40 protein-coding genes and 2 pseudogenes are annotated in these 47,689 nt (G+C 72.7%); 22 read left to right on the top strand and 20 right to left on the bottom strand.

The features are described from left to right. Window positions 1-219: 219 nt before the first annotated feature. Window positions 220-717: a peptidylprolyl isomerase gene (locus ACFWVV_RS32435; protein ID WP_384342263.1), complete on the bottom strand. Its 498-nt coding sequence runs from the start codon at window positions 715-717 to the stop codon at window positions 220-222. 145 nt (window positions 718-862) lie between these two features. On the opposite strand from ACFWVV_RS32435, the gene ACFWVV_RS32430 reads away from it, so the two are divergent. Next, complete coding sequence (locus ACFWVV_RS32430; protein ID WP_384342265.1) at window positions 863-1,333, top strand: hypothetical protein; 471 nt, start codon at window positions 863-865, stop codon at window positions 1,331-1,333. Window positions 1,334-1,384: 51 nt separating this feature from the next. Here ACFWVV_RS32430 and ACFWVV_RS32425 read toward each other — a convergent pair whose 3' ends face one another. Together ACFWVV_RS32425 and ACFWVV_RS32420 are read right to left on the bottom strand one after the other, a co-directional pair. After that, window positions 1,385-1,576, bottom strand: a complete 192-nt coding sequence (locus tag ACFWVV_RS32425; RefSeq protein ID WP_384342267.1) for a hypothetical protein — start codon at window positions 1,574-1,576, stop codon at window positions 1,385-1,387. Then, a complete protein-coding gene (locus tag ACFWVV_RS32420) occupies window positions 1,573-2,361 on the bottom strand; it encodes a GDSL-type esterase/lipase family protein (protein ID WP_384342269.1) in 789 nt (262 codons plus the stop codon). The genes ACFWVV_RS32425 and ACFWVV_RS32420 overlap by 4 nt, the downstream gene beginning before the upstream one ends. A 59-nt stretch (window positions 2,362-2,420) precedes the next feature. Between ACFWVV_RS32420 and ACFWVV_RS32415 the strand changes: the two genes are divergently transcribed. Next, entirely contained in the window at window positions 2,421-3,437 is a 1,017-nt protein-coding gene (locus ACFWVV_RS32415; protein ID WP_384342271.1) for a WD40 repeat domain-containing protein, read from the top strand. A 170-nt stretch (window positions 3,438-3,607) separates the two neighbouring features. On the opposite strand, the gene ACFWVV_RS32410 is transcribed toward ACFWVV_RS32415, so the two are convergent. Beyond that, window positions 3,608-4,426 carry a TetR/AcrR family transcriptional regulator gene (locus tag ACFWVV_RS32410; protein ID WP_384342273.1) on the bottom strand — a complete coding sequence of 273 codons (819 nt, stop codon included), beginning with the start codon at window positions 4,424-4,426 and terminating at the stop codon, window positions 3,608-3,610. A gap of 84 nt (window positions 4,427-4,510) precedes the next feature. Between ACFWVV_RS32410 and ACFWVV_RS32405 the strand changes: the two genes are divergently transcribed. Together ACFWVV_RS32405 and ACFWVV_RS32400 are read left to right on the top strand one after the other, a co-directional pair. Beyond that, window positions 4,511-5,482, top strand: coding sequence for an ATP-binding cassette domain-containing protein (locus tag ACFWVV_RS32405; protein WP_384342275.1), 972 nt, complete (start codon window positions 4,511-4,513; stop codon window positions 5,480-5,482). Further along, on the top strand, window positions 5,479-6,318 hold the full coding sequence (locus tag ACFWVV_RS32400; RefSeq protein WP_384342276.1) for an ABC transporter permease: 840 nt from the start codon (window positions 5,479-5,481) through the stop codon (window positions 6,316-6,318). Before ACFWVV_RS32405 ends, ACFWVV_RS32400 begins: the two co-directional genes overlap by 4 nt. Before the next feature lie 8 nt (window positions 6,319-6,326). Here the strand turns inward: ACFWVV_RS32400 and ACFWVV_RS32395 are convergent, their stop codons facing one another. The 8 genes from ACFWVV_RS32395 to ACFWVV_RS32360 form a co-directional block, all read right to left on the bottom strand. Further along, entirely contained in the window at window positions 6,327-6,950 is a 624-nt protein-coding gene (locus tag ACFWVV_RS32395) for a Uma2 family endonuclease (RefSeq protein WP_384342278.1), read from the bottom strand. 167 nt (window positions 6,951-7,117) lie between these two features. Continuing rightward, window positions 7,118-8,236: a phosphoserine transaminase gene (gene serC / locus ACFWVV_RS32390; RefSeq protein WP_384342280.1), complete on the bottom strand. Its 1,119-nt coding sequence runs from the start codon at window positions 8,234-8,236 to the stop codon at window positions 7,118-7,120. Window positions 8,237-8,364: 128 nt separating this feature from the next. Next, the gene (locus tag ACFWVV_RS32385) at window positions 8,365-9,648 is read right to left on the bottom strand and encodes a cytochrome P450 (protein WP_384342282.1); all 1,284 of its coding nucleotides are present in this window, start codon (window positions 9,646-9,648) and stop codon (window positions 8,365-8,367) included. Beyond that, complete coding sequence (locus ACFWVV_RS32380; protein ID WP_384342284.1) at window positions 9,645-10,913, bottom strand: cytochrome P450; 1,269 nt, start codon at window positions 10,911-10,913, stop codon at window positions 9,645-9,647. The genes ACFWVV_RS32385 and ACFWVV_RS32380 overlap by 4 nt, the downstream gene beginning before the upstream one ends. Beyond that, window positions 10,910-11,560 carry an ATP/GTP-binding protein gene (locus ACFWVV_RS32375; protein WP_384342863.1) on the bottom strand — a complete coding sequence of 217 codons (651 nt, stop codon included), beginning with the start codon at window positions 11,558-11,560 and terminating at the stop codon, window positions 10,910-10,912. Before ACFWVV_RS32375 ends, ACFWVV_RS32380 begins: the two co-directional genes overlap by 4 nt. Continuing rightward, complete coding sequence (locus ACFWVV_RS32370; RefSeq protein ID WP_384342286.1) at window positions 11,553-11,990, bottom strand: DUF742 domain-containing protein; 438 nt, start codon at window positions 11,988-11,990, stop codon at window positions 11,553-11,555. The genes ACFWVV_RS32375 and ACFWVV_RS32370 overlap by 8 nt, the downstream gene beginning before the upstream one ends. Further along, complete coding sequence (locus tag ACFWVV_RS32365; protein ID WP_384342288.1) at window positions 11,987-12,442, bottom strand: roadblock/LC7 domain-containing protein; 456 nt, start codon at window positions 12,440-12,442, stop codon at window positions 11,987-11,989. The genes ACFWVV_RS32370 and ACFWVV_RS32365 overlap by 4 nt, the downstream gene beginning before the upstream one ends. Next, window positions 12,439-14,292: a sensor histidine kinase gene (locus ACFWVV_RS32360; protein WP_384342289.1), complete on the bottom strand. Its 1,854-nt coding sequence runs from the start codon at window positions 14,290-14,292 to the stop codon at window positions 12,439-12,441. The genes ACFWVV_RS32365 and ACFWVV_RS32360 overlap by 4 nt, the downstream gene beginning before the upstream one ends. A 214-nt stretch (window positions 14,293-14,506) precedes the next feature. On the opposite strand from ACFWVV_RS32360, the pseudogene ACFWVV_RS32355 reads away from it, so the two are divergent. Next, window positions 14,507-17,411: pseudogene (locus tag ACFWVV_RS32355) on the top strand (FAD-binding and (Fe-S)-binding domain-containing protein). A 252-nt stretch (window positions 17,412-17,663) separates the two neighbouring features. Beyond that, window positions 17,664-18,521: a DMT family transporter gene (locus ACFWVV_RS32350; RefSeq protein WP_384342865.1), complete on the top strand. Its 858-nt coding sequence runs from the start codon at window positions 17,664-17,666 to the stop codon at window positions 18,519-18,521. 134 nt (window positions 18,522-18,655) lie between these two features. On the opposite strand, the gene ACFWVV_RS32345 is transcribed toward ACFWVV_RS32350, so the two are convergent. Then, complete coding sequence (locus tag ACFWVV_RS32345) at window positions 18,656-19,663, bottom strand: LuxR C-terminal-related transcriptional regulator (protein ID WP_384342291.1); 1,008 nt, start codon at window positions 19,661-19,663, stop codon at window positions 18,656-18,658. Between the two features lie 137 nt (window positions 19,664-19,800). Between ACFWVV_RS32345 and ACFWVV_RS32340 the strand changes: the two genes are divergently transcribed. Continuing rightward, a complete protein-coding gene (locus ACFWVV_RS32340; RefSeq protein ID WP_384342867.1) occupies window positions 19,801-19,989 on the top strand; it encodes a DUF397 domain-containing protein in 189 nt (62 codons plus the stop codon). Window positions 19,990-20,219: 230 nt separating this feature from the next. Here ACFWVV_RS32340 and ACFWVV_RS32335 read toward each other — a convergent pair whose 3' ends face one another. Further along, complete coding sequence (locus ACFWVV_RS32335) at window positions 20,220-20,537, bottom strand: 4a-hydroxytetrahydrobiopterin dehydratase (protein ID WP_384342292.1); 318 nt, start codon at window positions 20,535-20,537, stop codon at window positions 20,220-20,222. 305 nt (window positions 20,538-20,842) lie between these two features. Here ACFWVV_RS32335 and ACFWVV_RS32330 point away from each other — a divergent pair, with 305 nt between their 5' ends. Then, entirely contained in the window at window positions 20,843-21,193 is a 351-nt protein-coding gene (locus tag ACFWVV_RS32330; RefSeq protein ID WP_384342294.1) for a hypothetical protein, read from the top strand. A gap of 290 nt (window positions 21,194-21,483) precedes the next feature. Further along, entirely contained in the window at window positions 21,484-22,038 is a 555-nt protein-coding gene (locus ACFWVV_RS32325) for a GNAT family N-acetyltransferase (protein ID WP_384342296.1), read from the top strand. A 104-nt stretch (window positions 22,039-22,142) separates the two neighbouring features. Here the strand turns inward: ACFWVV_RS32325 and ACFWVV_RS32320 are convergent, their stop codons facing one another. Continuing rightward, on the bottom strand, window positions 22,143-23,024 hold the full coding sequence (locus ACFWVV_RS32320) for an alpha/beta hydrolase (RefSeq protein ID WP_384342298.1): 882 nt from the start codon (window positions 23,022-23,024) through the stop codon (window positions 22,143-22,145). 348 nt (window positions 23,025-23,372) lie between these two features. On the opposite strand from ACFWVV_RS32320, the gene ACFWVV_RS32315 reads away from it, so the two are divergent. From ACFWVV_RS32315 to ACFWVV_RS32285, 7 genes are all read left to right on the top strand, one after another. Continuing rightward, window positions 23,373-24,251 carry a TIGR03084 family metal-binding protein gene (locus ACFWVV_RS32315; RefSeq protein WP_384342300.1) on the top strand — a complete coding sequence of 293 codons (879 nt, stop codon included), beginning with the start codon at window positions 23,373-23,375 and terminating at the stop codon, window positions 24,249-24,251. Continuing rightward, window positions 24,248-26,056: an acyclic terpene utilization AtuA family protein gene (locus ACFWVV_RS32310; protein ID WP_384342302.1), complete on the top strand. Its 1,809-nt coding sequence runs from the start codon at window positions 24,248-24,250 to the stop codon at window positions 26,054-26,056. The genes ACFWVV_RS32315 and ACFWVV_RS32310 overlap by 4 nt, the downstream gene beginning before the upstream one ends. A gap of 34 nt (window positions 26,057-26,090) precedes the next feature. After that, window positions 26,091-27,695: an acyl-CoA carboxylase subunit beta gene (locus ACFWVV_RS32305; protein WP_384342304.1), complete on the top strand. Its 1,605-nt coding sequence runs from the start codon at window positions 26,091-26,093 to the stop codon at window positions 27,693-27,695. A 150-nt stretch (window positions 27,696-27,845) separates the two neighbouring features. Continuing rightward, entirely contained in the window at window positions 27,846-29,867 is a 2,022-nt protein-coding gene (locus tag ACFWVV_RS32300; protein WP_384342306.1) for a biotin carboxylase N-terminal domain-containing protein, read from the top strand. Beyond that, window positions 29,864-31,030, top strand: coding sequence for an acyl-CoA dehydrogenase family protein (locus ACFWVV_RS32295; RefSeq protein ID WP_384342308.1), 1,167 nt, complete (start codon window positions 29,864-29,866; stop codon window positions 31,028-31,030). Before ACFWVV_RS32300 ends, ACFWVV_RS32295 begins: the two co-directional genes overlap by 4 nt. A gap of 186 nt (window positions 31,031-31,216) precedes the next feature. Continuing rightward, entirely contained in the window at window positions 31,217-31,960 is a 744-nt protein-coding gene (locus ACFWVV_RS32290; protein ID WP_384342310.1) for an enoyl-CoA hydratase family protein, read from the top strand. Continuing rightward, complete coding sequence (locus ACFWVV_RS32285; protein WP_384342312.1) at window positions 31,948-32,529, top strand: TetR/AcrR family transcriptional regulator; 582 nt, start codon at window positions 31,948-31,950, stop codon at window positions 32,527-32,529. The genes ACFWVV_RS32290 and ACFWVV_RS32285 overlap by 13 nt, the downstream gene beginning before the upstream one ends. Before the next feature lie 181 nt (window positions 32,530-32,710). On the opposite strand, the gene ACFWVV_RS32280 is transcribed toward ACFWVV_RS32285, so the two are convergent. Next, a complete protein-coding gene (locus ACFWVV_RS32280; protein WP_384342314.1) occupies window positions 32,711-33,811 on the bottom strand; it encodes a citrate synthase 2 in 1,101 nt (366 codons plus the stop codon). A gap of 264 nt (window positions 33,812-34,075) precedes the next feature. On the opposite strand from ACFWVV_RS32280, the gene pdxH reads away from it, so the two are divergent. Continuing rightward, on the top strand, window positions 34,076-34,702 hold the full coding sequence (pdxH, locus tag ACFWVV_RS32275; RefSeq protein ID WP_384342869.1) for a pyridoxamine 5'-phosphate oxidase: 627 nt from the start codon (window positions 34,076-34,078) through the stop codon (window positions 34,700-34,702). A gap of 468 nt (window positions 34,703-35,170) precedes the next feature. Then, window positions 35,171-36,583, top strand: a complete 1,413-nt coding sequence (locus ACFWVV_RS32270; protein ID WP_384342315.1) for a PAS domain S-box protein — start codon at window positions 35,171-35,173, stop codon at window positions 36,581-36,583. Window positions 36,584-36,685: 102 nt separating this feature from the next. Here the strand turns inward: ACFWVV_RS32270 and ACFWVV_RS32265 are convergent, their stop codons facing one another. After that, window positions 36,686-37,441: an SIS domain-containing protein gene (locus ACFWVV_RS32265; protein WP_384342317.1), complete on the bottom strand. Its 756-nt coding sequence runs from the start codon at window positions 37,439-37,441 to the stop codon at window positions 36,686-36,688. 219 nt (window positions 37,442-37,660) lie between these two features. Here ACFWVV_RS32265 and ACFWVV_RS32260 point away from each other — a divergent pair, with 219 nt between their 5' ends. Continuing rightward, window positions 37,661-38,353: a metal-dependent transcriptional regulator gene (locus ACFWVV_RS32260; RefSeq protein WP_384342318.1), complete on the top strand. Its 693-nt coding sequence runs from the start codon at window positions 37,661-37,663 to the stop codon at window positions 38,351-38,353. Window positions 38,354-39,285: 932 nt separating this feature from the next. Beyond that, entirely contained in the window at window positions 39,286-40,164 is an 879-nt protein-coding gene (locus tag ACFWVV_RS32255) for an alpha/beta fold hydrolase (RefSeq protein WP_384342871.1), read from the top strand. Between the two features lie 231 nt (window positions 40,165-40,395). On the opposite strand, the gene ACFWVV_RS32250 is transcribed toward ACFWVV_RS32255, so the two are convergent. From ACFWVV_RS32250 to ACFWVV_RS32240, 3 genes and pseudogenes are all read right to left on the bottom strand, one after another. After that, the gene (locus ACFWVV_RS32250) at window positions 40,396-42,048 is read right to left on the bottom strand and encodes a transporter (RefSeq protein WP_384342320.1); all 1,653 of its coding nucleotides are present in this window, start codon (window positions 42,046-42,048) and stop codon (window positions 40,396-40,398) included. Window positions 42,049-42,206: 158 nt separating this feature from the next. Beyond that, a pseudogene (locus tag ACFWVV_RS32245) lies at window positions 42,207-43,010 on the bottom strand (ABC transporter ATP-binding protein); the annotation flags it as partial. 160 nt (window positions 43,011-43,170) lie between these two features. After that, a complete protein-coding gene (locus ACFWVV_RS32240; RefSeq protein ID WP_384342322.1) occupies window positions 43,171-43,857 on the bottom strand; it encodes a bifunctional DNA primase/polymerase in 687 nt (228 codons plus the stop codon). A 323-nt stretch (window positions 43,858-44,180) separates the two neighbouring features. Between ACFWVV_RS32240 and ACFWVV_RS32235 the strand changes: the two genes are divergently transcribed. Together ACFWVV_RS32235 and ACFWVV_RS32230 are read left to right on the top strand one after the other, a co-directional pair. Continuing rightward, window positions 44,181-45,569 (top strand): transcriptional regulator, encoded by a 1,389-nt coding sequence (locus tag ACFWVV_RS32235; RefSeq protein WP_384342324.1) that lies wholly within the window; start codon window positions 44,181-44,183, stop codon window positions 45,567-45,569. Between the two features lie 303 nt (window positions 45,570-45,872). Beyond that, a complete protein-coding gene (locus tag ACFWVV_RS32230; protein ID WP_384342326.1) occupies window positions 45,873-47,546 on the top strand; it encodes a hypothetical protein in 1,674 nt (557 codons plus the stop codon). Window positions 47,547-47,689: the final 143 nt, after the last annotated feature.

Raw genomic sequence — 47,689 nt, 5'->3', positions numbered from 1 at the left:
TGTCGGTGCGTCAAAAATGGACTCCCGATCAAATGGACCCTCCTGACGCACCCCCAACCCACCCCCCCCCCCTACCCCCCCCCCCCCCCCCCCCTGTGGGCGGGCCCCGGCGCCGGCCCCCCCCCTCCCGGGCGACCGCGCCGGGGGCACGCCGAAGGGCCCGGCGGCACGGGGGTGCCGACGGGCCCTTCGGGCGGTCGTACGGGTGTGAGCCGCTGGTTACAGCTGGCCGGAGGAGGCGATGGTGATCTTCGCCGAGGTGCGGCCGCTCTGCGAGCCGAGCGCTTCGATCTTCTTGACGAGCGCCATGCTCTCCTCGTCGGCGACCTCGCCGAACACGACGTGCTTGCCGTCCAGCCAGGACGTCACGATCGTCGTGATGAAGAACTGCGAGCCGTTGGTGTTCTTGCCCGCGTTGGCCATCGAGAGCAGGCCCGGCTTGGTGTGCTTGAGCTGGAAGTTCTCGTCGGCGAACTTCTCGCCGTAGATGCTCTTGCCGCCGGTGCCGTCGCCGCGCGTGAAGTCGCCGCCCTGGAGCATGAAGTCCGGGATGACGCGGTGGAAGCCGGAGCCGGCGTAGCCGAAGCCCTGCTCGCCCGTGCACAGGGCGCGGAAGTTCTCGGCCGTCTTGGGGACGACGTCCTCGAAGAGGTTGAAGGTGATGCGGCCCGCGGGCGCGTCGTTGATGGTGATGTCGAAGTACGTCTGGATTGCCATGAGGGCAATCCTGGCATCTTTCCGGTGGTGACGACGACCCGGGGCCCGTCTGTGCAGGTCGGATCGGGGAGGCTGGCGGCGGACGATCATTGCGGGGATGATGGGGGCGGAGACCGGGGCGGGGATCGGGCGAGTCGGAGGAAGCATGGCGCACGGGGGCGGGAAGGGCGGCGGGGAGCTGCCGTCGACGGAGGCGGCCGTCGTCGCGATCCGCGAGCTCGCCCGGGAGTACGGGCGCGAGGTGACGGTCTCCGAGGACATCGGCACGGACCGGGTCACCCGGCGCACCGACGCCGGGGTCTTCGCCACGACCGACGCGGGCGGCGCCCTGCCGCACGACGCGTACGTGGAGCTGGCCGGCTCGCCGGAGGTGAGCGTCCAGCTGTACGCGGACGGCGACGCGAAGTTCGTCGTCGACGGGGTCGAAGTGCCGGACGTGCCACGGGACTTGGTGCCCGAGTTCCTGCGCGCGGTCTACGGCGGCCTGGCCCACGTCAGGGGCCGCTTCTTCCCACCGGGCTACTGGCTGATCGTGCCGCTGCCCGGCGACACGACGTACAAGGAGCTGGTCCCCGGGTCCGTGCTGACCCCCTGGCTGTCGGGCCGGCTGCGCTGAGACCGTACCGCGAGGTGCCAACCCGCCTCACTCCGAGGGAGTCGAGGCGAGTCAGCGGCAGTTGGGGCCGGTCCAGTCCGGGTCGTCCCGGGCCGTCGGCAGGGGCCGGTACCCCTCGGAGTAGTGGTTGGTCCATCCGCAGACACCGCACGCGTACCGCCCGTCGAGCCCCGCTATCTCGGTGCCGCAGCGACGGCAGTTGGTGTACGTGATCTCCGGTGCGGCGGGCGTGCGTGGGCTCATGATCCGAGCAGTATGCGGGGTGCGGGGCCACGTGGGCGAGTGGTGTGCGCGGTGTGTGCGAGGTGTGGAGCCCGTGCGCTGCGCGAGGCTCCGTACGGGGCGGCGTACGGGGATCCCCATCCCCACGCCTGGTGCATCGCGTCGGCGAAGGCCGCGGCCAGCTTGTGCTCGCCGCTCGGGCCGGGGTGCGTGCCGTCGTAGGTGTCCGTGTGGATGTCGTACGCGGGGTGGGGCGAGGCCAGCAGAATCGGGGAGCCGGGTGCGTCCCGGTCGGCGACCGTCTTGGCGAGGAGCTCGTTGAAGCGGGTGCACTCCGCGGCGAAGGGGGCGTCCCGCTCGGCACGGACGTTGGGTATCACCGGGTGCACGACCAGCGCGATGTGCGGGTCGGCGGCGCGGGCCTCGGAGAGGAAGAGGCCCAGGTTCTCGGCGGTCTGCTCGGCGTTGGTGTAGAAACCGAGGTCGATCAGGCCGAGGGAGACCAGCAGGGTGTTGGCGCCGGACATCTCGACGGCGCGCCGGATCGCGGGAGCCATGTGCAGCCAGCCCTCGCCCCAGCCCGCGAGGTGGCGGCGGGCGGCGGCCGGGAAGTCGTCGGCGCCGTACGCGTGGGAGGAGGGTTCGCCGGTCGCCGGGTCGTACAGGGCGGTGCGGGGGCCGACGATCTCGTACGGTTCCCCGGTCGCCGCGCCCGCCTCCAGGTGCTGCCACATGCGGTAGCGCCAGGTGAAGTCGCCGGGGCAGCCGATGGTCATGGAGTCACCGACGAAGAGGAAGCTGCGCATCCGATCATCATCGGGGATGCGCCGCGGGACCCGCACCGTGATGCTGAACACTTGGGGGCATGCGCTCTTCCCGTACGTGTGTCGTCGTGGCCGCCGCCCTGGGGGCCGTGCTCGTGTCCGGCCCCGCCGCCCCCGCAGCCGAAGGGGACGAAGCCGGTGGCTTCACCCTCAAGGACCCCCGGATCAAGGAGTCCAGCGGCCTCGCGGCCAGCCGGGCCCACCCCGGCGTGTACTGGACGAACAACGACCAGGACGGCCCCTACGTCTACGCCGTGGACTCCAGGAGCGGCGAGACCGTCGCGAGGATCACCATGCGGGGAGTGGGCACACCGCGGGACATGGAGGCGATCTCGGTCGGCCCCGACGGCAACGTCTACGTCGGCGACATCGGGGACAACCTCGGCGGGACCTGGGACCACGTCTGGATCTACACGTTCCCCGAGCCGAAGGAGCTGAAGGACCAGAGCGTACGGACCACGCAGTACGACGTGAAGTACGAGGGCGGGGCGCGCAACGCGGAGGCACTGATGGTGCACCCCGGGACCGGCCGGGTCTACATCGGCAGCAAGCAGGAGGAGGGCGCGGGCCTCTACGAGGGTCCCGCGCGGCTCACCACCGGGCGGACGAACCTCTTCCGGAAGATCCACGACATCTCGTGGGTGACGGACGGGGCGTTCTCGCCGGACGGCAGACAGCTCGTCCTGCGCTCCTACCTGAGCGCGGAGAGCTACTCGTGGCCGGAGATGAAGGAGCGGGAGGCGCCGGAGATCGGCTATCAGGGGCAGTCGGAGTCGGTGACCTTCACGCCGGACGGCCGGACGATGCTGTTCGGGGCCGAGGGCGAGCAGAGCAGGGTGACGGCGCGGCCCGTGGCGGGCGCGCCGGAAGGGGGCGGCGAGGCGGCCGACGGCGGGTCCCCGGGGGCGTCCACCGGGCCCGGGGGCGGGGCCGCAGGGTCCCCCTCGGGCGGGGCCGGGGCGTCGGACGACAGCGGGCTGACGGGGAAGGGCGTGCTGGTGCTGGGCGTGGTGGGGGTGCTGGCAGTGGCCTGGTTCGGGCTCCGGAAGAAGCGGTAGGCGGGGGCGGGGGCGGGCTTCGCACGTGGCGCCCCCGCCTCCGCGCCGCCCGGTACGGCGACGTCCCCCGCTCCCTCCGGTACGGCGACGTCCCCCGCTCCCTCCGGTACGGCGACGTCCCCCGCTCCCTCCGGTACGGCGACGTCCCCCGCTCCGTCCCGCACGGCTACCTACTCCTGCCGTGCCTCGCGCTCCGCGACCAGTACCGCGAAGCCGGCGGTCAGCCGCTCCAGGCCGAACGCGAAGTGGTCGAAGGCCGCGTCGAAGGTGTCCGCGGACAGCGCCGCCATCACCGGGTAGTCCCCGCTCATCATCGCCCTCTCCAGATAGGGCTGCTGGCCCCTCCAGAAGGCGTCCTGGTCCAGGCCCGTCTCCTCCACCGCCTCCGCCACCTCGGCCTCCATCCGTGCGATGCCGGTCGCGAAGCTCTGCACCGCGATGATGACCGAGAGCAGTTCCGGGTCGGAGAAGCCGGTCATGCCGCGCAGGCCCTTCAGCGACAGTTCCAGGCTGCGCAGGGTGCGCGGGCCGAGCAGGGCCCGGCTCTGGTTGACCTTGAGCAGCCACGGATGGCGGCGGTGCAGATCGAGCGTGCCGTGGGCGAGGGCGGCGAGCGCCTCGCGCCAGCCGGGCTGCTCGGCGGGGTTGTGCGACTCGGCCGTCTCGCCCTGGACGCGGTCCAGCATCAGGTCCAGGAGCTCCGTCTTGCCGGGGACGTACCGGTAGAGGGACATCGTTCCGGTGCCGAGTTCACCGGCGAGGCGGCGCATCGAGAGGGTGTCGAGCCCCTCCGTGTCGGCGACCTTGACCGCCGCGTCCACGATCGTCTCCAGCGAAAGCCCCCGCTTGGGGCCCCGCGCGGGGCGCTCACCGGTGCCCCAGAGGAGTTCGAGGCTGGGCCGCATCGCCCCCTGCCGGGCCCGGGTCACGTCGTCCGGCACGTTCCCCGACGCCTGGTCCGTGCCGTCCGTGTCCTTCGTGTCACTCATGGGGCCACCCTATTTCTCGAGAACTGGGTACGCTGTACTCGATTTAGGGTACGGTGTACTCAGTTCGACGGGAAGGGGAACGTCATGAACGACATCGGCGCATACGCCGTCCGTGCCGAGGGCCTGCGCAAGACCTACGGCGAGAAGAACGCCCTCGACGGCTTCGACCTGCTGGTCGCCCGGGGCACGGTGCACGGTCTGCTCGGGCCGAACGGGGCGGGCAAGACCACCGCCGTGCGGGCGCTGGCGACGCTGCTGCGGCTGGACGGCGGCAGGGCGGAGGTCGCCGGGCTCGACGTCACACGGAACGCCCGCGCGGTGCGCGGCAGGATCGGTCTCACGGGTCAGTACGCGGCCGTGGACGAGGTACTGAGCGGCCGGCAGAACCTGGAGATGTTCGGCCGGCTGTTCCACCTCGGGGCGAAGCGGGCCCGGGTGCGGGCCGGCGAACTCCTCGAACAGTTCGACCTCACCGAAGCGGCGGCCGTCAGCGTGGGCGGGTACAGCGGCGGCATGCGGCGGCGGCTCGACCTCGCCGCTTCGATGATCCTCGCCCCGGACGTGCTCTTCCTGGACGAGCCGACGACCGGGCTCGACCCACGGGGCCGCGGCGAGGTGTGGGACGCCGTACGGAGCCTGGTGGCGCGCGGCACCACCGTCGTACTGACCACGCAGTACCTGGAGGAGGCCGACAGGCTGGCCTCGCGGATCACCGTGATCGACCAGGGGCGGGCCATCGCCGACGACACCCCGGACGGGCTGAAGAATCGTGTCGGCGGCGACCGCATCGAGGTCGTCGCGGAGGACGCCGCAGATCTCCCGGCCGTACGCAGAATCGTCGCCGCGGTGTCCGAAGGGGAGCCGGAGAGCGATGAGTTGGCGCGCCGGGTGCACGCCCGGGTGACGGATCGCGTGGCCGCCCTGACGGAAGTGGCGCGCACGCTCCAGGACAAGGGGGTCGCCGTGGAGGACATCGGCCTGCGCAGACCGAGCCTGGACGACGTGTTCATGAGCCTGACCGGACACCGTACGGAAATCGAGGAGGTCGCGGCATGAGCGTTGTGGAAGTGGCGGAAGGGAACGCGGGAAGCGGGGCCCCGGTCGGCCGGCTGGGCTGGGCGGTGTCCGACGGCTGGAACGTCGCCCGCCGCAGCCTCACCCACTATCAGCGGCAACCCTCCGCCGTCCTGTGGCAGTTGGGCTTCCCGATCGTCTCCGTGCTGATGTACGGCTTCGTCTTCGGGGCGGCGATGGTGGTGCCCGGCGGGGGCGACTACCTGGACTTCCTGATGCCGGGGATGTTCGTCTCGACGATGGCCTTCGGGTTCATGGGCACGACCATGGTCATGGTGAACGACGCCTCGAAGGGGGTCATCGACCGGTTCAGGTCGATGCCGATGGCGCCTTCGGCCGTCGCGACGGGGCGCGGAATCGCCGATCTGGTCATCGCCTGCGCCGAGTTGGCGATCCTGGCGGCCACGGCGCTGGCCATCGGGTGGCGGGCCGGCGGGAGCTTCACCGAAACCCTGGCGGGCTTCGCGCTGCTCCTGCTGCTGCGGTTCAGCCTGATCTGGGTGGGGGTGTGGCTCGGGCTGCTGATCCCCACGCCGGAGGGGGCGGGCGGGCTGTACGCGGTGGCGTTCCCGCTGACGATGATCTCGTCGATCTTCGTGGCGCCCTCGCTGATGCCGGACTGGCTGGGCGTCGTCGCGGCCTGGAACCCGGTGTCCTCGACGGCGACCGCGATCCGCGAACTCTTCGGCAACCCGGTTGCGGGCGGCGGGAGTTGGGTGGAGTCGAACGCGATACTCATGGCGGTGGTGTGGCCGCTGATCCTGACGGCGGTGTTCCTGCCGCTGGCGGTGCGGAGGTTCCAGCGGCTGAGCAGGTAGAAGGACGCTCAGGCTTCGGGGGTTTGCCTGCGGCTCCCCGCCTTGAGGATCTCCGCCACGTCGAGGGTGACCTTGGCACCGATGGAGTCGGGGAGGGTGACTTGCTGACCGGGCGCGTAGACGCGGTGGGACGTGTACTCGCCGGACCCGGGCTCCGTCAGCACGTGGATGCGTCCGTGCTTGCGGTCGACGATCACATAGACCGGGATCTTGGCGTCGGCGTACGCGACGACCTTGTTCCGCAGATCGTTGTTGTAGTTGCTGGAGGTGACCTCCAGAACCAGCCGGAAGCATTCCGGGTCGGCGCCACCGTCGTCGATGAGGTGATCGTCGACGTCCGCATCGACGATCGCCAGGTCGGGGATGACGTAATCCACCGGTCCGCTCGGCAGCCACACGCTGATGGCCTGGTGGACCTCGGTCTCTCCTCCGTGCAAGCCTGCTGCGAGGAACGGGATCATGAGGCCGGTGAGCACGCGGGAGTGGGGGATGTCCGCCGATGGGGTCACGGTGATGACGCCTCCGATGATCTCGACGCGGAGCCCGGGGTTCTGCTCCATGAGCTTGTGGGCTGTTTGGAGCGGGGTCTCCGGCTCGCCGTCGCAGGGGTGCTCGACTGCTTCTGCAGACATTGCTGGCCTCCTGAGGGGCTGTGGTCGAGAGCATCATCGTAGGCCGGGACGCCCCCACGTGTCCTCTATGTGACTGTTCACCCTGTCGAGTGAACGCGGAGGGCCCCGGCGCACAATCCTGCGCGCCGGGGCCCTCCGCCACGTACTTCTACTACCGCCGTGAACCGTCAGAGCTGCTCGATCACGTAGTCGATGCACCCCGTCAGCGCCTGGACGTCCGCCGGGTCGACCGCCGGGAACATCGCCACGCGCAGCTGGTTGCGGCCCAGCTTGCGGTACGGCTCCGTGTCGACGATGCCGTTGGCACGCAGCACCTTGGCGACGGCCGCCGCGTCGATCTCGTCCGCGAAGTCGATCGTGCCGATGACCTGCGAGCGCTTCGCCGGGTCCGTGACGAACGGGGTGGCGTGCTTGGAGGTCTCCGCCCACGAGTACAGGGCCGTGGAGGAGGCGCCGGTGCGCTTGACCGCCCAGTCCAGGCCGCCCTGCTTGTTCAGCCAGGTCAGCTGCTCGTTGAGGAGGAAGAGGGTGGAGAGGGCGGGCGTGTTGTACGTCTGGTTCTTGAGGGAGTTGTCGATCGCCGTGGGGAGCGAGAAGAACTCCGGGACGTGCCGGCCCGACGCGTGGACGCGGGCCGCGCGCTCCAGGGCGGCCGGGGAGAACGCCGCGAGCCACAGGCCGCCGTCCGCCGCGAAGGACTTCTGCGGGGCGAAGTAGTAGACGTCCGTCTCGGTGATGTCGACCGGCAGGCCGCCCGCGCCGGAGGTGGCGTCCACCAGGACGAGGGAGCCCTCGTCCGCGCCCGCCACCCGCTTGATCGGGGCGGCGACACCGGTCGACGTCTCGTTGTGGGTGTACGCGTAGACGTCGACGCCCGCCTCCGCCTTCGGCTCCGGGTGGTCGCCCGGCTCCGAGGAGATCACGGAGGGGTCGGCCAGCCACGGGGCCTGCTTGGCGGCCTTCGCGAACTTGGACGAGAACTCGCCGAAGGACAGGTGCTGGGACCTGTTGTCGATCAGGCCGTGGGTGGCGACGTCCCAGAAGGCCGTCGAGCCGCCGTTGCCGAGGACGACCTCGTACCCCTCGGGGAGGGAGAAGAGGTCGCGGATGCCGTCCCGTACCGAACCGACCAGGTTCTTGACGGGGGCCTGCCGGTGGGACGTACCCAGCAGGGAACTGCCGGTGGCGGCAAGCGCGTCGAGCGCCTCCGTCCGTACCTTGGAGGGGCCCGCGCCGAAACGGCCGTCGGCGGGCTTGATGTCAGCGGGAATCTCGATATCAGCCACGAGCCGGAGCGTAGCCGCTTCCGGGGGGCGGTGTGGAGATCCGTCCGGCGGATGAGACGACCGGCACTCCGGCTCGTGGTGTGTCTTCGTACGAGAGGTACGGAGACAGGGGCAGTGCGGCGGGGCCCTCAGCCCTGCTGGTGCAGGAGGACCGGGACCTCGACGAGGTCGTTCTGGGTCACGACCGGCCTGTTGCGCAGCTCGGAGGCGTCGACCGCGAGGGTCAGGCCCGGGAAGCGGGCGTACAGCGCGGGGAGGGCGACGGCGGCCTCCAGCCGGGACAGGGCGGCGCCGGGGCAGACGTGCGGACCGTACCCGAAGCTGATGTGCTTGACGCTGTCGCGGGTGACGTCGAAGTCCTCGGCGCTCTCGCCGTGCACGCGCTCGTCCCGGCCGATCGCACCGAAGGAGACGACCAGCGCCTCGCCCTTGGGCAGGACCGAGTCGCCGACGGGGACGTCCTCGGTGGCGTAGCGCAGCAGCACGTGGGAGGTCGGGGTCGACCAGCGGAGCGTCTCCTCGATGACGTTCTCCCACGGGACCTCGCCCGCCAGGACCTTGGCGCGCTGCTCGGGGTGGGTCTCCAGGCCGATGACGGCCTGCAGGATCAGGCTGATCGTCGTCTCGTGACCGGCGATGATCATGACCTTGATGGTGTTGAGGATTTCTTCCTCGGTGAGCCGGTCGCCCTCCTCGGAGGCCTGGAGCAGGGCGCTGGTGAGGTCGTCGCCCGGCTGGGCGCGCTTCTCGGCGACGACCTCGGTGAAGATCTCGTCGATCTCGGCGAGCACCTTGGGCATCTCGCCCGGCGCGGTCTCGCTGGAGAAGAACCGGTCGAAGACCGCCGTCAGCCGCGGGGTGACCACCTTCTCGACGCCCATCAGCGCGGTGACGACCTTCATCGGCAGCGGCGCGGCGAACAGGGCCTTCAGGTCGACGCTCTCGCCCTGCGCCTGCGCGGCGAGGTCGTCCAGCAGGGCTTCGGTGACGGTCTCGATGCCGGCGCGCAGGCGCTCCACCCGGCGCACGGTCAGCGCCTGGGCGACCAGCAGGCGCAGTCTTCGGTGCTCGGGGCCGTCCACGGTGAGCATCGAGCGGCCCGGGTTGACCAGGCCGATCAGCGGCCAGTCCATGGCGATCTCGCCGCGCTGCCAGGCGTTCCAGTGGTTGATGTCCTTGACCACGCGCGGGTCGTTGAGGAGCGCGCGGGCCTCGGTGTGGTGGGTGACCGCGTAGCAGGGGACGCCGCCGGGGAGCACCACGCGGGCGAGCGGGCCCGCCTCGCGCAGCCGGGCGCCCTCGCCGACGAGGTCGCGCACGAACGGGTCGAGGGCTATCGGCTCGGCTGCTCCGGCGCCGCCCGCCCCGGTCACGGGGCAGGTCGCCGGTCCTGCGGCGGTCGTCTCGGTCATGCGGTGCCTCCAAGGGCGGGAGTGGGCGTGAACGTCACCGGCAGCGCGGTCAGTCCGCGCAGCCAGGGGGACGGGCGACGGGTCAGGGACTCGGCGGGCACGGCCAGATCGATGTCGGGCAGCCGGTCGAGGAGGACTTCCACGGCGGTACGGGCGATGACCTCGGCGGTCTCCTGCGCGGGGAACGGGCAGCGGTGCTCGCCGTGGCCGAAGGAGAAGAACGCGTTGTTGCCGCCGGTCAGCACGGAGGCGTCGGTACGGACCTGGGGGTCGCCGTTCGCGGCGGCCAGACCGAGCAGCAGCAGGTCCCCGGCGGCGACCGCGCGCCCGCCGAGCCGGGTGTCGCGGGACGCCCAGCGGCCGGCCACGTTCTGGGTGGGGGTGTCCTCCCAGAGCACCTCGTTCATGGCCTCGGCGACGCTGTGCCGGCCGCCGGAGAGCGAGGCGGTGAAGCGGTCGTCGGTGAGCATGAGGCGCATCGTGTTGCCGATCCAGTCGGCGGTCGGCTGGTGGCCCGCCGCCATCATGACCATCAGGTCCTGGAGGACCTCCGCGGGGCTGAACCCGTCGGGGCCTGCGCCGGTGGCCAGCATCCGGGACGTCACGTCCTGGCCGGGCGTCGCCTGCTTGTCGGCGAGCAGGGCGGTCATGGTCTGGGTGACGTGCTGCTGGCCCGCGAGGGCGTGCTCACGGCCGTCGATCATGTCGTTGAGCGCGGCGACGAGGCCGGGGCCCTGGTCGTCGGGGATGCCGTAGATCTTCGCCAGGACGCGGACCGGGAGCAGCATCGCGAACTGGCTGATGATGTCGGTCTCGCCCGTGGTGCAGAACGCGTCGATGAGCCCGTCGGCGAACTGCTCGGCGTGCCGCTTGAGTTCGAAGGGGTCCACGGCTTCGAGCGCGTCGCTGATCATCCTGGCGCGGCGGGTGTGGCGTTCGCCGACGGTGTAGAGGATCGACGGCTGCCTGCGGCCGATCATGGGGAGCAGCGGCCAGTCGGCGGGCACGGCGTCCCACTGGTTCCACAGCTCGGAGTCGCGGGAGAAGAGGACCGGGTCGGAGGTGACCTGGTGCAGTTCGCGGTAACCGGCCACCAGCCAGGCCGGGATGTCGCCGGGGAGGGTGACCGGGACGACCGGACCGTGCTCGCGGCGCATGTCGCGGTAGAGGGCGACCGGGTCGCTCTGGAAGCGCGGCCCCGAGAGCGGCACGTACCCGGGGTCCTGGGCGTGGGCGGGGCAGCCGGGGGGCGGGGTGGTCGTCACAGGGCTGCGCCCTCTCGGGGAGTGCGGGCGGGCTCGCGGGCGGTGGTCGACAGGGCGTGCAGGTGCTCGACGAGGGTGATCAGCACGTTCTTGCTGGACGCGCGGTCGCGGGCGTCGCACGTGATCATGGGTACGTCGTCGGGCAGGTCGAGCGCCTCACGGACCTGGGCGTCCGTGTGCTGCGGTCCGCCGAAGTCGTTGCGGGCCACGACGAACGGGGTGCCGTGGTGTTCGAGCCGGTCGATCGCGTACCAGGAGTCGGCGAGGCGGCGGGTGTCGACGAGGACGACCGCGCCGAGCGTGCCGGAGAAGAGCCGGTCCCACAGGAACCAGAAGCGCTCCTGGCCGGGGGCGCCGAACAGGTAGAGGACCGTGCGGTCGTTGACCGAGATCCGGCCGAAGTCGAAGGCGACGGTGGTCGAGGACTTGGTGCTGACGCCTTGCAGGTCGTCGACGGCCTCTCCGGCGCGGGTCATCGTCTCCTCGGTGTTGAGGGGACGGATCTCGCTGACGGAGCGGACCAGGGTGGTCTTGCCGACGCCGAAGCCACCGACGATGACGATCTTGAGACCGTTGTCGGCGGTACGGGACAGGTGGGACCTGCCGGATGCGGCGGGGGCCGCGCCTGGGGTCCTTGCGTCAGAGATTTCGGAGGCCAACGAGCACCTGCTCCAGGAGTTCGGGTTCGGGGAGTTGGGCGGAATCCGGTGCCGGGCGCGGGTGACGGGCGCTGATCCGGCCGGTGTCGAGCAGGTCGGCGAGGAGGATGCGGGTGATGCCGACGGGCAGGGCGAGTTCGGCGGCGATCTCCACGACGGCGATCGGGTAGTCGCACATCCGCAGGATCGCCGCGTGCTCGGACTGCATGCCCGGGGCCGGTTCGCACTCCGCGACGACCAGGGTGACCAGGTCGAACGCGTCCGAGTGGGCGCGGCTGCGGCCCCCGGTGACGGTGTAGAGCCGGTCGGGGGAGTCGTCGCGGCCGGGACGCGGCGGGCGGGCCCGGTGGCCCGGGGCGCCCGAGGGTCCGGTGGCGTCGGGGGTTTCCGGGGTACGTGCCTGTCCCGGCGTGCTCATGCGGGAAGGGTGCTGTCGGCGCCCCTGCTCGTCCTGGCGGCGGCGGTGGCGGGGTGGGCGCGGGGCTCCGCGCTCAGGTGCTCGCCGAGCTGCTCGATGAGTTCGCTCATGTTGTGGCCGATGAGGCCGACGTCGGAGTCCTCGTCGGCGATCACCGCGAGGTGCGCGCCCGCGCCCGCCTCGACGATGAACAGGATGCCGCCGTAGAACTCGGCCATCGCCTGCCGCACTCCGCCGCTGCCGTCCCCGAACTCCATCGAAGCGCCGTGCGTCAGGCTCTGGATGCCGGAGGCGATGGCGGCCAGCTGGTCGGCCCGGTCGACGGAGAGCTCGGGGGTGCGGCACAGCTTGAGGCCGTCGCGGGACAGCACGAGAGCGTGCCGGGCGCCGGGGGTGCGCTCCAGGAGGCTCTCCAGCAACCAGTTGAGCTTCTCGTCGGTGGTGGCGGTCATCGGTTCTCGTTGCCTTCCGGATGCGGGGTGGCGGTCGGGTCGGTCGTGCCCCGGGCCTGGTTCTGGGGTTGCGCCTGGCCCTGGACGGCCTGGCGGAAGGTGCTGAAGCGCGCCGTGGCGGCCCGGCGGTCGGCCGGTTTGGCGGCGGGCCTGGCCGGGGCGTCGGGGCCCTCGGGGTGCGCGGCGGCCAGGGTGCGGCCCCGGCGCCGCTTGGGCAGCCCGCTCTCGCCGAACTGGGGGATCCCGCCGGCGGTGTCGGAGGAGGACTCGGCGAGGGGGACCGGGGCCGCCGGAGGGACGGCGGCCAGGAGCGGGCCCGGGTTGGTGCGCGCGGCGGGGGCCGGGGCGGGGGTCGCGACCGGGCTCGGGAAGGGGGGTTCCGCTGCGGGCCTGTCCGGGCGCCCGTACGCGGGCTCGGCGGGCTCGGCGGTTCCAACGACCCCGGTGGTCCCAGCGGTCCCGGCGGTCCCAGCGGCCCCGGTGGCCTCGGCGAGGGAGTGGCCGGCGGTGGCCTCCCGCTCGGGTGCGGGGAGGTCGTACGACGACGACGCTGCGGTGGGTGTGGGTGCGGGTGTGGGTGCGGGTGCCGGTGCGGGGAGTTCGTATGCGCCTGCACCTGCGGCGGGCTCATAGGCGCCTGCACCTGCGGCGGGCTCGTAGGTGCGTGCACCTACGGCTGGGGCGGCGGGCTCCGCCTCGCGCCTGCGCGCCGGGAGTTCGGCCGGGGCGGCGGGGCGGCGGAGCGATCCGGTGTCGTGGCGGCCGGCCGGGCCCGCCGACTGGGGCTGGGTCAGCAGTTCCTGCGGCAGCAGCATCAGCGCGCCCGTACCGCCGCGCGCGGACGGCCGGAAGGACACCGTCAGCTGGTGCTTGCGGGCCAGGCAGCCGACCACGGCGAGGCCGAGCCGGGTGCCGGACAGGCCGGTCAGGTCGAGCGGCCGGTCGGCGGAGACCGCGCGTTCGGCCCGCCGCAGCTGGACGTCGCTCATGACGAGGCCGCTGTCCTCGACGGTGATGATGAGCCCGGCCGGGACCTCCTCCACGTAGACGTGGACCTCGGCGGTGGGCGGCGAGAAGTTGGCAGCGTTGTCGAGGAGTTCGGCGAGCGCGTGCATCACGCCCTCGGCCGCGTGACCGGCGACGGCCACCTCGCTCGTGGAGTGCAGCCGGACGCGCTGGTAGCCGTTGATGCGGCCCATGGCGCCGCGCAGCACGGACTCCATCACGATCGGCTTCGCCCACCTGCGGCCGGAGCGTGCCCCGGTCAGGATGGCGATGCTGTCCGCGAGCCGGCCGGCCTGGGCGGTGCGGTGGTCCAGGTGCAGCAGATCGCCGAGCACGTCCTCGTCGGTGTGCCGGTGCTCCATCTCGCGGAGGTCGGCCAGCATGCTCGTGGCCAGAGCCTGCATGCGGCCCGCGGCGTTCGCGCAGGCGGCCATCGCGGCGGCCCGGGAGGACTCGCCGCGGCCGATCTCGGTGGCGAGCGTGCTCAGCAGGGCGCGCGCGTGAGAGTGGTCCAGCTCGCCCAGCGTGCGGGTGGTGGCGGTCAGCGCGGTGTCCGCGGAGTCCCCGGCGCGCAGCCGTGCGACCAGCTCGGGGACGGTTTCGGTGGCGAACCGCCGGGCGTCCGTCTCGACCCTGGCGGACCTCTCGCGCAGCGCGCGCGTCTGCCGGAGGGCGTACGTGGCGACGGTGACGGCGGCCGTCAGCAGCACGGCCGCGCCGCCACCGCCCCAGGCCAGCGGGGCCCGCACCGCCTCGGGTGCGGCCCACACCGCCCACAGGAGCAGCAGGCCGCTGAGGGCCGCCGATATCGACAGGGCGAGTGCGGACGCTCGGCGCGTGGACATGAGGAAGCAGGCCTCTTGAGGGGGAGCGGAGCAAGGCGACAAGGCAGGCGGCGCGGAACGGAAGTGAAAAGTCCGCCATAAAGCGTGCCCACTATAAGAGAGTTGATGATCAGTTGGGAAAGTTTCTGTCTGTATCTCTGTCGGATTCTCCTAAGGAAACGGGGGACAAGTCGCCCGACACCGCCCGATACGCGGCACCCGGCATGCTGGCTCCATGGCTGATCAACGCAGCGAGAACACGCAAGCGGCACCCGTGGCCACCGAGTTGGCGGCGGCACTGCGCGGGGCCGTCCGCGGCGAGGTGTCCTTCGACGCCGCCGCCCGGGCCCTGACGACGATGGACGCCTCCAACTACCGGCGGGTACCGCTCGGGGTGGTCGCCCCGCGCGACCCCGACGACGTCGCCGCGGCGCTCGCCGTCTGCCGGGCGCACGGGGTGCCGGTCGTCCCGCGCGGCGGCGGCACCTCCATCGCAGGACAGGCGACCGGGACGGGAGTGGTCCTGGACACCACCCGCCACCTGCGGCAGATCCTCGACCTGGACCCGGTGGCCCGCACGGCGGTGGTCCGCCCCGGTGTCGTACTGGACGAACTGCGCGCGGCGGCGGCCGTGCACGGCCTGACGTTCGGCCCCGACCCGTCCACCCACAGCCGCTGCACCCTCGGCGGCATGATCGGCAACAACTCCTGCGGCGCGCACTCGGTGGCCTGGGGCACCACCGCCGACCAGGTGCGCGCACTGACCGTCCGCACCTACGGGGGCGAGGAACTGCGGCTCTCCCGGGGCGGCTGGGACGCGGTCCCGGAACCACTGCGGGCACGCCTGCGCGAACTGACCGAAAGTCATCTCGCCCTGCTGCGCACCGGGTTCCCCGACCTCCCGCGCCGTATCTCCGGGTACGCCGTGGACGCGCTGCTTCCGGAGAACGGCGTGGACCTGGCCCGTGCCTTCTGCGGCAGCGAAGGCACCCTCGGCGTGGTCACCGAGGCGACCGTGCGTCTGGTGGAGGCGCCACGCGCGCGCGGCCTGGCCGTACTCGGCTACGGGGACGAGAGCGCGGCGGCCGACGCGGCGCCCGGCATCCTCCCGTACGGCCCGCTGACCGTCGAGGGCATGGCCGCCGACCTGGTGCCGGACGGGGAGCGGGCGGCGCTGCCGCGCGGGGCGGCCTGGCTCTTCGTCGAGACGGGCGGCGAAAGCCCCGGCGAGGCCCGCACCCGCGCCCAGCAGATCGTCCGCGGGGCCGGGGCGCTCGACGGCACCGTGGTCGAGGACGCCGCAGGACAGCGGGCCCTGTGGCGGATCCGCGAGGACGCCGCCGGCACCGCGACCCGGATGCCGGACGGCTCAGAGGCGTGGCCCGGCTGGGAGGACTGCGCGGTGCCCCCGGCCCGGCTGGGCGCCTACCTCCGCGACTTCCGGGCACTGATGTCGGACCACGGCCTGCGCGGCACCCCGTACGGGCACTTCGGCGACGGCTGCATCCACGCCCGCATCGACTTCGACCTGCTGAGCGGGCCCGGCATCGCCGCATTCCGCCGCTTCTCCGAGGAGCTGGCCGACCTGGTCACCGCCCACGGCGGCTCCCTCTCCGGCGAACACGGCGACGGCCTCGCCAGGGCCGAACTGCTGCCCCGGATGTACGGACCGGAACTGGTCGGCCTCTTCTCCCGCTTCAAGGACGTCTGGGACCCGGCGGGCGGCATGAACCCGGGCGTACTGGCCCGCCCCGCCCGCCTCGACGAGAACCTCCGCTTCGCCGTCCTGCCCACGGAACCGGTGCGCGGCCTGGCGTTCGCCTACCCGCACGACGGCGGCGACTTCTCCGCCGCCGTCCGCCGCTGCGTGGGCGTGGCCAAGTGCCGTACGGAGTCGGTGGCGGGCACCGCGGGCGTGATGTGCCCCTCCTACCGGGCCACCGGCGAGGAGGCCCACTCCACGCGCGGCCGGGCCCGGCTGCTGCACGAGATGCTCGCGGGCGAGGTCGTGCAGGGCGGCTGGCGGTCCCCCGAGGTCGCCGACGCCCTCGATCTCTGCCTCTCCTGCAAGGGGTGCCGCACGGACTGCCCCGTCGGCGTGGACATGGCCACCTACAAGGCGGAGTTCCTCCACCAGCACTACCGGGGCCGCCTGCGGCCGCCCTCCCACTACGCGCTGGGCCGGCTCCCCGAGTGGCTGCGGCTGGCCGCCCCCTTCGCCCGGCAGGCCAACGCGGCGGCCCGGGTCGACGCCCTGTCCGCCCTGGCCAAGAAGCTGACCGGCATTACCCCCGAACGCCGGATCCCGCCACTGGCCCCCCGCACCTTCCGCCACTGGGCCCGCGCCCGCCCCCCTGTCCCCGCAGCGGCCGGGGCTCCCACGGTGCTCCTGTGGCCCGACACCTTCACCAACCACCTCTCGCCCTCCGTGGGCATCGCCGCGGTACGCGTCCTGGAGGCGGCCGGTCTGCGCGTACGGCTGCCCCGCGCGGGCCTGTGCTGCGGGCTGACGTACCGTCTCCACCGGCCAGCTCGACCGTGCCCGCGCGGTCATGCGCCGTACGGTGCGGGCGGTCGGGGGCCCGGCGGGTACTGCCGTCGAGCGGACCGGCGGGGGACAGGCCGGGGCTGCCGGGGAGCGGACCGGTGGCGAGCTTCCGCTCGTGGTGCTCGAACCCAGCTGCGCCGCCGCCCTGCGCACGGACCTCCCCGAGCTCCTCCCCGACGACCCCGCGGCGGCCCGCCTCGCTTCCCGCGTCCGTACCTTCGCGCAGGCGCTGGAGGAGTACGCCCCGCACTGGGCCCCGCCCCGGCTGGAGCGCCCTGTCGCGGGCCAGACCCACTGCCACCAGCACGCCGTCCTCGGCGACGACGCGGAACGCCGGCTGCGCGAGAAGGCGGGTCTGACCGGCACACTGGTGGGGGGCTGCTGCGGCCTGGCGGGCAATTTCGGCTTCGAGAAGGGCCACTACGAGGTGTCCACGGCCTGCGCGGAGGATCAGCTCCTGCCCGCCGTCCGGGCCCTCGCGCCCGGCGGTGAACTCCTGGCCGACGGCTACTCGTGCCGGACGCAGCTGGCGCAGCTGACGCAGGGTCCGCCCGCCCGCCACCTGGCCGAGGTGCTGGCGGACGAGCTGTAGCGCGTGCGTGGGGGGTGCGTGTGGGCGGGCCCGACCCGGAAAATCCGGCGGGTGCGGCGTGCGGGCATGCCACCATGGGAGTACAGCCCATTGAACAAGAGGTGCATCAGAGTGAACGAGGTTCAGACTCCCGCCGGAGTCACCACTGACGCCGAGGCCGGTGTCCTCGCCGCGAGCAGCGCCGGGCTGGAGGGCGGGCCGAAGCGCGGGGGCCTGCGAGGGCGGGTGCCGGGTGGCGGCCTGCGCGGGCGCATGCGGAGCGGTGGGCTGGGGCCGGTGGCGCTGGTGGTGGCCGGGGGGCTCTCCGTTCAGTTCGGGGCGTCGCTGGCCGTGCTGATCATGCCGCGCACGGGGGCGGCGGGCGTGGTCGCGCTCCGGCTCGCGCTGGCCGCCCTGGCGATGCTGGTCATCTGCCGGCCCACGGTGCGCGGGTACACGAGGGCGGACTGGGCGACGGTCCTGGTCTTCGGCGTGACCATGGCGGGGATGAACGGGCTGTTCTACCAGGCGGCCGAGCGGATTCCGCTGGGAGCCGCCGTGACGCTCGAAGTGCTCGGGCCGCTCGCCCTGTCGGTGTTCGCGACCCGGCAGTGGATCAACGTGCTGTGGGCCGCGCTCGCGCTGGCGGGAGTGGCGCTGCTCGGGGTCGCCGGGTTCGGCGGGCTGGACCTGGCGGGGGCGGCCTTCGCGCTGTCCGCCGGCGCGTGCTGGGCCGCGTACATCGTCTTCAGCGCACGGACCGGGCGGCGGTTCCCGCAGGCGGACGGGCTGGCGCTGGCGCTGGGCGTGGCGGCGGTGCTGAGCCTGCCGCTGGGAGTGGTGAGCGCGGGGGCGAAGCTGTTCGACCCGATGACGCTCCTGCTGGGTGCGGCCGTCGCGCTGATGTCCTCCGTCCTGCCGTACACGCTGGAGATGATCGCCCTGCGGCGGATGCCGGCGCCGACCTTCGCGGTGCTGATGAGCCTGGAGCCGGCGATCGCGGCCGGGGCCGGGTTCCTCGTGCTGCACCAGGCGCTGTCGCTCGTGGACGCGCTGGCCATCGCACTGGTCATCGGCGCGAGCGTGGGCGCGGTGCGCAGCCAGTCGCGGCGGAAGGTGGCGTCGGTGTAGGGGCGCTTCGGTGCGGGGCGCGCTTCGGTTCGGGGCGGTGCCGGCGACCTGTCCGGCGCACCGGGCTGACGTCCCCGGACCGGCGCGTCTGCGCCCGTCGGCCGCGCGGGGGCCCGCCCCAGGCGCCCGGCCCCTCAGGCGAGCCAGCCCCTTTCGTGGGCGATGAGTGCTGCCTCCACCCGGTTCGCCGCTCCCAGGCGGCGCATGAGGGCCGCCAGATGCTTGCGGTAGGTGCGGATGGAGACGCCCAGCTGACGGGCGGCCGTCTCGTCCTTGTCCGCCGTCCTCAGCAGGGCGAGCACCTTGCGCTCGATGTCCGAGGGGAGAGGCGAGGTGTCCTCGTCGGGGAGCTCCTCGGAGGCCTCCCACATCCGCTCGTACAGCGAGACCAGGGTCGTTACGAGGCCCGGCTCGCGCACCAGCAGCGCCCCCTTGGCGGTGTGGCCGGGGTCGATGGGGGTGAGGGCGGCCTGCCGGTCGACGATGATCATGCGCTCGACGGGCCGTCGGGAAACCCGTACCTCGGCACCGTGCTCCACCAGTTCCCGCAGGTACGCGAGGCTGGCCTCGTCCCGCAGGACCGCCGCGCCCATGATGGTGCGCATCCGCACCCCGCGCCGCAGCAGCCGCATGTTGATCGGACGCGAGAGGGCGATGGACTCGGCGGACATCACGCCGACGGGGTCGGTGGTCAGGTCCTCGGAGCGGGCGAAGAAGGTCAGCTCGTCGATGATCTCCCGTACGGCGTCGATCCCGTGCAGCGGGATGACCGTCTGCTTGCCGTCACCGGCCTCGGTGCGCGGGGAGGAGGGCGACGGCCTGCGCTCTTCGAAGAGGGACTCCAGAACGTCGTGCCGTACGACCGCGCTCTCCAGCTCGTCGCGGAGGATGCGCAGCCGGCCCTCGATCAGTGCGTCCACGGCCCGGGGCGGCGGGACCGGGCGCACCACCCCGGCGGCGCCGCGGGTGGCCAGCCCGAGCGCGACCAGCCGGGACAGTTCGGCTTCGGTGGGGGAGCCGGGGGATTCGGAATCCGGCGCTCCCCGCCCGGTGGCCGGGTGGAGGGCTTCGCACCGCAGGAGCGCGCGGTAGACGTGATCCTCCCTCTCACTGACGCCCAGAAAACCGAGCAGGTGCCCCATATCGCTCTCCCCCGTGCCGAAACGGTCCGTACATCCGTCACTCGATCTTCAAGTACGGGATCCGCAAGGGTGTGACCGGGGAACGGATTCAGCGACTTCTCGTCGCCCCAAGGGAATCGACAGAGGAACTGTGACCACTGAGATCGTCAGCCCGTTCACCAAGCCGTCGTACTCGGACCAGCAAGGGGACTGCGTCATGGGCATGCACCCTTGTTGACGGGCGCGCCGTCCGCGACAGCAAGAACCCGACCGGCCCCGCGCTGATCTTCCCTGCCGAGGGCCGGCACGCATTCGTGGCGACGTTGCAGGGAGTGCCCGGCCGGTGAACCCGGGCCGGCCGGCGCTCTGCTCACCCACCTCTCTGTCGAGCGCCAGCCGCAGAGGGGCTGCCGGCTCACCCCGGAGATTCCCGCGTCCGCACGCAGTTCGCGCAGGCGCGTCGCGGCACGTTCGCGGGCAGCCTGGGCTGCGGACGACGGGGAGATGGGCATGAGGGGGCGCGTACCTGCCAGTGGTTCATGGAGCACCGACCGGTGAACTTCGATGCCGTGCCCTGTCAGTCCAGCGGGAGCGCCTGGTGGGCAGCCATGATCGCGTCGATGCGGTACGCCAGGTCGAAGTCCGCGGCGGTCAGCACGTTGCCCGCGTCGGGTGAGGTGATCCGCGCGGTCAGGCTGCCGACGCGGAGGTCGAGGCCCGCGTGGTGTTCCACCCGTCGGGACCGGTCGGCGATGGTGACGAGGGCGGCGACGGCCTCGTGATAGCCGATCTCGTACCGTCGGACGATCTCGTGGCCGACCTGCTCCCATCCCGGCAGATCCTCCAGGCGTTCCGCGATCTCCTGATCCGACAGCGGTACGGGTCCTTGTCCCACGTCATCCCCTCTCGTGTGCGAGGGCCAAGGCCTCGATGAGGTCCTGGCCTCTCCGGGCATCCTGCCATGGGCCCATTACCCCCTCCAGGTTGCCCAACTCGTCCGGCATGCACGCCGATCGACTTACGCCTGCGATTCGCGCCACCTGCCCCGCAGGCGACGGCGTACAGCACCCGGCATCTCATGTCGGCACCGCCGCAGGGGACCCCAGGATGTACGCCGGATCGACAAGCGTCCCGTACGGGCGGGAAGTGGCGTCCCGGGCCGGTCTCCGGCATGGAGGCGTCGACTGCCAAAGTGGGGGGATGGACGAGAACTTTCTGGCCCGGCACCACGACCAGTTGGCCGCATGGCTGCGGGATGGCGATGCCGAGAGCCTCGACGCCTTCCTGGGTGCGCACCACGAGTCCTTCGCGCTCGTGACGACAGACGGAGCGATTCTTGACCTGGGGACGCTTCGAGAAGCGCTGCGTGGTGCGGGCGGCAGCCGGCCCGGTTTGTCGATCCGGATCGGGGAAGTCACCCGCGTCACCCCCGACGTGTACCGGTTCCTGGAACGCCACCTCGTGGACGGCTCCGTCGTGGACGCGCGGGTGGTGACCGCCGTCATGGAAGGCGGGCTGCTGCTCGGCGTGCAGGAGACCGCCCGTCGGTAGTGCAAGCGGTCTGCCTGCACCGGAGCCTCATGGCGTGCCTGAGTCGGTCGACCAGCCTCGTGCCTGTGTCGGTGGGCCGGTCTCGTGCTTGTGTCGGTCGACCTCTCGGACCTGTGTCGGTGGCCCTTTCCGGCCTGACCCTGCACGGGTCGGAGCCCCCGCGGGAGGCAGACCGCGCCGGTGCGGCACCTGCGACACCTGCGGCACCGCAGAGCCCGTACCTTGCCGTCCCGGTCGGTGGCTGCAAGGCTTTCGGCCCCTGTCGCGTGTCCCGCCGTGGAGGCTTCCGGATGATGACCTGGCGTCGGCTCGCCGAGCGCGACTTCCCGTTGCTGATCTCCTGGTTGGAACAGCCGCACGTGGCCCGTCGGTGGAACCATGAGACCTCGCCCGAGGCCGTCTCACGGGACTTCGGCCCCGCCGCCAGGGGAGAGGAGCCTTCGGAGGACCTCCTGATCCACCTCGGCGAGAGCCCGATCGGCCTGGTTCAGCGGTGCTGTCTGTCCGACTACCCCGAGTACCTGGCTGAGCTCGCCACCCTGGCCGAGGTGCCTCCCGGGGCCATGACCATCGACTATCTGATCGGTGAGCCGCAGCAGGTCGGCCGGGGGCTCGGACCACGGATGATCCGGTCGGTTGTCGAGGCGACATGGCACGACCACCCCGATGCGCCCTGCGTCCTGGTGCCGGTGTCGGCGGCCAACCGGGCGTCCTGGCGCGTACTGGAGAAGGCCGGAATGCGCCGGGTCGCCGAGGGCGACCTGGAGCCGGACAACCCCGTCGACGACCGCACCCACTACCTCTACCGGATTGATCGGCCGGGCACGGCCGGAGAAGGTGCGTGACCAGAGTCGGGCTGCCGGGGCACGCGTCCCCTTTCCGCCATCCCCCTCCCCCGGCGAAACGCTGCCGCGCCGCCGGGGGAGGGGGCCGGCCGGGCCGGATGTGATCAGTTACGCGATGCCGGGATGGCCAGGTCCGCCAGCAGGTCGGCGAAGAGGTCCGGGCGGCTGAAGTAGCCCGTGTGGGAGGTGGCCAGCGTGCGGACGTCGAACGGGTTGTCCGGCGTCAGCTCGTCCGCCTTGCGGATCATGTGGTCCTGCACGGCCGGGGGCATGCTCATGTCCTCGGAGAGGCGTACGAAGGTGTGCGGGACGACCCCCCACCGCGCGGGGCGGGCCACCGCGCCCTGTTCCAGTACCGCGTAGTTCTCGTCGGGGTCCAGGGAGTCCAGCAGCAGCCGGAACTGATGGTCGGTGGAGTCCGCCATGACAGCCGCCTTGAGCTGCGCGAAGAGTGCCGGGTCGGTGTGTGCGGCACGCCAGTTCAGCCGTACCACGCCCTGGTTTGCGGTGTCCGGCACCGCGATCCGGGCAGCCGCCGCATCCAGCAGGTTGTCATCAGCGACGTCCCACTCCCCGGTGACCATCCCCGGGTCGGCGAGGCACACCGCGGACAGGTACACCACGCGGCCGAGGAGTTCCGGCACGGCGTTCGCGACGGCGGTCACGGTCAGCCCGCCGAAGCTGTTGCCCGCCAGGATCAGTGGCCCCGAGGGGGCGAGCCGGCGCAGGACGTCCACCACGTGACGGACGTTGTCCCGCAGCGTGATGCCGCGCATCGGGGAGGGGGCGGTGGCCAGTGCCGCGAGGTCCTGCGGCTGCCGGTAGTAGGCGGCCGGGTGGTCGGCGCGGTCGCCGTGACCGGGCAGGTCGACGGCGTACGAGCGGAGCCCGCGCAGGGCCAGCTCGTTCTGCAACGGCCCCCAGGCCCGGGCGTTGCTGGACCCACCGGGGACGAACACGAAAGTGGGGTGTGCGGTGCTGCGCATGAAGAAGTCCTCGTCATCCTGAGGCGAACGGTGAACAGTGCGCGGATGACCAGGTGCCGACGGAACGCTCGGGTCAGCACCGAGTCCGGGACACCGAACGGATGCGCAGGGACTGCCAGTTGCCCAGGGGTGAGGAGTGCATGATCAGGACCCTAGGTCCCGCCCGGCGCGCTCGCCATCGAATTGCCGGCCCTCCCCACGCACGCCGGCCCTCCCCAGGCATGCCGCCCGCCGCCCGAGGCCGTCCAGCCGGAAGAGTCCGCTCGCCGACAATTCAAGCACGCTTGCTTGTTTCTCGGATGGCTGCCATGCTCCGCACACGCATCCATGCCCCGAGGGGAGCGTTACGTGTCCGAACTCGACGCCGTGCTCGACGATTTGCGCGACGAGAGCCGTGAAGTTGACTCGCTGGTGGCGGAGTTGGGGGAGGCGGACTGGTGCAGGTCCACTCCCGCGCCGCGCTGGACCATCGCCCACCAGATCGCGCATCTCGCCTGGACCGATGCCGTTGCCCTGCTCGCCGCCACCGACCCGGAAGCCTTCCGGGACGAGGTTGCCAAGGCCGGGAAGGATCCGCACGGGTTCGTCGACGCGGGGGCCGGGGCGGGGGCCGCGCAGCCGCCCCGGGAGCTGCTGGCGGCCTGGCGGGACGGGCGGGACCGGCTGTGGCAGGCGCTCAAGGACGCCCCCGCCGGGACACGTCTTCCCTGGTACGGGCCGCCGATGGGTATCGCGTCCATGGCCACCGCCCGGCTCATGGAGACCTGGGCGCACGGGCAGGACATCGCCGATGCCCTCGGCGTACGGCGGGTGCCGACCGACCGGCTGCGGCAGGTCGCGCGGATCGGTGTCAGGGCGCGGGACTACGCGTACTTCGTACGGGGCCTCGACGCGCCCGGGGATGAGTTCCGCGTCGAACTCGTCGGCCCCGGCGGCGACGTCTGGGCGTACGGGCCCGAGGATGCCGCCCAGCGCATCAGTGGGCCCGCGCTCGACTTCTGCCTGCTGGTCACCCAGCGTGCCCATCGCGACGATCTGGCACTGAGGGCCGAGGGTGCCGACGCCGACCAGTGGCTCGACATCGCGCAGGCCTTCGCCGGACCCCCGGGAGCGGGCCGCGCCCCGCAGGGGGCCGGGTCGGCGGGGGCCGAGCCGAAGAATCCCTCTGCGGACGCGGAAGAGAAGAACCCCTCCGCGGGGGCCGGGACGCAGAGGCCCTCTTCATGAGTGGCCCCGCCCCCACTCCCAGCCCCACCCCCGGTGAGTCCCCCCGTACCCCCCTCCGTATCGGCAACGCCTCCGGGTTCTACGGCGACCGCTTCGACGCCTTCCGCGACATGCTCACCGGCGGCGAGCTCGACTTCCTCACCGGGGACTATCTCGCCGAGCTGACCATGCTCATCCTCGGCCGCGAATGGCTGAAGGACCCCGCCAGGGGGTACGCGCGCACCTTCCTCAAGCAGCTGGAGGAGGGGCTCGGGCTCGCCCACGAGCGCGGCGTGCGCGTCGTCACCAACGCGGGCGGGCTGAATCCCGCCGGACTGGCCGAGGAGGTACGGGAGTTGGCCTCGCGGCTCGGCATCGGCGTCCGGGTCGCGTACGTCCACGGCGACGACCTCATGGCGACCGGGCAGTGGAGCCGCGAAAAGGAGTACGGCGACCTCACCGCCAACGCCTACCTCGGCGGAGCCGGCATCACCGCCTGCCTCGACGCCGGGGCGGACATCGTCGTCACCGGCCGCGTCACCGACGCCGCCCTCGTCACCGGGCCCGCCGCGCACTGGTTCGGCTGGGGCCTGGAGGAGTACGACAAGCTCGCCGGCGCGGTCGTCGCGGGACACGTGCTGGAGTGCGGCGCCCAGGCCACCGGCGGCAACTACTCCTTCTTCGGCGCCCACGACGTCCGCCGCCCCGGCTTCCCGCTCGCCGAGATCCGGGCGGACGGGTCCGGCGTCATCACCAAACACCCCGGCACCGGCGGCGTCGTCGACGTCGGCACCGTCACCGCCCAGCTCCTGTACGAGACGGGCAGCGCGCGGTACGCCGGGCCCGACACCACCGCCCGCCTCGACACCGTACGGCTGACCCAGGAAGGGCCGGACCGGGTGCGGATCGACGGGGTGCGCGGGGAGGCGCCGCCGCCCACGCTGAAGGCCGGGGTGACCCGGTTCGGGGGGTGGCGCAACGAAGTGGTGTTCGTGCTGACCGGGCTCGACATCGAGGAGAAGGCCGCGCTGGTCCGGGGGCAGGTGGAGGACGCGTTCGAGGGTCCCGGTGCCACGGGTTCCGCCCCCCAGGGCCCCCCTTCCCCGCGTCCCGCCGGGAAACGGCCCGCCGACGTGCGCTGGGAGCTCGTCCGGACGGACCGGGACGATGCCGGGAGCGAGGAGACCGCGAGTGCGCTGCTGCGGCTCGTCGTACGGGACCCCGAGCCGGACACCGTCGGGCGGGCCGTCAGCGGTGCGGCCGTCGAGCTGGCCCTCGCCAGTTACCCCGGCTTCCACGTGAGCGCCCCGCCCGGCAAGGGGGCGCCGTACGGGATCTTCGAGGCGCACGCCGTCGGTGCCGACCGGGTCGCCCACACGGCGGTGCTGCCCGACGGGAGCGAGGTGGCGGTGCCGGGCCCCGTACGGACGCGGGAGCTCACCGACGTACCGGAGCCGGAGCTTCCGAAGCCGCTGTCCGCGCACCGGGCGCAGCCCACCCGCCGTGCCCCCCTCGGTTTGGTCGCCGGGGCCCGCAGCGGCGACAAGGGCGGCGACGCCAACGTGGGGCTGTGGGTGAGGACCGACGACGCGTGGCGGTGGCTGGCCCACGAGCTGACCGTCGAACGGCTGCGGCAGTTGCTGCCCGAGACGGCGGAACTGGCGGTCACCCGCACCGTGCTGCCCCACCTGCGCGCCCTCAACTTCACCCTCGGAGGGCTCCTCGGCGAAGGCGTCGCCGCCCAGGCCCGCTTCGACCCCCAGGCCAAGGCCGTCGGCGAGTGGCTCCGCTCCCGGCACCTCGACATACCGGAGGTACTCCTGTGACCGGATGGCCCCCTGTGACCCCGGAGGCGTCCCGATGACCGTCCTCGCCACCACCCTCGACCCCACGAGCCCCGAGTACGCCGCCCACCGCACCGCCATGCTCGCCAAGCTGGACGACCTCGAAGCCGCCCACGCGGCGGCCCTTGCGGGCGGTGGCGAGAAGTACGTCGCCCGGCACCGGGCGCGGGGCAAGCTGCTGGCCCGTGAGCGGATCGAGCTGCTGGTCGACCCGGACACCCCGTTCCTGGAGCTCTCGCCGCTCGCCGCCTGGGGGAGCGACTACCCGGTCGGCGCCTCGATGGTCACCGGCATCGGGGTCGTGGAGGGCGTCGAGTGCCTGATCACCGCCAACGACCCGACCGTACGCGGCGGCGCCTCGAACCCCTGGACGCTGAAGAAGGCGCTGCGGGCCAACCAGATCGCGTACGAGAACCGGCTCCCGGTGATCAGCCTCGTCGAGTCCGGCGGCGCCGACCTGCCGTCCCAGAAGGAGATCTTCATCCCCGGCGGCGCGCTCTTCCGCGACCTCACCCGGCTCTCCGCCGCCGGCATCCCCACCGTGGCCGTCGTCTTCGGGAACTCGACGGCCGGGGGCGCGTACGTCCCCGGCATGTCGGACCACACCGTGATGATCAGGGAGCGGTCCAAGGTCTTCCTCGGCGGTCCGCCGCTGGTGAAGATGGCCACCGGGGAGGAGAGCGACGACGAGTCGCTGGGCGGCGCCGAGATGCACGCGCGCGTGTCCGGTCTGGCCGACCACTACGCGCTCGACGAACTCGACGCCCTGCGCCAGGCCCGCCGCATCGTCGCCCGGCTCAACCGGCACAAGGAACACCCCGACCCGGACCCGGCGGGAGTCCTGCCGCCGAAGTACGACGCCGAGGAGCTGGCCGGGATCGTGCCCGGTGACCTCAAGGTGCCCTTCGACCCGCGCGAGGTGATCGCCAGGATCGTCGACGGGTCGGACTTCGACGAGTTCAAGCCGCTCTACGGGACGAGCCTGGTCACCGGCTGGGCCACCCTGCACGGCTACCCGGTCGGCATCCTCGCCAACGCGCAGGGCGTGCTCTTCAGCGCGGAGTCGCAGAAGGCCGCCCAGTTCATCCAGCTCGCCAACCAGCGCGACATCCCCCTGGTCTTCCTGCACAACACCACCGGCTACATGGTGGGCAAGGAGTACGAGCAGGGCGGCATCATCAAACACGGCGCGATGATGATCAACGCCGTCTCCAACTCGACGGTCCCGCATCTGTCCGTGCTCATGGGGTCCAGCTACGGCGCCGGGCACTACGGCATGTGCGGGCGCGCCTACGACCCGCGCTTCCTGTTCGCCTGGCCCAGCTCCAAGTCGGCGGTCATGGGCCCGCAGCAGCTCGCCGGGGTCCTGTCGATCGTCGCCCGCGCCTCCGCCGCCGCGAAGGGGCAGCCGTACGACGACGAGGCCGACGCCGGACTGCGCGCCATGGTGGAACAGCAGATCGAGTCGGAGTCACTGCCGATGTTCCTGTCGGGGCGGCTGTACGACGACGGGGTCATCGACCCGCGCGACACCCGCACCGTCCTCGGCCTGTGCCTGTCCGCCGTCCACACCGCTCCGGTGCGGGGCGTGCGCGGCGGGTTCGGTGTCTTCCGGATGTGAGGTGCGTGCTCCCGACGCGTCCCGTGCCCCCGATGCGTCCTGTGCTCCCGACGCGTCCCGTGTTCCCGAGCTTCCTGTGCCCGTACCGCCCGCTTTCGGTGCGCGCTCCGTCACCCATGGCTGCGGTGATCTAGTGGAAAGAGACTCCTCGTGATCAGAACCCTCCTGGTCGCCAACCGCGGCGAGATCGCCTGCCGCGTCTTCCGTACCTGCGCGGAGGCCGGGATCGCCACGGTCGCCGTGTACTCCGATCCGGACGCGGACTCGCTCCACGCGCGCGTGGCGGACACGGCCGTACGGCTGCCGGGGGCCTCGCCCGCCGACACGTATCTGCGCGGCGACCTGATCGTGAAGGCCGCCCTGTCGGCCGGCGCCGACGCCGTGCACCCCGGGTACGGATTCCTGTCGGAGAACGCCGGCTTCGCGCGCGCCGTCCAGGACGCCGGCCTGACCTGGGTCGGGCCGCCGCCCGGAGCCATCGAGGAGATGGCCTCCAAGACCCGCGCCAAGGTGCTGATGGCGGAGGCGGGCGTGCCGCTGCTCACCCCCGTCGACCCGGCCGCCGCGACGGCCGCCGACCTTCCGCTGCTGCTCAAGGCGGCGGCGGGCGGAGGCGGGCGCGGCATGCGCGTGGTACGCGAAGTGGCGGCACTGGAAGCAGAGTTGACGGCCGCCGCTGCCGAGGCGCGGGCTGCCTTCGGGGACGGCGAGGTGTTCGCCGAGCCGTACGTCGAACGGGGCCGGCACGTCGAGGTGCAGATACTCGCCGATGACCACGGCACCGTCTGGGCGCTCGGCACCCGTGACTGCTCCCTCCAGCGCCGCCATCAGAAGGTCATCGAGGAAGCCCCCGCGCCCGCTCTTCCCGACACGCTGCGGACCACCCTCCACGAGGCCGCCACCGCGGCGGCGCGGGCCGTCGGATACCGGGGTGCGGGGACGGTCGAGTTCCTTCTCGACGCGGACGGCCACGCGTACTTCCTGGAGATGAACACCCGCCTCCAGGTCGAACACCCCGTCACGGAGGCGGTGTTCGGCATCGACCTCGTCGCACTCCAGCTCCGTATCGCCGAAGGGGAAGCCCTCCCCGCCGAGCCCCCCGCCCCCACCGGGCACGCGGTGGAGGCCCGCCTCTACGCCGAGGACCCGGCCGCGGGCTGGCAGCCGCAGACCGGACCGCTGCACACCCTGGACGTCCCCCGGGGTCCCGGCCTGCGCCTCGACACCGGGTACGCCGGCGGGGACACCGTCGGCATCCACTACGACCCCATGCTCGCCAAGGTCGTCGCCCACGCGCCGACCCGCCACGAGGCCGTCCGCAAGCTCGCCCACGCACTCGCCCGCGCCCGTGTGCACGGCCCGGTCACCAACCGGGATCTCCTGGTGCGCTCACTGAACCACCCCGACTTCCTCGCCGCGGCGGTGGACACCGGTTTCTACGACCGGCACCTGGACACCCTCACCGCACCCGCCCCCGGCCGGGAACTCGCCGCCGTGGCCGCCGCCCTCGCCGACGCCGCCCGCGGGTCGGGCCGCCACGACCGCTTCGGCGGGGGCTGGCGCAACGTGCCCTCGCAGCCGCAGACCAGGACCTACGGCGACCACGAGGTCCGCTACCGGCGCACCCGCGACGGCTACACGGTCGAGGGCGTCGACGGCCTCGACCGCGTCGTCTCCGCGTCGCCGGACCGCGTGGTGCTCGAAGTGGGCGGGGTACTGCGGCAGTTCGCGGTCGCGGTGCACGGCGGTCAGGTGTACGTGGACACCCCCGACGGCACCCACGCCCTCACCGCCGTCCCGCGCTTCCCCGACCCCACCACCCGCACCGCCCCCGGATCCCTGCTCGCCCCCATGCCAGGGACGGTCGTACGGGTCGCCGAAGGGCTCGCGGAAGGGGACAGGGTCACCGCAGGGCAGCCCCTGCTCTGGCTGGAGGCCATGAAGATGGAGCACAGGATCTCCGCTCCCGCCTCCGGCACGCTCACCGCTCTGCACGCCGCACCCGGCCGCCAGGTCGAGGTCGGCACCCTGCTCGCCGTCGTAGAGGCGGACACCGAAGAACCGGCAGGGCCCGCCGCACCGGCGGACACCGGCACACCGGCAGGTTCCGCCGCCCCTGTGGACACTGCCGTCCCAGCGGACACCGACGCACCGGAGGACTCCCCCGCATGAGCACCGACGTCATCGAGACCCAGGAACACCAGGACCTGCGCGCCGCCGTCGCCGCACTCGGCAAGCGCTACGGGCGCGACTACTTCACCGCCGTGGTCCGCGACGAAGCCCACCCCGACGCCCTGTGGTCCGAGGCGGCCAAGCTCGGCTACCTCGGGGTCAGCCTCCCCGAGGAGTACGGCGGCGGAGGCGGCGGCATCAGCGAACTCGCCATCGTCCTGGAGGAGCTGGGGGCCGCCGGCTGCCCGCTCCTCATGATGGTCGTCTCGCCCGCCATCTGCGGCACCGTCATCGCCCGCTTCGGCACCGAGGCGCAGAAGGCCGCGTGGCTGCCCGGACTCGCCGACGGCAGCCGCACCATGGCCTTCGGCATCACCGAACCCGACGCCGGATCCAACTCCCACCGCATCACCACCACCGCCCGCAGGGCCGACGGGGGCGGCTGGGTGCTCAACGGCCGCAAGGTCTTCATCTCCGGCGTCGACATCGCCGACGCCACCCTCGTCGTCGGCCGCACCGAGGACGCCCGCACCGGCAGCCTCAAGCCCTGCCTGTTCATCGTCGAACGCGACACCCCGGGCTTCCGGCGCTCGCAGATCGACATGGAACTCCAGGCCCCGGAGAAGCAGTTCGAGCTCGTCATCGACGAGGTGCACCTGCCCGCCGACGCGCTGGTCGGCGACGAGGACGCAGGACTGCTCCAGCTGTTCGCCGGACTCAACCCGGAACGCATCATGACCGCCGCGTTCGCCGTCGGCATGGGCCGCTACGCGCTCGCCAGAGCGGTGACGTACGCGAAGGAACGCACGGTCTGGAAGACGCCCATCGGCGCCCACCAGGCCATCGCCCACCCCCTCGCCCAGGCGCACATCGAGCTCGAACTCGCCCGGCTGATGATGCGCAGGGCCGCCGCCCTCTACGACGCCGGCGACGACATGGGCGCAGGCGAGGCCGCCAACATGGCCAAGTACGCGGCGGGGGAGGCCTGCGTGAAGGCGGTCGACCAGGCCGTGCACACCCTGGGCGGCAACGGCCTCACCCGCGAGTACGGACTCGCCTCCCTCATCGTGGCCGCCCGCGTCGCCCGGATCGCCCCGGTCAGCCGGGAGATGATCCTCAACTTCGTCTCCCACCAGTCCCTGGGCCTGCCCAAGTCGTACTAGTTTCATGACCTGCCCCGCCGCGGCACACCCCCGCCCGCGCCCGCCCACCCGCGGACGCGTCGCTGAGGGCGCCGCGCGCGGGGTACAAGACGCGCACGGCAACCCAGTCCCCTACACCGACGGAGCGCCCCGGGCGGCCTCCGGCACGATCCCGCGGCGCGCGCCGCGAGACAGGGAGAGACGACAGTGACACGGCAGGCCCTGGCCCCCACCACCCACGACCGCGGCATCACCACCCTCACCCTGGACACACCGGCCAACCGCAACGCCCTCTCGGCGGCCCTGGTCAGTGAGCTGGCCCGGTCCCTGGACATGTGCGGGAAGGACCCCTCGGTACGGGCGGTGGTGCTCGCGCACACCGGCAACACCTTCAGCGCGGGCGCCGACCTGAAGACCCCGGCCAGTCCGTACGCCTTCGTGGCTCTGCTGCGGCAGATCGCCGAACTGCCCAAGCCCGTCCTCGCCCGCGTCGAGGGGCACGCGCGGGCGGGCGGGCTCGGCCTGCTCGGGGTGTGCGACCTGGCGTTCGCCACGCTCGACTCCGACTTCGCCTTCTCGGAGGTACGGATCGGGGTGGCGCCCGCCGTCATCTCGATCCCGCTGCTGACCCGGCTGGAACCGCGCGCCGCGTCCCGTTACTTCCTCACCGGGGAGGTGTTCGGCGGGGCGCGGGCCCGTGAGATCGGTCTGCTGACCGAGGCCGCCCCGGACGTGGACGCCGTACTCGACCCCGTACTGGACGCGTTGCGGAGGGCTTCCCCGCAGGGCCTCGCGGAATCGAAACGGCTGCTGACAGCCGGAATGCGGGACGCCTTCGACCGCGATGCGGAAGATTTGGTACAACGCTCGGCAGCGCTGTTCGCGTCCGCCGAGGCGCGCGAGGGCGTGACCGCGCACCTCGAACGACGGGACCCCGCATGGCAACTGTGACCGCCCCCAAACAGGACCGCAGCCGCGCCACCCGTCAGCGCCTTTTGGAGGCCGCCGTGGCCTGCCTCGCCGAGCGCGGCTGGGCGGGCTCCACGGTGTCGGTCGTGGCGGAGCGGGCCGGGGTGTCGCGCGGGGCGGCCCAGCACCACTTCCCGACCCGCGAGGACCTCTTCACCGCCGCGGTCGAGTACGTGGCGGAGGAGCGGTCCACCGCGCTGCGGGCGCTGCCGGGGCACCACGTCGGGGCGGTCGTCCGGGCGGTCGTCGACCTGTACACCGGGCCCCTGTTCCGGGCGGCCCTGCACCTGTGGGTGGCGGCGTCCAACGAGGAGCAGCTGCACGCGCGCGTGACGGAGCTGGAGGCGAGGGTGGGCCGCGAGACCCACCGGATAGCCGTCGAGCTGCTGCACGCGGACGAGTCGCGCCCCGGCGTGCGGGAGATCGTCCAGGGCTTCCTGGACATGGCGCGCGGCCTGGGCCTGGCCAACCTGCTGACGGACGACGCCGCCCGCAGGGACCGGGTGGTCGCGCAGTGGGCGCTTCTGCTGGAGAGCGCCCTCAAACCCTGAGGTCTCGGAATCCGGAGCCCGAGCCTTTGAGCCCGGAGCCCTGAGGGCCTGAGCCCGAGCCTTTGAGCCCGGAGCCCGGGCCTTTGAGCCCGGAGCCCGGAGGGCCTGAGTCCGGAGCCCGAAGCCCCGAGCCCGGGCCCCTGACCTGCCGCCCGGCCGCCCGCGCGCCGCTGCGGGGGACTCAGCCCGTGATGTCCTCGAAGCCCGAGACCTCGCGCGGGTTCCGGGTGCCCGGACCCACGTAGCGGGCCGAGGGGCGGACCAGACGGCCGGTGCGCTTCTGCTCCAGGATGTGCGCCGACCAGCCCGCCGTACGCGCGCAGGTGAACATCGACGTGAACATGTGCGCCGGGACCTCCGCGAAGTCCAGCACGATGGCCGCCCAGAACTCGACGTTGGTGGCCAGCACCCGGTCGGGGCGGCGGGCGTGCAGCTCCTCCAGGGCGGCCTTCTCCAGGGCCTCGGCGACCTCGAAGCGCGGCGCGGCCAGCTCCTTGGCGGTACGGCGCAGGACACGGGCGCGCGGGTCCTCCGCCCGGTACACACGGTGGCCGAAGCCCATCAGGCGCTCACCCTTGTCCAGGGCCTGGCGCACGTACGCGCGCGCGTCCCCGGTGCGCTCGATCTCCTCGATCATGCCGAGGACGCGGGACGGGGCGCCGCCGTGCAGCGGGCCGGACATGGCGCCCACCGCTCCGGACAGCGCGGCCGCCACGTCGGCGCCGGTGGAGGCGATGACGCGGGCGGTGAAGGTGGAGGCGTTCATGCCGTGCTCGGCCGCCGACGTCCAGTAGGCGTCGACCGCCTTGACGTGCTTGGGGTCCGGCTCGCCGCGCCAGCGGATCATGAAGCGCTCGACGACGGACTCGGCCTTGTCGATCTCGCTCTGCGGCACCATCGGCAGGCCCTGCCCGCGTGCCGACTGGGCGACGTACGACAGCGCCATCACGGCGGCCCGCGCGAGGTCGTCCCTGGCGGTCCGCTCGTCGATGTCGAGCAGCGGTTTCAGACCCCAGACGGGAGCGAGCATCGCCAGCGCCGACTGCACGTCGACCCGGATGTCCCCGGAGTGGACCGGGATCGGGAAGGGCTCGGCCGGCGGCAGACCGGGGTTGAACGCCCCGTCGACCAGCAGGCCCCACACGTTCCCGAAGGAGACATGGCCCACCAGGTCCTCGATGTCGACACCCCGGTAGCGGAGGGCGCCGCCCTCCTTGTCCGGTTCGGCGATCTCCGTTTCGAACGCGACGACTCCCTCGAGTCCGGGTACGAAGTCGGACATCAGGCGGCTCCTCAAGATCTGAACGCATGGTCTGTGCGCAAGCGGCGGGAGGCAGGAACGATACCCCTGCTGTAGGGAAGCGACAGGCTCCCCACCGGGGATTTTGGCGGGTTCAGCCGATGCGGGGAAGCGTGAGAACCGGCACACTCCCCGACTCACTTCGCAGAGGGTTAGCCGGAGTTGAGGGTGGGAAGACTGGCGCTGCGCCGACTGCGGCAGGATGGCCCCGTGCCGAACACACTTCCCACGCCCGATCCGTCCGTCATGCGCGAGCAGTACCGCAGCGAGCCGTTCACCGAGGACTCGCTGGCCGGCGCGCCCATGGAACAGTTCGCCCGCTGGTTCCGCCAGGCCGTCGAGGGCGGTCTGCACGAGCCGAACGCCATGGTCGTCTCCACCGCCACCCCCGAGGGCCGTCCCAGCTCGCGGACGGTGCTGCTGAAGGGGTTCGACGGCGAGGGGTTCGTCTTCTTCACGAACTACCGCTCGCGCAAGGGCGAGGAGCTGGCGGCCAACCCGTACCTCTCGCTGCTCTTCCCCTGGCACCAGATCGCCCGCCAGGTCGTCGTCACCGGCACCGCCGCGCGGATCTCCCGCGCCGAGACGGCCGCCTACTTCCGCACCCGCCCGCACGGCTCGCAGCTCGGCGCCTGGGCCAGCGAACAGTCGCAGGTCATCGGCTCGCGCGACGAACTGACCGACAGTTACGCGAAGTTGGAGGAGCGCTACCCCGAGGGCGAAAAGGTGCCGGTGCCGCCGCACTGGGGCGGCTACCGGGTCGTGCCGGACAGCGTCGAATTCTGGCAGGGCCACGAGAACCGGCTGCACGACCGGCTGCGGTACGTCGACGACGGCGCCGGGGGCTGGACGGTGCAGCGCCTCAACCCGTGAGGGGCAAAAAGGGCCTCGCGGCGCGGGACACCGGGCACGGGACGCGCCGGGCGCGGCACACACCGGGCGCGGCACACACCGGGCGCGGCACACCGGGGAAAGTGCCCCTGACATGCGGAAACCCCGCGGGCTCAGGTCTCCTCCGGGGAGGAGGCCGGCCGGACATACCGGCGAGCCCGCGGGGCGGTGACTGCTGGGGATTGGACCGGCTGCGCCGGTACCGCACCGAGTGCGACGTACGGGCAACTAGCCCGCAGCCACCTCACGAGTCCGGAAAGAAATCACTTCCGAATCACCTCCTTTCAGCGTGGGAGACACACTAGAAGCGCCGCCGGAGCGCTTCAACCGAATTAACGGCGTGCGTCGATTTCCTGGAAAGAGGGTGTGGGCTGCGTCACGTTCGAGTTCAATGACCGGACGTGCGGCAGGGCGGACAGCAGCACGGACGAACACCTGCGGGGGTGCCGGATGAGTGCTTCTCCGATCAGTGGGACCACCGGTCCCGAACGGGAGTCGGTGCCGGAGGCCGGGCCGGAATCCGGACGGGAATCCGGCCCGGAGCCGGGGCCTGATCCCGGCCCCGGGGCGGGCGGGGAGCTGCTCGCCGCGCTCCTGGACGGGATGGAAGCCGCCCTCTGCGCCTTCGACGCCGACGGCACCGTCACCCACTGGAACCGCGAGGCCGAGCGCATCCTCGGCTGGAGCGCCCGCGACGCCGTGGGGCGGCGCGGCCTCGGCGGCTGGGCGCTGCGCAGCGCCGACGCGGACGAGGTCCAGGAGCGGCTGCGGTCCGTGCTGCGAGGCGGTGGCCGGCAGGTCCACGAGTTCGCGCTGCTGCGCAAGGACGGCAGCCGGGTACTCGTCCGCATGCAGTCCGCGGCGGTGACCGGCGCCGACGGGAAACCGGCCGGGATCTACGGCGCATTCGGCGAGGTGCACGCCCAGATCGACCTGGAGCGGGCCATCGCGCTCAGCGAGGTCCTGTTCGAGGACGCGTCGTGGGGGGTGGTCCTGCTCGACGTCGACCTGCGGCCCACCGTCGTCAACGTGCACGCCGCCAGGGCGCTGGGCGGCAGCCGTACGACCCTCCTGGGCCGCCCGCTGGGCGACACCGTCGTCCAGGGCGCCGAGGAACTCCAGGGCGCCCTCCAGCACGTGCTGGCCGAGGGAACCCCGCCCGCCCCCGTCGACCTCTGGGTGACGGTGCGCACTGCGGAGGGCGAACGGCGGCGCTGCTGGCGCAGCGGCTTCCTGCGGCTCACCTCGCCCCTCGCCCAGGAACCGGTGCCGCTGGGCGTCGGCTGGATCTTCCAGGACGTCACCGAGGCGAAGACGGGCGAACAGGAGGCCGCCCGACTCCGCTTCCGCGCCAACCAGCTGCACAGGGCGGCCAGGGCCGCCGCCGAGTGCGAGGACCCGATGGAGGCCGCGGCCGCCCACCTCGACTTCGGGCTCGCCGGGTTCGCCGACCACGCCCTGATCGACGTACTGGCCGGCACCGGGCTGGTGCGCGCCGCGGCCTCGCCCGCGGGCGAGCCGGGCCCCTGCACCCCCGCGGACCCGCAGGCGGGCATCCCCGTGCGGTACGGCGAGGGCCACCCCGCCCTCCAGGCGCTGGACCGGACGGGCGCGGTCCGGGCGAGCGCGGGCACCAGGGCGGACGCCGCAGCGTGGGCGGCCGAGCGGCAGTGGCCGCGGGAGACCGTGCACGCCCTGTGCATGGTGCTGCGCAGCCGGGGCCGCACGCTGGGCACGGTCACCTTCCTGCGCGGCCCGGGCCGCCCGGCCTTCGAACGGCCCGACGCGACGTACGCGGAGAGCATCGCGTTACGGGTGGCGGCGGCGGTGGACCTGGCGCGGCTGCCCGGGCAGGCGCCCTGACGGCCGGTGCGCTTGGGGCCGCGTGCACGACGGGGTCCCCAGATGTCCGGTGGCCGCCTCGGGCGCCGGTCCGCGGGCCGGTCAGTGCCGGAAACGGGCCCGTCAGTGCCGGAAGAAGATCCGGTCGCCGTACTCGGTCATCACCCGGCCGTTCCACTCGTGCCCGCCGTCCACGTTCCCCGAGCGCAGCAGCGGCGGCTCGATGCCCCGCCGTGCCAGCTCGCCCGCCGCGGTCGCCATGACCGCCTGCATGAGGGCCGAGGTGACCACGGTCGATGCCGGGGCGAAGGGGGCGTCGATGCCGTCCGCCGTGAGCTCCGCGTCCCCCACGGCGATCTTGCTGTCGAGCACGATGTCGCAGTGGTCCTTGAGGAAGGTGCCGGACTTGTGCCGGGAGCGGGTGTCCCGGGCGTACGCCACGGAGGTCACGCCGATGACCTTCAGGCCGAGGGCGCGGGCGTTCATCGCCATCTCCACCGGGAGCGCGTTGCGCCCCGACAGGGAGACCACCACGAGGACGTCGCCGGACGTGGCCGGGCTGCTGTCCAGGACCGCGCCCGCGAGACCGTCCACCCGCTCCAGGGCGGAGCCGAGGGTGGCCGGCATGACGTCGACGCCGACGACGCCGGGGACCGCGAGCAGGTTCATCAGGGCGAGTCCGCCCGCCCGGTAGACGACGTCCTGGGCGGCGAGCGAGGAGTGGCCGGCGCCGAAGGCGAAGAGCCGGCCCCCGGCGGCGACGGTGTCGGCCATGGCGGTGCCCGCGGCGCTGATGTTCTCCTTCTCCTCGTCCCGTACCCGGTGCAGCAGGCCGATGGCGGCGTCGAAGAACTGATCGGCCAGCTTGTTCTCGCTCATCGCTGAAGGGCCTTTCCCAGGGGTGACGAACCGAGGCGGCGTCCGCGCCGGGATCACGTTGCGGTCTGGACCAGTGGGCTGTCAATACGGTGTGAGCCGGGCGCGGCACGGTTGTCGGTGCGATGCGTCAGAATTGGAACCGGGCCGGGGCGTCCCGCGGAATCCCGCCGGACACCGCCAGCGCACGACGATTTTCTGTCACAGCATCGAGGGGCACACATGTCCGGACTGATCGACACCACGGAGATGTATCTCCGCACCATCCTCGAGCTCGAGGAGGAGGGCGTCGTCCCCATGCGCGCCCGTATCGCCGAGCGACTGGACCAGAGCGGGCCCACGGTCAGCCAGACGGTGGCGCGCATGGAGCGCGACGGCCTGGTGACGGTGGCGGGCGACCGCCACCTGGAGTTCACCGAGGAGGGCCGCAGGCTGGCCACGCGCGTGATGCGCAAGCACCGCCTCGCCGAGTGCCTGCTCGTCGACGTGATCGGCCTGGAGTGGGAGCAGGTGCACGCGGAGGCGTGCCGCTGGGAGCACGTGATGAGCGAGGCGGTGGAGCGCCGGGTGCTCGAACTGCTCCGCCACCCCACCGAGTCCCCGTACGGCAACCCGATCCCCGGTCTGGAGGAGCTGGGCGAGAAGTCCGAGGCGGACCCCTTCCTCAACGAGGGCATGGTCAGCCTCAGCGAGCTCTCGCCGGGCCCCGACGGCAAGACGGTGGTGGTACGGCGGATCGGCGAGCCCATCCAGACCGACGCCCAGCTGATGTACACGCTGCGCCGCGCGGGCGTGCAGCCCGGTTCGGTGGTCAGCGTGACCGAGTCGCCCGGCGGGGTGCTGGTCGGCAGCAGCGGCGAGGCCGCCGAGTTGGACGCGGAGACGGCTTCCCACGTCTTCGTCGCCAAGCGGTAGCCGGACGCGGCCGGCAAGGGAGCGGAAGCGGTGGCCGCGCGGCAGCCGGGCGGTTGCCCGGTGGCAGCCGCGTGGCAGCCGCGCGGTGGTCGCGTGGTGGCGGCCCACCGGGCCGCCCGCCGGTGCACCGCAAGGTCAACCTTGCTGGATCGGGGGCGAGTTGGGTCCTCTTTTCGTGCCGGAATGGCAGCGGCCGGTCAGATCGCGTGCCACCCTGTGTCTGCGGCACACGAACCGGGGCACACGAGGTGAGTACGGGCTGCCGGCCGGCCCACAGGGCTGCCGGGGAGGAGGCGGGGATGCGGAACCCGTCGTACGTGCGGCCCGTACCGCGCGCACCGCACAGGCCGCCGCAGACGTCGATGCGCGCACCGTACAGGCCGCCGCAGACGTCGATGCGCGTGCCGTCGCACCGGCCGCCGTGCGCGCACCGGCTCGCGCCGTGCGCCTCCCGGTGTGCGCTGAGCGCGTACCGGCTCCTGCTGAGTGCCTCCGGGCCCGTGCCGCGCACTTCCCGCCCCGCGCCGTGCGGGTACCGGCTCCTGCCGAGTGCCCCCGGGCCCGCGCCGCGCACTTCCGGGCCGGCGCCGCGCACCTCCCGCCCCGCCCCGTGCACCTCCCGGCACAAGGAGGGCCCCGGCGCCCTGAGGCGCCGGGGCCTGTCCTCCCCTGCGTCGACCTGGAGCCCCGAGCTCCCTAGGTCGACCCCCGCGGACCGTCTTCCCCGAGCGGCCCGCCTCCCGCAGAAGATCTCCCCTCGGCAGCGCGAGCCAATCCTTGAGCCCTGTCACTCGAAAGAGGGGTCTTGCATGGTGAACCCGTATTTTCGAATGCGAGTTCGATAGCGTGGCGGGGTAGGCAACGACGACCGCCCGGAAGCCGAAGAGACCCGGAAGCCGAAGAGCCGGACGAAGAAGGGGGTGCCAGGCCATATGGTGCGGCGCATCGACGTGACCGGAGCCGACGGCGTACGCCTCGCCGCCTGGGAGTTCGCCGACCCGCCCAAGGCCGGCGCCGATCCGGGGCGGCCCCCCGCGGTCCTTCTGCTGCACGGGCTGATGGGCCGTTCCGCGCACTGGGCGGACACCGCCCGCTGGCTCTCCGGGCGGCACCGGGCGGTGGCCCTGGACCAGCGCGGCCACGGCCGCAGCGAGAAACCGGCCGAGGGCCCGTACACCCGCGAGGCGTACGTCGCCGACGCCGAGGCCGCGGTGGAGCAGCTGGGCCTGGGCCCGGTGACCCTGATCGGCCACTCGATGGGCGCCCTCACCGCCTGGCAGCTCGCCGCCAAGAGGCCCGACCTGGTCCGTGCGCTGGTCGTCTGCGACATGCGCGCCTCGGCCCTCGGGGCCGCCTCCCAGCGGGAGTGGGAGGACTGGTTCAAGGCCTGGCCGGTGCCGTTCGCGCGGCTCGCGGACGTACGGAAGTGGTTCGGCGAGGACGACCCCTGGGTGGAGCGGCCGAGCCCCGCGCGGGGCGAGTTCTTCGCCGAGGTGATGGCGGAGCGTGCGGACGGCTGGCGGCCGGTCTTCTCGCGCCGTCAGATGCTGATGTCCCGGGCGACGTGGGTCTTCGACGCGCACTGGGACGAGCTGTCCCAGGTGCGCTGCCCGACGCTGGTGGTGCGCGGCCTGGACGGCGAGCTCGGGCGGGCCGAGGCCCAGGAGATGGTCCGCGTCCTGCCGCAGGGCCGCTACGCGGAGGTCCAGGACGCCGGGCACCTGGTCCACTACGACCAGCCCGAGGGCTGGCGCACCGCCATCGAACCCTTCCTGGAGGAAACCAGCGACCTCGCCCCCACCGTCACCTGAGCCGGGTCCCTGTGGCGGCTGGACCCGCCCGCACCGGCACCTGAGCCCGCCCGCACCGGTACCTGGACCCGCCCGCACCGGCACCTGAGCCCGCCCGCTCCCGCACGCCCACCAGGACGTGCGGGAGGGATGCCCACCACCGGCCCCGCCGACTCGGCCCCACCACCGGCCCCGCCGGACTCGGCCCCACCCCGGGCCCCGCCGGCTCGGCGCAGCCCCGGGCCTGCCGCCTCAGCCCTTGCTGACCGCCGCCAGGATCTCCGGCAGCCGCCGCGCCACCAGGGGTGCCGCCACCTTCATTCCCGCCCAGCCCACCAGCACCCCGTACACCACGCCCACCGGCAGCAGCAGCCATGTCGCGCCGTCGCTCAGGTGCAGCCAGACCGTCAGGGCGATCAGCGGTGCACAGGTCACCACCGACACCACCAGCCCCGCCAGCAGCGACATCCACGCGAGCGACCCCTGGCCCGCCGACACGTTCTTGTGCGTACTGTCCTGCGGGACCGAGTAGGGGAACTTGGCCGAGGCCACCATGCCCGCCGCCAGCATCGCCCCCAGCAGGGCCAGCGACATGCCCAGCACCTCGGGCAGCGACTTCCAGTCACCGACGACCGCCGTCGTCACGACCACCACCAGCACGGTGTACGGAACGGTGATGACCAGCAGCGCCAGCATCCGCGCCCACAGCTCCTCGAACGCGTCCCGCGCCGACGAGACGGTCAGGGCGACCATCCAGAACGCCGAGGTGTCCGCACCGAACTGGTTGAAGGTCAGCATCCCGAGCATCGCCGTCGCGATGCACGCGAAGTACACCGACCCGGTCCCCTGGAGCGCGTTGAACACCGGCACGATCAGCCCGATCGCCAGCGAGGAGACCCACGGTCCCTTCGTCTTCGGGTCGCGCCAGATGTAGCGCAGCACCCGCTGCGCGGTGGCCGCCGTCCGTCCGTCCGGCAGCAGCCGCGACAGCAGCCCCGCCTTGGACTCCTTGCGCGCCGGGCCCGAGGACGACTGGAGGGTCGAACCGTCCGGCGCCGTCATCAGTTTGACCAGACCGCGCTCCCACGACCACAGGAGCCACCCCAGCAGGGCGAGGGCGAGCAGCAGCTGGAGCGCCACCCGGCCGTACGCGCCCTCGCTCGCCGAGTGCACCGCACCGAGCGCCGACGCGGGCGGCAGCCACCGCACCACGTCGGCCACCGGGTCGAGCACGTCCAGGCTGCCGCCGGTGCGCGACAGCCGCTGCCAGCCGAAGTTCACGAACTGGATGCCCACCGCGATGACCAGCCCGCTGAGCACCGCCAGATCACGGCCGCGCCGGCTGGTCAGCAGCCGTACGTTGGCCGTCGCGACGGTACGGGCCAGCGCCACGCACGTCAGGACGGTCAGCGGCGCCGCCAGCACCGCCACCGCGGCACCCGCGGCCCCGTGCGCCACGGCGATCGCACAGCCCACCACCAGGCAGACCGTGAACAGCGGCCCTATACCCACCAGGGAAGCTGCGAGCAGCGCCCGCACCAGCGGCCTCGGCCGCAACGGCAGCATCACCAGCCGGGAGGCGTCCAGCGTCTCGTCGCCGCTCGGGAAGAACAGCGGCATGAACGTCCAGCCGCACGCGAGCACCAGCGTCAGCAGCAGTGTCACCGTCGGCGCCGCGGCCACCCCGCGCAGCATGACAAGACCGAACAGCTGGAGCGCCGAGAAGAGCACCACCAGCACCCCGGTGGTGATGAACGCGGCCTTGCGCCCGGACGACTGCCGCAGCCCGTTCTTCAGCAGCGCGAGCTTGAGCGAGACGAACAGCGGGGTCAGCCCCGCCGAAACGGCACCGGGACCTGCGTCCGCACCCGCCCCGCGGGCGGACTCGTCGACCACCACACTCATCGCGAGACACCGCCCCCGGCGCCGGGCTCGGAGCCCGACTCCGTGCCGCGCCCCGTGCCGGACCCCGCACCGCGCTCCGTGCCGGGCCCCGCACCGAGCCCCGATTCCCCGGCCTCCGCCCCCGCACCGGCAATCGAGGCCGCGGGCGTTCCGCCGCCCCCGCCCAGCCAGTCCAGGCTCTCGCCCGCGTTCCGTCCCTGCGCGCCTACCAGTTCCAGGAACGCGCTCTGCAGGGTCGGCGCGTCACCGCGCACCTCGGCCAGCGTGCCCTGGGCGCGGATGCGGCCCGCGGCCATCACGGCCACCCAGTCGCACAGCGACTCCACCAGCTCCATCACATGGCTGGAGAAGATCACCGTCGCACCGGACGCCGTGTACCGCTCCAGAACACCCCTGATGGTCTGCGCGGACACCGGGTCGACGCCCTCGAACGGCTCGTCCAGGAACAGCACCTGAGGGTTGTGCAGCAGCGCGGCTGCCAGCCCGATCTTCTTGCGCATACCGGTCGAGTAGTCGACCACCAGCTTGTGCTGCGATCCGGCCAGATCCAGTACGTCCAGCAGCTGGGTGGCCCGCTTGTCCACCTCGGCGCCCGGCAGCCCGCGCAACCGGCCGCTGTAGGCCAGCAGTTCGCGCCCGGACAGCCGCTCGAAGAGCCGCAGCCCCTCCGGCAGCACGCCGATCCGGGACTTGACCTGCACCGGGTCGCGCCACACGTCGTGACCGCCGATCTCGACGGTGCCCTGGTCGGGCCGGAGCAGGCCCGTCACCATCGACAGCGTCGTGGTCTTCCCCGCGCCGTTCGGCCCGACCAGCCCGATGAACTTCCCCGCGGGCAGTTCGAGATCGATTCCGGCCACGGCCACCTGCTCGCCGAACCGCTTCCACAAGCCCTGAACACGTACCGCGGCGGGCGGCGCCGACTGCGCTCCGCCCGCCTTTTCGAATGCCTGGTCGGGCATGCCGTTGCCTTTCGTGGTCCCCGTGATACGGGTTCCACCCTAGGGCTTGCCCGGTCCGCCGACCCGGGTGCGCGTGCCCCGGACCGCGTACGGCACCGCCCGGACCGCGTACGGCACCGCCCGTCCCGCGCGGTCAACGCGGCATCCACGGACCCGCCGGCTACCCCCGGGCGCGCCCCCGGGCCGCCGCCGCCTCGCGGCCGCAGGCGTACGCGAGCGGATTGATCAGCTCCTCCGCGTCCGGCAGCCAGCGGTTGGCGGGGGTGGGGCGGCGGGCCCACTGCACGGCGCCCATGCCGCCCATCCGGGTGGGCGGGCCCGCCACGTAGTCGCCCTCGCCCCGGGCGATCAGGTCCAGTGTGCTGGGAACCCAGCCCAACTTCCGTACCAGATCAGGGATCTTGGCGCCCGCGCCCGGCAGGACGAAGAAGAGCAGCCTGCGGTCCGGGGTGCTGGTCACCGGGCCGAGGGTGAGTTCCATGCGCTCCATCCGGGCCAGCGCGAGGAAACCGGCGGTCTCGGGCACGTCGATCGCGTCGAAGGTGCGGCCCGTGGGCAGCAGGATCGAGGCCTTCGGGTTCTTCTGCCACATCCTGCGCGCAGCCACCGCACTGCCCGTCGCCTGCGTCGCCCAGTCGCCCTTCGCCGGGTGCGCACCGGGAGCCGCGCAGGCCAGGTCGCCGCACGAGCAGCGCTCCATCCCCTCCTCGGCCTCCAGCCAGGTGCCGGGGACCACGTCCCAGTGCCGTTCTTCCGCGTACCGCACGGCGCTGTCCAGCAGTTGATCACCGCGCTGCTGAGGGATCTGGGCTGCGTCGACGTCCGTGACTCCGATGGTCTCTTCCACGCCCCACTCAACTGCGCGCACCACCTCCGGTTACGGGCGCGGTCGCGCGGGAGATGGCGCATCGATCCTGCATGCGGGGCGCATGGGTGCACGGGCGGGGGCGCGCAGGTGGGTCCGTGGCCAAGAGCGGGAAGTCACAAAAGAGGAAGCCCGGAAGTACCGGCCAATACCTCCGACTTCCGGAATCAACTGTCATCTACCGGCATCTGTCGTCATGTATACGCATGACTCGCATTCTTTGCATATCCGCAGGGCAGTGATCTCCGCACGGAACCCGCAGGGGTCCCGGTCGAGTTCACCCGCGCCCGCACCAGGGGGTACACATGGCAGCCAGGCCGCTCATCGCCCGTCAGCCGAACGAACGTCTCCAGGCGCTCATCCAGGAAGCCGGCTGCTCCAACGCCGGACTGGCCCGACGGGTCAACATGTGCGGCGCCGAGCACGGGCTCGATCTCCGTTACGACAAGACGTCCGTCGCGCGGTGGCTGCGCGGTCAGCAGCCCAGGGGCCGCGCCCCCGGCATCATCGCCGAGGCGCTGGGCCGCAAGCTGGGCCGCACCGTCACCATCGACGAGATCGGCATGGCCAACGGCAAGAACCTGGCCTCCGGCATCGGCCTCCAGTTCTCGCCCACCGTGCTCGGTGCGATCGAGCAGGTCTGCGAGCTGTGGCGCAGCGACGTGGGCCGGCGGGACTTCCTGTCGGGGTCCTCGGTGGCGTCCTCGGCACTGGTGGAGCCGAGCAGGGACTGGCTGATCACCGGCGCCGACCACCAGGTGGCGCGTACGGCGGGGTCCCGGGTCGGGGCGAGTGACGTCGCGGCGGTCCGGGCGACGACGGACGCGCTGGTGACGCTGGACCACAAGTTCGGCAGCGGACACGTGCGCCCGATCGTCGTGCACTACCTCAACAGCGTGGTCTCCGGCCTGCTCTCGGGCTCCTACCGGGAGGCCACCGGACGCGAACTCTTCGCCGCCGTCGCCCGCTTGACGGAGCTGGCCGGATACATGGCGGTCGACACGGGCCAGCCGGGACTCGCCCAGCGCTACTACATCCAGGCCCTGCGGCTGGCCCAGGCGGCCGGGGACCGCGGCTACGGCGGCTACGTCCTGGCCGCCTCCATGAGCCATCTGGCGGCCCAGCTCGGGAACCCCCGGGAGATCGCCCAGCTGGCGAGGGCCGCCCAGGAGGGCGCACGGGGGCGGGTCACGCCCCGGACGGAGGCCATGTTCTACGCGGCCGAGGCGCGCGGGCACGCCCTGCTCGGCGATGAACGGACCTGCGCCGCGGTGGCGTCGAGGGCGCTGTCGGCGCTGGAGCGGGCGCACGACGCGGGGGACTCGGGGGACGACCCGTTTTGGATCGCCCACTTCGACCAGGCGTATCTGGCAGACGAGTTGGCTCATTGTCACCGTGACCTCGGGCAGGCGGACGCGGCGGCCCGCCGGGCCCAGGAGAGCGTGCAGGGCCACCCCGACGGCAAGGTGCGCCGCCGCGCCATCGGCCTCGTACTGCTGGCCACCGCGCAGGTGCAGCAACGGGAGATCGAGCACGCCTGCCACACCGGCACGCGCGCGGTGGAGCTCCTCTCCACGCTGCGGTCGAACCGGGGAGCGGAGTACCTGGAGGACTTCCAGCAGCGCCTGGAGCCCTACCGGGACGAGCCTTCGGTACGCGAGTTCGGCGCCAGGATGGAGTTGCAGGCGGCCTGAGGCACCCCGCGCCGTCCCTCCTGTCCCGCCGCCCCGGCCGAGGTGGCGGGAGGGGCGGGACGCGACGCGAAGTCCGTCACGGACGCGGGGGGCGCGCAGCCCGCCGCGCGGCGTCAACAGGGAGCCCATACCAGCGTCAACGTGCGGTGATGCGTTACAGCCGAGGGGTCCGCACCTCGGGGCGTTGACCAGCGATCATGGGTACGTGGCACAGGGACCGGCTCACCCGGTAGCGTGAAGCGGTGATTCCGTCCCTCGCCGTCATGGCGAGGACCCCCTAGGCCCGATGGCAGGAGCCCCCCGTTGACGCAGAGCGAACAGGGTGATGAGCCGCAGCATCCCGCTGGCCGCCCCGCACACGAGGGCGCGGGACTGCCCCCGGCCCACCCGCAGTACGCGCAGGCACTGCCCCCGCAGCAGCCGCCGTGGCCGGCCGCACCCGGTCAGGCGGCCGGCCAGGTGACGCCGCCCCAGGGTCAGAGCTGGGACCAGCCGTGGGGCCCGGCGGCCCAACAGCCGGGCGCACAGCAGCAGATGACGGGGCACCAGGAGTCCCGGGGCGGAAACTTCGCGGCACCGCAGCCGCAGGCGCACCAGCAGTCCCAGGGCGGAAACTACGCGACCCCGATGCCGCAGACGCAGCAGTCGCAGGGCGGGAACTTTGCGGCACCTCAGCCGCAGACGCAGCAGCAGTCACCGCCCATGCCGATGCCGCCGCAGATGCAGATGCCGCAGGCACAGGTGTCACAGGCGCAGATGCAGCCTCAGATGCCCCAGCAGCCGCAGGCCCCCCAGCACTCGCAGCACTCCCAGCCCTCCTGGGACATGCCCGCCGCAGCGGGTGGTGACGCGGACGCCACCCAGTTCATACCGCCCGTCGTGCAGGGCCCCGGCGCCCTGCCGCCGGAGAACCCGGTCGCCCCGGTGGCCGCCACCGGCTCCGTCCCCACCGGCTCCGTCCCCACCGGTCCCGCGCCCACCGGGCCCGTGGACGGCACCGCCTTCCTCGGACAGCAGGCGCTGCGGCCGCCCGCCGGTTCGGACGCGGACGCCACCCAGTACCTGCCGCCGGTGCCGGCCGGGGCCGCGTACGCCGCCCGCCCCGAGGTCCCCCTGCAGCCGGGGGCGCCGGGAGAGCGGCAGCCGCCCGCCGAGTTCGACAGCCTGTTCCGCACGCAGGCCCCGCAGGCCGCCGAGGCGCCCGACGCCCCGTCCGCCACGCAGCAGATGCCGCGCTTCCTGCCGCCCCGCCAGCAGGAGGCGGAGCAGGAGGAGGCGCGCTACCAGCAGTTCCAGCAGCCCGGTCCCGGCGCGGGCCCCGGGCCCCGGCGGCGCAAGGTCGGCGCGGTGCCGATGATCGCGGCCGTCGTGGTGGGCTGCTCGGTGATCGGACTGGGCATCGGGGCGCTGCTGAACTTCGGCGGCGACGACACCAAGACCAAGGGCGACGACACCAAAACCGTCGCCTCGGGGAGCTCGCTGCCCGCGCAGCAGCCCGCCGGGCAGGACGCCGACCCGGCGAAGGCGCAGGCCGTCGCACTGGACAAGCTGCTCGCGGACAGCAACGACAGCCGCGAACAGGTGATCAACGCGGTCGCCGCCATCAGCCGCTGCGACAGCCTGCCCAAGGCCGCCACCGACCTGCGCGCCGCCGCCGAACAGCGGCGCGGCCTGGTGACCCGCCTCCAGACACTCAAGGTCGACAAACTGGACGGCCACGCGTCGCTCACCGCCTCGCTGAACACGGCCTGGCAGGCATCGGCCGCCGCGGACGACCACTACGCGGCCTGGGCCGACAGGGTCGCCGGCGACCCGAAGAAGTTCTGCTCCAAGGGCAGGGCGAAGGCGACCGGCGAGCGCCGCCTGGGCGACCGCGAGAGCGGCAACGCGTCCCGGGCGAAGAAGGCCGCCGTGGACCCGTGGAACGAGATCGCCGCCAAGTACGGCCTCACCAAGCACCAGCCGACGGAGCTCTGAGCCGCCCGCCCGCCCATGGGGCTCTGAGCCGCCGGCCCGCCCATGGGGCCCTGAGCCGCCGGCCCGTGGAGCTCCGAGCCGCCCGCACCCGGCAGAGGGACGCGTCCTCAGGCGGCGTGCGGCGGCCGCCGGCGGGGCACAGT

The sequence above is a fragment of the Streptomyces sp. NPDC058663 genome (genome assembly GCF_042716745.1).
Lineage (GTDB): Bacteria > Actinomycetota > Actinomycetes > Streptomycetales > Streptomycetaceae > Streptomyces.
This window is presented reverse-complemented; position numbering and strand designations above follow the sequence as displayed.

What these genes read in the sequence shown, in the direction of transcription:
- ACFWVV_RS32435 (WP_384342263.1), bottom strand. Translation starts at nt 717, where the DNA reads ATGGCAATCCAGACGTACTTCGACATCACCATCAACGACGCGCCCGCG.
- ACFWVV_RS32430 (WP_384342265.1), top strand. Translation starts at nt 863, where the DNA reads ATGGCGCACGGGGGCGGGAAGGGCGGCGGGGAGCTGCCGTCGACGGAG.
- ACFWVV_RS32425 (WP_384342267.1), bottom strand. Translation starts at nt 1,576, where the DNA reads ATGAGCCCACGCACGCCCGCCGCACCGGAGATCACGTACACCAACTGC.
- ACFWVV_RS32420 (WP_384342269.1), bottom strand. Translation starts at nt 2,361, where the DNA reads ATGCGCAGCTTCCTCTTCGTCGGTGACTCCATGACCATCGGCTGCCCC.
- ACFWVV_RS32415 (WP_384342271.1), top strand. Translation starts at nt 2,421, where the DNA reads ATGCGCTCTTCCCGTACGTGTGTCGTCGTGGCCGCCGCCCTGGGGGCC.
- ACFWVV_RS32410 (WP_384342273.1), bottom strand. Translation starts at nt 4,426, where the DNA reads ATGAGTGACACGAAGGACACGGACGGCACGGACCAGGCGTCGGGGAAC.
- ACFWVV_RS32405 (WP_384342275.1), top strand. Translation starts at nt 4,511, where the DNA reads ATGAACGACATCGGCGCATACGCCGTCCGTGCCGAGGGCCTGCGCAAG.
- ACFWVV_RS32400 (WP_384342276.1), top strand. Translation starts at nt 5,479, where the DNA reads ATGAGCGTTGTGGAAGTGGCGGAAGGGAACGCGGGAAGCGGGGCCCCG.
- ACFWVV_RS32395 (WP_384342278.1), bottom strand. Translation starts at nt 6,950, where the DNA reads ATGTCTGCAGAAGCAGTCGAGCACCCCTGCGACGGCGAGCCGGAGACC.
- ACFWVV_RS32385 (WP_384342282.1), bottom strand. Translation starts at nt 9,648, where the DNA reads ATGACCGAGACGACCGCCGCAGGACCGGCGACCTGCCCCGTGACCGGG.
- ACFWVV_RS32370 (WP_384342286.1), bottom strand. Translation starts at nt 11,990, where the DNA reads ATGAGCACGCCGGGACAGGCACGTACCCCGGAAACCCCCGACGCCACC.
- ACFWVV_RS32365 (WP_384342288.1), bottom strand. Translation starts at nt 12,442, where the DNA reads ATGACCGCCACCACCGACGAGAAGCTCAACTGGTTGCTGGAGAGCCTC.
- ACFWVV_RS32360 (WP_384342289.1), bottom strand. Translation starts at nt 14,292, where the DNA reads ATGTCCACGCGCCGAGCGTCCGCACTCGCCCTGTCGATATCGGCGGCC.
- ACFWVV_RS32350 (WP_384342865.1), top strand. Translation starts at nt 17,664, where the DNA reads ATGCGGAGCGGTGGGCTGGGGCCGGTGGCGCTGGTGGTGGCCGGGGGG.
- ACFWVV_RS32345 (WP_384342291.1), bottom strand. Translation starts at nt 19,663, where the DNA reads ATGGGGCACCTGCTCGGTTTTCTGGGCGTCAGTGAGAGGGAGGATCAC.
- ACFWVV_RS32330 (WP_384342294.1), top strand. Translation starts at nt 20,843, where the DNA reads ATGGACGAGAACTTTCTGGCCCGGCACCACGACCAGTTGGCCGCATGG.
- ACFWVV_RS32325 (WP_384342296.1), top strand. Translation starts at nt 21,484, where the DNA reads ATGATGACCTGGCGTCGGCTCGCCGAGCGCGACTTCCCGTTGCTGATC.
- ACFWVV_RS32320 (WP_384342298.1), bottom strand. Translation starts at nt 23,024, where the DNA reads ATGCGCAGCACCGCACACCCCACTTTCGTGTTCGTCCCCGGTGGGTCC.
- ACFWVV_RS32310 (WP_384342302.1), top strand. Translation starts at nt 24,248, where the DNA reads ATGAGTGGCCCCGCCCCCACTCCCAGCCCCACCCCCGGTGAGTCCCCC.
- ACFWVV_RS32305 (WP_384342304.1), top strand. Translation starts at nt 26,091, where the DNA reads ATGACCGTCCTCGCCACCACCCTCGACCCCACGAGCCCCGAGTACGCC.
- ACFWVV_RS32295 (WP_384342308.1), top strand. Translation starts at nt 29,864, where the DNA reads ATGAGCACCGACGTCATCGAGACCCAGGAACACCAGGACCTGCGCGCC.
- ACFWVV_RS32285 (WP_384342312.1), top strand. Translation starts at nt 31,948, where the DNA reads ATGGCAACTGTGACCGCCCCCAAACAGGACCGCAGCCGCGCCACCCGT.
- ACFWVV_RS32280 (WP_384342314.1), bottom strand. Translation starts at nt 33,811, where the DNA reads ATGTCCGACTTCGTACCCGGACTCGAGGGAGTCGTCGCGTTCGAAACG.
- pdxH (WP_384342869.1), top strand. Translation starts at nt 34,076, where the DNA reads ATGCGCGAGCAGTACCGCAGCGAGCCGTTCACCGAGGACTCGCTGGCC.
- ACFWVV_RS32270 (WP_384342315.1), top strand. Translation starts at nt 35,171, where the DNA reads ATGAGTGCTTCTCCGATCAGTGGGACCACCGGTCCCGAACGGGAGTCG.
- ACFWVV_RS32265 (WP_384342317.1), bottom strand. Translation starts at nt 37,441, where the DNA reads ATGAGCGAGAACAAGCTGGCCGATCAGTTCTTCGACGCCGCCATCGGC.
- ACFWVV_RS32260 (WP_384342318.1), top strand. Translation starts at nt 37,661, where the DNA reads ATGTCCGGACTGATCGACACCACGGAGATGTATCTCCGCACCATCCTC.
- ACFWVV_RS32255 (WP_384342871.1), top strand. Translation starts at nt 39,286, where the DNA reads ATGGTGCGGCGCATCGACGTGACCGGAGCCGACGGCGTACGCCTCGCC.
- ACFWVV_RS32250 (WP_384342320.1), bottom strand. Translation starts at nt 42,048, where the DNA reads ATGAGTGTGGTGGTCGACGAGTCCGCCCGCGGGGCGGGTGCGGACGCA.
- ACFWVV_RS32235 (WP_384342324.1), top strand. Translation starts at nt 44,181, where the DNA reads ATGGCAGCCAGGCCGCTCATCGCCCGTCAGCCGAACGAACGTCTCCAG.